The following is a 57,671-nucleotide window of genomic DNA, read 5'->3' on the forward strand; positions in this document are numbered from 1 at the left end:
TTCGAGGGTCGGGGCCGGGGGCCGGGGGGCCTTGGGGTTACAGGCCGTTGACGCGGGCCATGCGCCCGACGCCCAGCGGCCGGAAGTCGGTGGTGGCGACGCGCACCTTGCGGCCGACCCGCGAGTTCGCGCGGCGTACCTGGGCCATCAAGCGGCGGCTGCGCAGGGCCATTTCGAGCTCGAACCGGGTCCGCGGATCGCGCAGGCCGGGGCCGAAGAGCTTCTCGAGCTGCCGCATGCGGTAGCGCACGGTCTGGGGGTGCACGCTCAGCGCCTTGGCGGCCTCGGGGGCACCGCCGCCCTCGAGCCAGGCCAGAAGGGTCACTTCGAGCCGTTCGCTCTGGCGCGGGGTCAGGTTGGCCAGCGGCCGCAGCCAGCGTGCGGCCAGCGCGTGCGCCAGGGGCTCGTCCTGGAGCAGCAGGAGGGTGGAGAGGTGATCGTCGACGAAGAGGGCCCGCGCCTCCAGGCCGGGGCGGTTGGGGGTGAGGGACAGCAGTCGCAGGGCCCACCGCAGGGAGGAAGCGGTGTCGCGGGGGGCGACGGGGTGGCCCACGGCGGCGAACCGGCCGCGCAGCAGGGCCTCCAGCGAGGCGCGGGTCTCCGGGTCCGGGCTCGGGATCAGCAGGCAGGGCTGGCCGCCGACCATGCCGGCGAGTCCGTCGTCCAGGACGGCCGCCAACTGCTGGGTCTCGCCGGGGGTGGCGAGGGCGATGGCGCGTATTTCGGCCGGGAGCGGCCAGCCGGCCGCGGCGGCCAGTTCGGAGAGCGCAATTTCAGCCATGGGCATGTCACTCGTGAGGGCGGAGAACAGCTCACGCCTGGCCCGTTCGGAGCGGGTGCCGAGACCCTCGCGGGGGACGACCGTCAGGGGGGACAGCTGCCCTCGCTGACGGGGGACCCGGATACCGGCCGGCGGACCGCGGTGTTCTTCATCCTCTTCCTCCTCCTCTTCTTCCAGGCCTGGGTGGCCGTGCTCGGCCGCGTAGTCCTCCTCTTCCTCATCCTCGTCGGGGTGGGCGTGTTCCGCGGCCTTGTCCCGCTGCTGCGGCGCGGGTTCGCGGTACCCGAGGGCGGTGAGCAGGGCCACTTCGAGCCGCTGTCTGACCACCTCCTCGTCGAGGTCGTCGACGAGGGCGGAGAACCCGGGGAGCTCCTCCCTCAGCTCCTCCACCATCCCAGCGGTCAGCGCGGGGAGTTCCCGTCGCAGGACCCGGGTCCATTCGCCTCGGGGACGAGCCCAGATGCGGTTCAGAAGTTCGCACATTGTTACCTCGTTCATGCCGGGGTACGGCCTGCCCCGTGGGAGGGTGACAAGCCTGTCGAGGCAGCCTCCCTCCCCCCTCTGCGCCAGTGCGGACGGGGGAGTTGAGCACCTCGTACACCCTCCAGGAGAGTGCCATCCACTTGCAGTCCCGCGACTTTGCCTGAGTTTTGCCGTCGGGGAGGTGTGGTGGCGGACAAGGCGTAACTCTTGTTGCCACCGCACCGTTGGAAGGGAATCTTCCGGGGGCGTCGGGTGTGACGATGCCACGCGCGCCAGAACTTGTCACGATTAGATAAATACTGTGGAGGCGTTGCGAAGGTCCACGATGCTTCTGCACTCCGGCCCCCGCTCCCGGTCGGTGGGACCTCATCTCCCGCCCGCCGCGGAGCAGTTCCGTCGACTACCCCGGGCGCCGAGTGCGCGGTGGAGTGCCTCGGGCCTGGGCGTATGGGAGAACTACATGCCCCTGTCCCCAGCCCGTACGCCCCGTTCACACCGGGCGCGCCGCACCAGACGCCATGCCGGCGTCGCCGCTGCCGCGGCCGCCGGCCGGCGGGCCGTGCGCAGGCCGCCCCTGCTGTCCCCCGCCGGAGGCGTGCGCCCAGCCACCCTTGTCATCGGTGCCCTCACGGGCCTGCTCGCCCTGTCCGTGGCGGCCCGGGCGGGCGCCCTGAGCCACTTCTGGGACTTCCTGGACTTCGGGGCGGGCGTCCTCTCGCTCGTCTCGCTCACCTCCGCGGTCCTGTGGGGGCTCGCGGCCACCGACCGTACGGTCCTCACCTCCGGGCACCGGCTGGTCGCCCAGGCGGCCCACCGCGGCCTCGCCGTGTCGGGGCTGGGCTTCCTGCTCCTGCACATCTGGGTCAAGGTCGCCGAGTCGCAGACGGGGATCGCCTCCGCGTTCCTGCCGTTCACGGACCAGGACCAGCCGGTGCTCATCGGCCTCGGCACCCTGGCCGGATACCTCTTCGTCTCCGTCGCGGTCTCCGGCGCGGTCCGCAGCGCCTTCGCCACCAAGGGCCGCTCCCTGTGGTGGCGGGCCCTGCACATCGGCGCGTACCCGGCGTGGGGCGCGTCCCTGGTGCACGGGCTCAAGGCCGGCCGTCCCGCCAGCGCCTGGGTGACCGTGTCGTACGCGCTCTGCCTGCTCGGGGTCGCGGGCGTGCTCGCCGTGCGGCTCCGGGCGAGGCTGCGCGCCGCGCCCGTACGCCCGGTGGCCGCGTCGGCGGCCACGGCCCAGGGCACGCCGCCCCGGCCCAAGAAGCCGCCGCAGCGGTTCGTCCGGCAGCCTGCGGAATGGGCCGCCGAGCGGCTGACGGCGCGGCTGGCCCGGCAGTCGGACCGGCGCTCGGTCGGGCAACAGCCCGACCCGGCCACCCCGCCGGGGGGGACCCCCTTCGTGCCCTCGCCCCGGCAGGCCCCGGAGCCCACGACCGAGATCCTCCCGCCGTACGGAACGACGCCGTACGTGCCGTCGTACGGCGCCGATGCGTACGGGGCCGATGCGTACGGCACCGGTTCCTACGACACCGGTTCGTACGACACGGTGGTCATACCCAGCGGCATCGGGGCCGGTCCGGGAACGGACCGGTCCGGTGGGTCGTTCGGCGGGATGCGGGGCCGTCAGTGACCTCGATCGTCGATCCCGCCCTCGGGTGCGTCGGCCAGCCCAGGCTGCTGGCCGGCCTCGATGTGCTGCCGCGGCTCGACCGCGCCAATCACTCGGTGGTGCACGGCCCGATCCCGCAGTACACCTCGGGCGATCTCGTGGAGCTCGCCGAGGGCATCGACCTGCGGGGCCGCGGGGGAGCGGGCTTTCCGTTCGCCCGCAAGCTCAAAGCGGTCATCCGGTCCGCCCGGACCAAGGAGGGGCGGACCGCCGTCGTGGTGAACGGCACGGAGGGGGAGCCGAGCTGCCTCAAGGACGCAGCCATGCTGCTGCACTCCCCGCACCTGGTGCTCGACGGAGCCCTGTTGGCGGCCGACGCGATCGGCGCCGAGGAGGTCGCCATCGGGGTGACCAGGGACGACGTGGAGCAGTCCCTGCGGGCCGCCGTCGCCGAGCGCGGCGTGGCCGGCAGCCGCCTGCGCGTCGGCAGGCTTCCCGAGCGCTTCGTCACCGGGGAGGGCACCTCGCTCGTGAACGGCCTCAACGGGGGGGCCGCCGTCCCGAACGGGCAGAAGGTCCGGACCAGCGAGCGGGGCCTGAGCGGACTGCCGACCCTGCTGTCCAACACCGAGACGTACGCCCAACTCGCCGTCGCTGCGCGGCTCGGCGTGTCGGGATACCGCTCGGTCGGCCTCGATTCCGAGCCGGGCACCGTCATGTTGACGATCAGCGGGTCGACGGTCGTCGAGGCGCCGCTCGGGACCTCCCTGGCGTACGTCCTGGAGCTGTGCGGCTCGTCCCCGGGCCAGGGCGTCCTGGTCGGCGGGTACCACGGGAAATGGCTGACGCCGGCGGCGGCCCGGACCGCCCTGCTCTCCCGGGAGTCGCTGTCCTCGCTCAAGGCCACCCTGGGGGCGGGCGCGGTCCTGCCGCTGCCCGAGGACACCTGCCCGGCCGGCGAAGTGGCCCGCGTGATGCGCTGGATGGCGGACGAGACCGCCGGCCAGTGCGGCCCGTGCGTCAGGGGCCTGCCCTCGCTCGCCGATGCCGTGGAGGCTCTGGTGGCCGGGGGAGGACGGCCCGCGCTGGAGGCGGTCGAGGCGCGGATGCGGGGGGTGCTGCGCCGCGGTGCGTGCAGCCATCCCGACGGGACCTCGGCCTTCATGGCCTCCGCGCTCGCCGTCTTCCCCGACGAGATGCGCGACCACGCCCTGGGCAGCGGCTGCGGACGCCGCGTGCTCGGGGCGCTGCCGATGCCCGAGGACGAGAACCCCGAACGGCTCGTCGTGGACTGGACGCTGTGCAAGGGCCACGGACTCTGCGTGGACGTGCTGCCCGACGTGGTGCGGCTGGACCGGGACGGCTATCCGGCCGAGGCCGTCATGTCGGTCCCCGGAAGGCTGCGGCCGATGGCGCTCCGCGCGGTGCGGCGATGCCCCGCGCTCGCGCTGCGCATTCAGGAATGAGCCCGCGGTAAACGGCTGCCGACGGCGGGAGTTCAGCGGTTAGCGCGATCTGATAAATTCCCGCTCATTCGAATTCGGTGAACCCGTCAGGCCTTATGAATAAGGCAGTAGACGAACCCCCCGGGTTCAACCCGAAGGAGTGATCGTGAACAAGATGCGTCGAATCTCATCGGTCGGATCGGTGGCCGCGGTTCTGCTGCTGGCGGCAGGTTGCGGAAGCAGCGACAACGGCGCCGCGCGCAACGCGAATTCCGTACAGCCGGCGGGTGCCGGAAAGGCCCTCGGAGGGGCGTACGACACGGGCTACGGAGCGGGCGGCTACGGGTCGGACGCCGCCGCCGGCTCCGGGTCGGGCTCGGACGTCGGATCGGGCTCCGGTTCCGGTTCCGGTTCCGGTTCCGGTTCCGGCAAGGCCGGGTCGTCGGCGGGCCAGCTGTCCGTACGGGACATCGCGAACGTGGGCAGCGTGGTCACCGACAGCGCCGGGATGGCCCTCTACCGCTTCGACAAGGACACGCCGGAGCCCCCCAAGTCCAACTGCGAAGGGGACTGCGCCACGGCGTGGCCGGCGGTCCCGGCGGACGACGCCTCGGCCGCCGCCGGCATCGACGCGGCCCTCCTCGGATCCGTCGCCCGGACCGACGGCAGCAAGCAGCTGACCCTCGGCGGCTGGCCCGTCTACCGCTACGCGAAGGACACGAAGGCGGGCGAGGCGAAGGGCGAGGGCGTCGGCGGGACCTGGCACGCACTGGCGCCGGACGGTAAGAAGGCGATCGACAAGAAACAGAAGGCGGACGGCAATACCGGAACGGGAATGGAAATGGGGGCGGGAATGGGAGGCATGGACATGAAGAAGGGAGCGGAACTGTCCGTCGCCGACAACGAGAAACTCGGCAAGATCCTGGTGGACGGGCAGTGGCGCACGCTCTACCGGTTCGACAAGGACAGTGCGTGGCCGATGAAGTTCGGCTGCCTCGGCGCCTGCCTGGATACATGGAAGCCCGCCCCGGCCGTCGACAAGGCGAAGGCCGAGGGGATTTCCGGCAAGCTGGTCGGATCGGTGAAGCGGCCCGACGGCAGCGAGCAGCTGACGATCGACTGCTGGCCGGTCTACACGTTCACCGGAGACACCGCGCCCGGCCAGGCGAACGGGCACAACAAGCAGGGGCTCTGGTTCGCGGTCACCGCCGAGGGCAAGAAGGTCCCGCCGACGGCGTAGCGCGCGCTGCCGCCCCCGATCTCCGCCCCCGTTCCGCCCGAACCCTGTGAGGCAGCCAGCCATGCCCCGTTCACCCCGTCCCGCCGCTTCCGCCGCCGCTGCCGCGCTGCTCGCGACGCTGCTGTGCGGCGGCTGCGCCGCCCGGGTGGCGGCCGGTCCGCAGGCTCCGCCCGACCCGAGCTCGTCCCCCGCCCCGGCCTCCGCCGCCCGCCCCGCCCCGCTCCAACAGATCGCCGACGCCCTCGGCTGTACGCCCGAGATCACGGTCGACGCGGAGGAGCTGAGGGAAGGGGCGTGCGGGTCGGGCCAGGAGGGCTTCCGGATGGCCACCTTCACCAACGAGCAGGGCCGGCAGACCTGGCTGACCGAGGCCCAGATGTACGGCGGCACGTACCTCGTGGGCCCCACCTGGGTCATCACGGCGGCCTCCGCCGAGGCCTTGGCCGGCGCCCACACCCGCCTGGGCGGAACGATCGAAACCGTCTCCGGCCACGGCTCCTCCCCCCACGACGCGCCCCACGAGCCCTCGCCCGACGCCTCGCACGGCCCCGCGCACGACGCCTCCACCGGCACCTCCCACGCCGGCGGGCACGACTCCCCGAGTCCCGCCGCGTCCTGAGGGGGCGTCCGGCCCGGCCCGCGATTCTTAATTGCGGTGCCGGGCCGCTGCCGTGTCCCTACACTCGCTCTCATGCCGCCACGCGACGTGGTGCGCACTTCGTCGACGAGAGGGGAGCCGGGCCGTGTGTCACCACATCGCCGTGTTCGTTCCCCGGTCCCGGTACGACGTGATCCTGGTGTCCCCGTCTTCCCGATGACGGCTGCGCGGCCGCCATCGGATGTCCGCGACGACTGACACGCCCCTTCCCCAGTAGGCCTTTTGCCCGCCTTGGCAGGCCCTGGTAGGCCCGTGTCGCCATGCTGCGCCCTGGTCGCCGTACGGCGCCCGGGCACGTCCTTCGTCCGGAAATCGCGCCGCCCTCTTCTCGACCGTCCAGAAAGACCTCGGGCCATGCGCACCCACCTGAACACCTCGACCACCGTCCGCAATCTCGGCATCCTCGCGCACGTCGACGCCGGCAAGACCACCGTCACCGAGCGGATCCTCTACGCCACCGGAGCCACCCACAAACGCGGCGAGGTCCACAACGGCACGACCGTCACCGACTACGACCCCCAGGAGCGCGACCGCGGCATCACCATCTTCGCCGCCGCCGTCAGCTGTACGTGGGACGGCCACCACGTCAACCTGATCGACACACCGGGACACGTCGACTTCTCCGACGAAGTGGAGCGCTCCCTGCGCGTACTCGACGGAGCGGTCGCGGTGTTCGACGCCGTCGCGGGCGTCGAACCGCAGAGCGAGTCGGTCTGGCGGCAGGCCGACCGCCACGGCGTGCCGCGCCTCGTGTTCGTCAACAAGATGGACCGCGTCGGCGCCGACCTCGACCGGGCGGTCGCGTCCGTACAGGAGCGGCTCCACGTCGTTCCGCTGGTCGTCCAGCTGCCCATCGGGCAGGAGGACGGATTCCGCGGAACGGTGGACCTCGTCCGCATGCGGGCGCTGGTCTGGGGCGCCACGCCGGACTCGTTCGAGGCGGGTCCCGTACCCGGTCACCTGTACGAGGAGGCGCGCCGGCGCCGCCGACTGCTGGAGGAGCGGGTCGCGGAACTCCACCCGGCCGCCCTGGAGGAGTACTGCGCCACCTCGGCGCTCTCCGCCGCCACGCTGACCGCGGCGCTGCGCGACCTGACGCGGAGTGGGGAAGGAGTCGTCGTGCTCTGCGGCTCGGCCTACCGCAACCGCGGGATCGAGCCGCTGCTGGACGCCGTCGTGTCGTACCTCCCCTCGCCGGCGGACATGCCGCCCGTACGGGGCGCCCACGGAGCGGCGGTGGAGGAACGGGCCGCCGACCCGGCGGCGCCGTTCGCGGCGCTGGCCTTCAAGGTGAACGCGACGGCGACCGGACGGCTGACCTGCCTGCGGGTCTATTCGGGAACGATGAGGAAGGGGGACACCGTGCTGGACGCGGGCACCGGCCGGACCGAGCGGATCGGACGGATCCTGCACGTCCAGGCCGACCGCCACGCCGAGGTGGACCGGGCGGTGGCCGGGGACATCGTCGCGGTGGTCGGGCTCAAGGGCACCCGCGCGGGGTCCACGCTGTGCGCACCGGAGGCACCGCTCGTACTGGAGCCGCCGAAGGCCGCCGCACCGGTGGTGTCCGTGGCCGTAGAGGCGGGCAGCAGCGCCGAGACCGGCCGGCTGTCGGCGGCGCTGGCCCGGCTGGTCGAGGAGGACCCGTCGCTGGTGGTGCGGACGGATCCCGAGACGGGCCAGACGGTGCTGTCGGGCATGGGCGAGCTGCACCTGGAGGTCGCGGTGGAGAAGATCCGCCGCAGCCACGGGCTGCGGATCACCGCGGGCCGCCCGCGGGTGGCGTACCGGGAGACCGTCGTGCGCGGCGTGTCGGGGCTGGTGTACCGGCACGTCAAGCAGGACGGCGGCGCGGGCCAGTTCGCCCACGTGGTCCTCGACGTCGAGCCCCTGGCCCCGGCTCCGGATGCGGAACGGGCCGGCGACGGCGCGTTCGAATTCCGGTCGGCCGTCGTCGGCGGGCGGGTGCCGCAGGAGTACGCCCGCGCCGTGGAGGCGGGCTGCCGCGACGCGCTCGCCGAGGGCCCCCTCGGCGGCCATCCGGTGACCGGGCTCCGCGTCACCCTGACCGACGGGGCCACGCACTCCAAGGACTCCTCGGAGATGGCGTTCCGGGCGGCGGGCAGGTTCGCGCTGCGCGAGGCCCTGCGCGCCGCCGCGATGGAGCTGCTGGAACCGGTGGCCGAGATCGTGGTGACCGTACCCGACGACGCCGTCGGCGGGGTGCTGGGCGACCTGGCCGCCCGGCGCGGACGGGTCTCGGGCTCGGCCGCGCGCTCCGGGACCACGGCGGTCACCGCCACCGTGCCGCTGGCCGAGCTGTTCGGCTACGCGTCCCGGCTGCGCAGCCGCACCCAGGGCCGGGGCACGTTCACCACCCGGCCCGCGGGCTACGCCCCCGTACCGGTGGCGGCGTACCAGCAGGCCCAGTCGGGCTAGTGCGCCCGCCCGTACCCCCGGTCGCCTCGTCGGCCGGGGGTACGGGCGCAGCCGTCAGCCGGTGGATGCGGCGGTGGCGTCCGCCTCCTCCAGGAACCCTTCGGGGAAGGGCTGTTCGGCCCAGATGGTCTTGCCGCGGGCGTGGTAGCGGGTGCCCCAGAGCTGGGCGAGCTGCGCCACCATGAACAGCCCGCGCCCTCCCTCGTCGGTCTCCTCCGCGCGCCGTACGTGCGGGGAGGTGCTGCTGCCGTCCGAGACCTCGCAGATCAGCTCGCGGTCGCGGATCATCCGCAGCTGGATCGGCTCGCTGCCGTAGCGGATGGCGTTGGTGACCAGTTCGCTGACCACCAGCTCCGTGGTGAACTCCAGCTCGTCCAGGCCCCATACGGCGAGCTGCCGCGTGGCGAGCGTACGGGCCCGGGACACGATCTCGGGCTCGGCCGGCAGGTCCCATGTGACGTGGTGCTCGGCCGGCAGCTCGTGCAGGCGCACCATCAGCACCGCCACGTCGTTCTGCGGCAGCACCGGGAGCAGCCGGCCGATCACCGCGTCGCAGGCCTGGTCGAGCCCGTTCGGCGGGGTGAGCGCGATGCCCGAGAGCGCCTCCGGGAGCCGTTCGAGGCCGAGGTCCACGTCCCGGTCGGGCGCCGCGACCAGGCCGTGGCTGTAGAGCGCCAGTACGTCCCCGTCGTTCAGCGTCATCTCGGCGCTCTCGAACGGCGATCCGCCGAGACCGAGGGGAGGCCCGGCCGGAAGGGCCACGATGGCGGGCTCCCCGCCCACCGGCGCGAGTACGGGCGGCGGATGGCCCGCGCACGCCACGGCCAGCTGCCGCGTGATCGGGTCGAAGACGGCGTACGCGCAGGTCGTCCCGGCCGCACCGCCGGGGCGAGACCCGCTGGCACCGTCCTGGCCGTGCTCGTCCACGAACCGGTGGATCTGGTCGTCCATGTACGAGAGCAGCTCGTCGGGGGAGAGGTCGAGGTCGGCGAGGGTCCGTACGGCGGTCCGCAGCCGGCCCATGGTCACCGCGGCGTTCAGGCCGCGCCCCTGCGCGTCGCCCACCACCAGCGCCACCCGTGCGCCCGACAGCGGGATCACGTCGTACCAGGCCCCGCCCAGCTCCGCCTGTCCGTGCGCGGGCAGGTAGCGGGACACCGCCTCCAACGCGCCGAGCACCGGCAGCCGTTGGGGCAGCAGGCTGCGCCGCAGGGCCAGGGCCGCCGTCCGCTCGCGCGTGTAGCGGCTCGCGTTGTCGATGCACACCGCAGCGCGCGCCGCGATCTCCTCGGCCAGCAGGACGTCGTCCGGCTCGAACCCGTGGGCGCGCGCGTGGCGTACGAAGACGGCGGCGCCGAGCACCGCCCCGCGGGCGGACATCGGCACGAGCAGCCAGGAGTGGACTCCGTACGAACGGACCCGCTCGGCCTGCGGGGGGTCGACCGGGGCGAGCTCCGCGATCAGCTCCTCGCCCGTCAGCAGCAACGGTTCGCCACTGGCCATGGCCCGGGTGAAGAGGGAGCCCGGCCCGGTGGTGAAGGGGTCGGGGTCGCCCGTCGCGACCGCCGCCTTCACCGGGCTTCCGGGTACGGAGGACGTCGCCGCGCGCAGCAGGGTCAGGGCCTCGCCCCCCGCGCCGACGAGCGGCTCCTCGCCGCCGAGGACCGGGCCGGGCAGGTCGACGTAGGCGTGGTCGGCGAACTCTGGTACGGCCACCTCGACGAGCTCCTGCGCGGTGCGCAGCACGTCCAGCGTGGTGCCGATGCGCGTGCTCGCGTCGTTGACGAGCGCCAACCGCTCGCGCGCCCGGGCCCGTTCGGTCACGTCGGCCACCGTGTGCGCGAGCGCGATCAGCTCCCCGGAGCTGCTGCGCAGCGGGAGGATGGTCTCGGACCAGACGTGCTGCCGGTCGGGATCGCCGCGCAGCAGGCCCCGTACCTCGGTCTGGACCAGGGCCTCACCCGTCTCCAGGACATGGCGCTGGCGTGCTTCGAGGGCCGCCATGTCCAGCAGGTCGGGCGGTGCCACCTCGGACATCGTGCGCCCGACGAACTCCTCGTTCTCGAAGCCCGCGCCGCGCCGCAGCGCGTCGTTCTGCGCGATGAAGCGCAACTGCGTGTCGAACACGTCGATGAGGAAAGGGGACTCGGTGAACAGCCCCCTGATCAGGGCCTCGCTGAGCTCGCGCCGCTGCGTGGCGTCGGTGTCGGTGGCCTGGATCAGCCACTGCCGGTCCCCGGCCGTGGACGTCATGGGCCGCGCGTGGAGCGCCACCTCGACCCCGCGCCCGCTCCGGTGCCGCAGGACCGCGTGCCCGAGCTCGGAGCGCGCGAGCAGCAGATCGGCCCCGCGCCACCCGTGCACCTCCCGGGCGGTGTACCCGAGCAGCCGCTCGGCCCCCGGCCCCCAGCCGATGACCACGCCGCGCGCGTCGAGCAGGGCGTACGTCTCGTCGCCCGGTTCCGCAACCACGCCGGAGGCATCGTGGAACGCCGGGTCGTGCATCACTGCGCCCCACTTCCCGATCCGCGGAACGACTCTCTGCGTACTGCTCCGATTATCGCTCTGCGTCACCGCTTGTGCAGCCTGGGTCGAGCCCCACCGGAAGCCCCCTGCATCCCGCTCCCCGAGACGGCCTCGGCCCAGCCGCGGTTGACGGCTTCCTTCGCCTTCTCCCTCTGCGCCTCCGTGGGAAACGTCGGCGTGCCCTCGACCGTCGGCAGTTTCTCGGCGGCGGCCTTGTCGAGGGTGCCGTCCTTCTTCATCGCGTCCATGAGGACGGGTCGTGCATAGGCGCCGAGCCGGAGGTTCTGGCCCTCCGGGCTGAAGACGTACTCCTGCCACAGGCGTGCCGCCGCCGGGTGCGGGGCGTCCTTGTTCACCCCGCTCGCGTAGTACTCGGCGAAGCTCCCGTCGAAGGGGATGGCGGTCCGCCAGTCGACGTCCGTGCCCTTCCTGCGGAATTCGTCGGCGTATCCGAGGTTGAGGAAGTCCCAGTCGATGCTGATCGGGGTCCGGCCCTTCGCGATGGTGTCCGGAGTGGATTCGACCGGGATGAAGTTTCCGTTCTTGCTGAGCTCGGCGAAGAAGTCGATACCGGGCTGGATGTCGTCGAAGGAACCCCCGTTCGCCAGGGCCGCCGCATACACTCCGGCGAAGGCGGAGCCGGACTTGGTGGGGTTTCCGTTGAGCGCGACCTGGCCCTTGTACTCGGGTTTGCGCAGGTCGGCGAAGGTCGAGGGGCAGGTCTTGACGCGCTTGGCGTCACAGCCGATCGAGACGTAGCCCCCGTAGTTGTTGGACCAGCGGGCCTGCGGGTCCTTCTGTTCCTCGGGGATCTGGTCGTACGGGGCGACCTCGTACGGCGCGAGCAGGCCCTGCCGGGCCGCGGGCTGCGCGAACGAGTCCCCCACGTCGACCACGTCGGGGGCGCGGCCGCCGCCCCTGTGCTCCTTCAGGGCGTTGATCTCGTCCTGGCTGGTGCCCTCGGGGTTCTCCACAGTGACCTTGATCCCGTACTTCCTCTCGAAGCCGTCGATCAGTGCGCCGTAGCCGGCCCAGTCGTCCGGGAGCGCGATCGCGTTGAGTGCGCCCTCCTTCTTCGCCGCTGCGGTCAGTGCCGCCATGCCGCCGGCGTCCGCCGCGGACGTGGCCACCGCGGGGGCTCTGGGCGTGGCGGTGGGCTCGTCTCCGCAGGCACCGAGGGGCGCCGCCGAGAGGGCCAGGCAGGCGGCGACGGAGGCTGTCCGGAGACGAGGTGCGGGCACGAAGGCTCCATTACGGGCGGTCGCGTACTGATCGAGGCCAGCGTACGTACGGAGGCCTCGGCAACGCAGTCCCGGACGGTGGTGTCCGCCGCCTTCCCTGCGGCTGCCGTACCGGCACGTCCTCAGGCCCCTTCGTCGTCCCACCCGGCCAGCAGAGCCTCCCCCAGGTCCGTCCCGGGCGGGGCGGCCCCGCCGTGGGGGGCCTGCTCGCTCCAGATGATCTTGCCGCGGGCGGTGTAGCGGGTGCCCCAGCGCTCGGCGAACTGCGCGACGAGGAACAGGCCGCGGCCGCCCTCGTCAGTGGCCTCGGCCCGGCGCAGGTGCGGGGAGGTGCTGGACCCGTCGGAGACCTCGCAGACCAGGCTGCGGTCGTACAGCAGCCTCACCCGGATGGGCTCGGTGCCGTAGCGGATGGCGTTCGTGATCAGCTCGCTGAGGATGAGTTCCGTGGTGAAGGCGATGTCCTCCAGACCCCAGTCCGCGAGTCGGCGGGCGCAGGCGTTGCGCACCGGGGACACCGCCGCCGGGTCGGGGGGCACGTCCCACTCGGCGATCCGCGCGGGGTCCAGCCGGCGGGTGCGGGCCACGAGCAGCGCGACATCGTCGCTGGGCTTGGCGGGCAGCATCGCTTCGATCACCACGGTGCAGGTTTCCTCCGGGGTGCGGGCGGGCCCCGCCAGGGCGGCGCGCAGCGCTGCCAGGCCCGCGTCCGGATCGCGGTCGCGGCTCTCGATCAGCCCGTCGGTGAAGAGGGCCAGCCGGGAACCTTCGGGCAGGGTGACCGTCATGGTCTCCATGGGCAGACCCGCGCCCAGGCCCAGCGGCGGGGAGACCGGCACCTCGGGGAAGGACACGGTTCCGTCGGGGCGGACCAGGGCGGGGCCCGGATGCCCGGCGGTGGCGGCGGTCACCTGCCCCGAGACGGGATCGTAGATGGCGCACAGGCAGGTGGCTCCGGTGATGCCCTGCCACTCCTGCTCGTCGGTGTCGATGTGGGCGACCAGCTCGTCCAGGTGGCTCAGGAGCTCGTCCGGGGGCAGGTCGAGGGTGGAGAAGTTGTACACGGCGGTGCGCAGGCGGCCCATGGTGGCGGCGGCGTGCAGACCGTGGCCGACGACGTCGCCGACCACCAGCGCCACCCGGGCGCCGGGCAGCGGGATGACGTCGAACCAGTCACCGCCCACCCCGGCCTGGGCGGCCAGATAGCGGTGCGCGACCTCGACGGCGGACTGCTCCGGCACGCCCCGGGGCAGCAGGCTGCGCTGCAGGGTGACGGCCATGGTGTGCTCGCGGGTGTAACGGCGGGCATTGTCGACGGACAGCGCCGCCCGGGCGGTCAGCTCCTCGGCGAAGGACACGTCCTCCTCGTCGAACGGCGCGGAGTCCTGCCCCCGCCAGTAGCCGGCCATCCCCAGCACCACGCCCCGGGCCCGCAGGGGCACGACGATCAGGGAGTGGAAGCCGCGGTCCAGGATCTGCAGGGCGTTGGCCTGGTTCTGGGACCGCCACCGGTGGGTGGCGCGCAGGTCCGCCTCCAGGACCGCGTGGCCGTCGGCCAGCCCGGTGGCCATGGGACCGGCGGGCGCGAACCGGATCAGCTCGCCGACGGGGGTGAGCGGGTGGTCCCCCTGAAGGCCGGCGACGGCGGTCCTGCGCATCTCGGTGTTCGTTTCGGGCGGCTCCTCGCCGCGCAGCACCGGGTCCAGCAGGTCGACCGTGACCACGTCGGCGAACCGCGGGACCGCCGCCTCCGCCAGCTCCTCGGCGGTGCGCTCCACGTTCAGGGTCGTTCCGACCCGCACCCCCGCGTCGTAGAGCAGCTTCAGCCGCTCGCGGGCCACCTCGGCCCGGCCGGTGAGTGCCCGCAGCTCGGTGGTGTCCCGCAGCGTGACGACGGTCCCGGCCTGGCCGTAGGGGGCGGTGGGCCGGATGTTCACCGCCAGCAGCCGGTCGGCCGCCATGTGCAGCTCGTCGGTCGCGGAACGGCCCGATGCGATCGGCTCGGCGATCGCCTCGTCCAGACCCAGGTCCGTGACGGGGCGCCCTTCCGCGTCCGCGGGCAGGTCCAGCAGCCGGCGCGCCTCGTCATTGGCGAGCAGCAGCCGTCCGCCGCCGCCGACGATCAGTACGCCCTCCCGCACCGCGTGCAGCACCGCGTCGTGGTGCTCGTACATCCTCGTCATCTCGGCCGGTCCCAGGCCATGGGTCCGGCGCAGCAGCCGACGGCTCACCAGGGCCGTCCCGCCGGCGGACAGGGCGAGCACCGCGGCCGCGCTGCCGAGGACGACCGGCAGCTGCCGGTTCACCATGCCCTGGACGTTCTGGACGGTGACCGGGGAGGCCACGACGGCGATGACGCGGCCGTCGTGGTCCTTGACGGGGACCACGGAGACCACGGACCGCCCCAGGGACCCTTCGAACGTCTCGGTGAAGGACTTGCCGGCCGCCGCCTTGGAGAAGGGGCCCACGACGCGCCTCCCGAGCTGCCGCGGGTCGCTGTGCGTGATGGTGAGCCCGTCCAGCGTGTACACGTTGATGCCGTCGACCCCCGCGATCTTCCGGGCGGCCTGGGCGCTCGGCTGGAGCACCGCGCTCGGATGGGGGCTGCGCAGGGCCGCGACGATTCCCGGGGACTCCGCGAACGTTCCGGCGGCGGCGAGCGTACGGTTCCGGGCGTCCAGCATGGCGTCGCTCCGTGCCTGCACCACGAGGGCCACCACCGCGGCGGCCACGAGGAGCACCACGACGCCCAGCTGCAGCAGGAACACCTCGCCGGCCACGCTGCGCACGCTCAACAGGGAGGAGAGGCGCTGTGGCCTTCTCCTGGGGGGCTGGGCGGGCTCCTGATGCTCCTGGTGGTGTCCTGAGCGGGGAGGCGGAGGGCTGGAGGAGGAGCTCGTGGTAGAGCGGAGCAGCCAACGCCGGAAACGTCCCAGGAGGTTGCCCATAGTCCATTCTCTAACCTCCATGGGTTGTCGGCACATGCTGGTCGAGCGTCGCCATCCGGCACCCGGTGGCAGGCGCGGACGCTGAGCAGCGGTTCCGCCATGCGCTCGCACGCGCGGCCACCGCTCTGCCCTCGCAGCGGTGCACCAGCCACTCGGCGGTCTCCACCGGGTCGGGCCGGCCGGTCCGGCAGAACTCCAGGCGCGCCTCGGCCGGGCCGGTGGCGACGTTCCCGATCAGGCCGTCCGAGCCTTCGATCTCCCCGCACGCGCGGCCCAGGACATGGAGGGCCTCGCGGGCCACCTCCACCGCGTCAGCGGCCCGGCCGGCCGCCGTCAGCGCCCGCAGGGCGGTGACGGCGGCCGCAGCCTGCCGTCCGTAGGCGCGGGTGTCAGCGGGCTCGACGTAGCCGTAGTGGGCGAAGGGGCGGGTGTCGAGGAGGCTCAGGATGCGCTCCCGGGCGATGCCGGTGTCCTCCCCGGCGGTGGCCGTCCGCAATGCGAGGCGGCGGTGCAGGTCGCGGTCGTGGACGAATTGTTCCCGTACCAGGACGAGCAGTTCCCCGCGGGTGCGGGACTCCAGCCAGGCATCCGGCAGCCGGGTGCATGAGGCGGCGGCCGACCGCTGCGGCGGCACGGAGTCGGCCTGCCCCAGGACGGTCAGGCCCACCGCCACGCCATGCTCGCAGAAGTTGCCCTCCTGCCCGTACGGGCAGTCGCACCAGCCGGAGAGCCGGCCGTCCTCGTCCTCGGTCAGCTCGACCTCGTAGGCGTCGCTGCCGTCCACGGTCGCGGTGATCGCCTCATCCGCGATCTCCAGCCGGGACACCGTGGACAGATAGCCGAGTCCCGTTCGAAGGAGCGCGCCCCCGCGAGCCGGCGGGCCGGCCGGGCGCCATTCTCGCTGGAACGCCGATTATGGGGCTGACGCCCGGCGTGATCGCTGCGCTCGGTATCGAGACCGGCCCGTTGTGGCACGAGCAGCACCAGGCTGGTCTCGCGGCGCGGGCCCGTTGCCGGGCCGTTTGCGCCGGAGCAAAGTCACAGTGGTGACGAGTTAGGTAAGGCGGAGGCAGAATAGGCCCCCCTCCGTCACGAGCCCCACTACCCCTTCACTGATGACTGTGATCCTTCTGATCGCCATGCCGAGATGCACTTGGCGCAGCAGACGTTCTGAGCCTGCCTCCACGAGCAAGATGGTGCCGTTGCTTGTACACACGATCGCGGCGCCGCGCTCTCCGACCGTGGTGAGTACGAGATGGGTGACTGGTTGGCTCTGCGGCACCTTCCAACTCCACTCAAACGAAGCATCCAAGATGGAAGCGACGTGGACCCGGCCGGCCCGGTGGACAAAACCTACGACCGGTGATCCGTTCCATATCGCCAGGTCGTGGGCGAATGACGCATCGTATGGATTTGCTGCGAGAGGGATCCCCGGATAGTGGTCGGAGCTGATGTGGGCTTTGGCGAGTTGATCGAAGTGCGGCAGTTTGAAGATTCTGATGGCCTGCTCTTCGATGTCCACTACCGAGAGCAGTGACTCTCCTTCGGTGGCCAGTACCCGGAGGCTCATGCACCTGTTGGCAGCGATGTGCCCCTGATGGGTGCCATCGAGATTCCAAGCAGTGAGCCTGTCAGAGGACCGGCCGATGATCACTGGACGTCCGTCGAATGACGTTATCTGCATCTCTCTGATCGGCTTGAGGAAGTTGCCGGCCAAGCGGACGCGGCGCGATGAATTCCCATCAAATATGCGTACCCAGTGCGGAGCCCGCCATCGCCGCAGAAATCGGTACGCCATGATCGGCGCTCCCGGCGTCCCGCAGTATGACATGTCCGGCAGGCGCATCTCTTCCAGGAGTCCGCAGTTGAAGATTGAGGTGATCTGACCAGAAGCTGGATCGATCAGACGGAGCGGCTTGGAAAAGTCGTTCCGCGCGAGGACGGGCTTACCGTCTATTTCTCCCACAACCAAGTCGGTATGGCTGGCGTCGACGGCGTCAGATCGGCGTACGGTCGGTCCTTCCTCCTCTCTCAGGGGTAGGTCCCTGACTTGGATGGAACTGCCGCTCGCGCGCCACGTGAGCAGGTGCGTACGGACCGAGTCGGAGGGAATCACGGTGAGCCGTGCCGACTCAGACAACTCGGTGCGGAACCAGTTGCTCTGCCTACCATCAGAATCCGTCACCCTGACGTATGAGTACTGGGCCCACACACGGTATGAGCCACCGTCTGTCATTACCAGCGCTGAGGGCCCCATACCGCGACGGTAGAACCACTCCGTCACTCTCCCCCGCCGGATCACGGCTTGCGCGCGCCCGGTGAGCCGTGGCCGACCTTCTGACGATACGAGGATGTGGCCTCGGCGTACGGCCAGCGCCGCCACGTTCCTGCCCGTCAACCGATAATGGTGCTCGTCGCAGACCCGCCAGCCCTGTTCCGGGTCCACGGACCAGGTTGCAAGCTCCGCACGGCCTGCAAACCGGGGTGCTGTCCGCCCCACTCCCACAACCGCCGCCACGACCAAGCGGCCGTCAGCCATCCCCATGGCCAGCTGTTGCGGATGGCGCAGGCCAGAGAACCGAGTCGTGGCGAAGTCCATCTCATGGCGCTCTTGATCGGAGGTTCGCAATCGGGAGGTCAGCCGGGCCAGGACTGAACCCGTGCCTGCGTCGATCAGTTGCACCGTCCCGTCGGCCGCCATCAGCCCGATCACGTAAGCGCCCTCTACTTCGGCGAGCGCGCACAGCGCCGCTCTCGTCTCTACGGGCTTTCCTATGCGGCGCCGTGTCCGGACGTCGAATACCTCGACGGTGCCTTCCCATTCGTTGCCGTGGCCGGAGTGGGCAAGCAGCCAGGGTGCGAGTGGCTCTTCGCAGGCCGTGAGTGCCAGGACATGGGGCAAGGCCGGGGGAGGCAACTGCCCGAGTCGTACTCCTGTGTCGAAGTCCCACAGTTCGAGTCGGCTCGAAGCTTGGGCTGTGGCCAGCACCTTTGTCCCCGACACATCCAGGACCTCGGCACCCTTCAAGGGGGCAGAGAAGGCACCTATGGCCCGGAAGGGGTAGGGGCGCGCCGGTACTTCTGCCCACAATGTGTCCCAGGAGAGTTCGGGAAAGCGCAGGCGTACCGCCTCGGCAAGGGCATGTGCGCCGGACTGTATCGCGGAGAGTCGCAGCTGGGCTGCTGGTGAAGTAGCGGCGTCCTCCATCAGCAGCATGGGCGCACAGCGCTCGTACGCGGCACGGGCGGCTTGTGCCTCGGAACCTCGGACGTGCCGCAGCGCCCGGTGTAGGGCAGATGGCTCGGCTACGAGCAAGTAGGCCGGATCGAGGACAAGTTCGTCGAGCAGGGAGCTACCGGCGGCGTGGCTGGCCAGATGCGCCCGTACGTACGGATCTGCATCCGACCACGAACATGCGTCGGTCCCGGGGACGACCCGTACGGTCGTCAACAGCGCGGCGGCGATGCGCTCGGCTGCTGCCGGGCCACCGGCGGCCCGGAGCTCCTCCGCGTAGGATTCGTGATAGAGGCGGTAGACGGAGCGTGCCTGGCCATCCGGGCCGACGTCCTGATCCTCGACGATGTGTGCACTCGCCGATTCCAAGATCCAACGGATGTCTTGGCTCGTGACTTCGTCACCAGTGAACGGGGCAGCGGTTGCGCGCCAAATGTCGCCTGCGGGGAGCCCGGAGCCCTCAGCGTGGGCAAGCGCCGTCAGGAGAGCACGGCCCCGGGCTTCTCTGACACGCAACTGTTCGTGCAGCGCCCAGCGGAATGCGGGGCCCGCTGAACCGTTCGGAATCTCGCTGAGCTCAGGAAGTTCCTTCTCCCAGCTGGGCACGCTCGTGTCGACCGGCTGTGCGCGGTGGGCGAGTGGCCGGGCGAGGAGGCGGGCAACCAGATAGTTCCGGTTGGCACGTGTCGAGATGGCGCGAGCCACCGGCTCCGCTGCGGCTTCGGTGTAGATGCCGATACTGCCGGGGCCGTCGGGAGCCAGGAGTAGCCGGCGCGCGTAGTCTTCGACGTCCCGCTCTCCGGTCCAGCGTGGCTCATCGAGGTTCAAGCAGGCGAATTCACTGCCAAGGACGTCTCGCATATGTGGCCGGGCGCCGACGAGCAGACGCACACAGGACAGCTGGGAGAGCGGAGCGAGCAGAGCTGCAGCAATGCGGTGGGGTTCGGCATCGCCGGTTGCCGTCCCAGCCTCGTCCAGGGCATCGACGACGACCACCAGAGGCTCGGTGCGGCTTGCGAGTGCGGCGACGAGCCGCTCCGGGTCGGTTTCGGCCAGGCCGGCCGCGTCGGCGATCCCAGCGGTGATGTCTTCGAGGAGCTTGTGCCGCGCGTGTACGGCGGCGTGCAATCGTTGGTGGGGCGGTATCGCCTTGTGATCGATGTCCGGCAGGGCCGCGCGCAATAAGGGATCAGCGAGCAGTGCCAGGCGCCCGAGGAGTGATGACTTGCCGACTCCGCCTCGCCCGGTCACGATCGAGCAGCGGCCGAGCCGTCGCGATCGGCCGTCCAACCAGGCGGTCAGTTCAGTTAGGGCGGCTGAGCGTCCAGTGAAGTAGGAGCCCGCAGTTCCTGTGTATGCGTCCGTACCGCGGCCACGAGGTCCGAAGTGAGTGCGGAGTTCTTCGCGACGTCGGCGTCCCTCCAGGCTGGTCCAGGTCCGTTGTTCGGCGAGGTCCATGCCCTCGTCCGGTATATCGGGGGCGTAGCGGGGGTTGGGGATGAAGGAGAAGCCCTCGCCGCTCGGCAGAGTACCTAAAGCGACGTGCTGATACGGACTGTGCTCGGCGAGGACTTCATTGACGCGGTCTACGACTTGTTCCAGGTAGAGCTTGGGCTGACGGTGCCCGCCCAGGTCCGGGTCGTTGATCGCCGTTTGGAGGGCGTGTGTAAAGACTCCGTCTTCGGCCAGTTCGTGGGAGCGGGCGGCCGCGATGACGGAGAAGGCAGTGAGCTGGTGTTCGTCGGCGGCGCGGGTGGTGCTGAGGCGGGTGCCGAGGCCTGTGGCCAGGGCGCGTGCAGCGTCGACGCCGCCCTGCCCGGCGTAACAGGTGTCGATGATCAGCAGGATTCGCTGGATTCCGCTCTCGCTGACGATCCGGACGATGTCCTCGGTGGCCAGGGCGGTGCCGGCCAGGCGGTCACTGCGGCTGTCCCGGCACAGCAGGTAGTGGCGTTCGTGATCGCGGTCCCCGTGGCCGCTGTAGTAGAGGACGAGTGCGTCCTCCGCGCGGTCCTCAGCGCCGGCCCACTCGGACAGCTCGGCGCGAAATCCCCCACACGTTCTATCCAACAGCCGGTGACTGGTTTCGTAGCCGAGCAATGCGAAAATTTTGCTGATGACATCGACATCCGTGCGCACGCGGGGGAGCTCCGGATGATGGTCGTAACGTGCCGTACCGCCGACTATGAGCGTACGCCGGACTGCATCTGGTGTGGATTGGGTCACCGGGCCAACCGAAGGCCCTCTGCGATTGCGTTGCCTGTCTCTGCGGCGGTGAGGTGTGACTCTATGGCGTGGGCCTGCCAGCCATTATTGATGAGGACATCTCGAACGACATTATCGCCGTCGCTGAAGAGAGGGGACAGACGCTTGGTGAGGGCGACGACGTCGTGTCGGTCACACAGGTTGGTCCAGGCTCTTACGTTGCCTGGCCAAATCCCCTTGCCCGAGTACGGCTCGGGCAGCAAGCGGTCGAACACGAGATTCGGTATGCCCAAAGGCGATCCAAGGGTGACGAAAGTGTGGACTGGCCACTCCGGATGGGCACACAGTGCTTCGTAAGAGACGATTGAGCCAAGGGAGTGTCCGACGATCACGCGGGTGTCTGCCGTGACCGCGGCGGCGATCTCGGCCTGGACGCGCTCGCGGACATCGGGCGTCGTGAGGTAGAGGCGGAGCTGCTTTAGTATTCCGATGAGGAACCGGTCAGCAGTGCGCGCAAAGAAGCGGGAGCGGCTGAGCGCGTACAGAGCACGCTGAACACTCAGCGGCGTCGTGGCCTTACTGGTTCCTGTTGCCACAGGCGGTGGTACCCGATCCGGATCGACACGATGTGCCTCCGCCCACCAGCGGTTGAGCAATTCGATCTCGAACGGGTCGGTCACATCCCGATGCGAGTAGGCCGGCTCACCCTTCGTTGGCGCGGTTCCTGGTGGGCGGAACAAGTGGCCATAGAAGGCGACGCGGACGCTGTCCGACTTCACATCTGTGACCCCAGCCCGGTTCAATCCGTCACGGAGCGCAGCGGAGACTGGGCCGTGCATGGAGTTGGCGCCCGAGTGCTGCCTTCCGATGCCGTGGACCACGACGACTGCGGACATCGATCCTCCCCCGGTTCTGATCCAGTGATCGTACCCGTCAGGGTGCCGGCGGATGACCGTGAGTCAGATGCGCAAACAGCGGACAACAAAAGCGGGCGGGGGAGGCGGCCTCCTCCGTGGTGGTGTCGCCGTCGCCGACCATATTGATCAGAAGGTCATGGGGTTCTCGTCCAGGACGCAGCGGACGTGCGGGCCGCCGAAGTAGCCGCGGACGATGTGCTCGTCTCGCGATGCGTCAGAAAAGTCAGCTATCGGTCAGCACGAGTCCTGAAAGGCTCGGGGACAGCTGACCGAACCGGCGAACGGTTGTAGGCTGCGGCGACCGCCCTTGACCTGCGTGAAGCGGGCAGGGAGCAGATATTTCGGGAGCTTCTTCATGTTTCGTACCATGTTCAAGTCCAAGATCCATCGGGCCACGGTCACCCAGGCCGACCTGCACTACGTCGGCTCCGTGACCATCGACGCCGATCTGCTCGACGCGGCGGATCTGCTGCCCGGGGAGCTCGTCCACATCGTGGACGTCACCAACGGGGCGCGGCTCGAGACGTACGTCATCGAAGGCGAGCGCGGTTCCGGGGTCATCGGGATCAACGGCGCCGCCGCACACCTCGTGCACCCCGGGGACCTCGTCATCCTCATCAGCTACGCACAGGTCGAGGACGCCGAGGCAAGGGTGTTGAAGCCGCGCGTCGTGCACGTGGACGCGGACAATCGCATCATCGAACTGGGCGCGGATCCGGCCGCCCCGGTGCCGGGAACGGACCAGGAGCGCAGCCCCCACGCGGTGGCTGTCTGAGGGGAGTCGGGGACCATGTCGCAGACCGGGGCCATCGGGTTCAAGGACGACCGCAAGGCAGGACGGCTGCTCGCCGTCGAGAACGATGAGGTGGTCGGCCTCATCGCGTACTTCGTGCTCGACGCGGCGCCCCACGCCCTCGTGGCGGTGCACACCATCGTCGAGCCGGGCCACGAGGGGCGGGGCATCGCCGGGGACCTGGTGAAGGCCTTCTACGGGATCGCCGCCGCCGAAGGGGTGCCCGTGGTCCCGCTGTGCCCGTACGCGGCCAGCTGGGCCGGCCGCCACCCCGACCAGGCGCCCGAGGCGCCGGCCGAGGTGGTCGCGGCGGCGAAGGCGCAGCTCGACGCGAGCCCCGACCTCTGGTGACGCCCCTGACCCTGCTGCACACCTCGCCGGTCCACGTGCCGGTCTTCGACGCCCTGCGGGACCGGGACCACCCCGGTGCCGTACTGCGCCACCTCGTGGTGCCGGAGCTGCTGGACCGGGCCCGTACGCAGGGCCCGGACTCGGTGGCTCCGGCCCTGCGGGACCTGCTGGCCGGCTCCGGCGGCCCGGTCCTGGTGACCTGCTCGACCATCGGGGCGGTCGCGGAGTCCCTGGAGCCGGAGCTAGGCGTTCCGGTCCTGCGGGTCGACCGCCCGATGGCCGCGGAGGCCGTCCGCAGGGGCCCGCGCATCGCCGTGCTGGCCACCGTGGAGTCGACGCTGGACCCGACGGTCGCCCTGGTGACGGAGGAGGCGGAGCGGGCCGGCCGCCCCGTGTCGATCACCACGCACCTGATCGCGGAAGCCTGGCCCCGCTTCGAGGCCGGCGACACCGCCGGCTACCTCGCCCGGGTGGCCCAGGCGGCCGACGCCGTCACCGGCGCGGACGTCATCGTCCTGGCCCAGGCCTCGATGGCGGACGCGTCCGCCCTCACCACCACCGCAACGCCGATCCTGTCCAGCCCGGATCCCGGCCTCGCGGCGGCCCTGGCCTCCTGACAACAGCAACGGCCCGCCGGACGTACCGGCGGGCCGTTGTGTTTCATCGGGAACTACCTGGTCGCGAGCGCCTCAGGGGGGAGCGGGAGCTCGTCCTCGAAATCGCAGACGGGCACCGCACGGATGCTGCGGCTCCACAGGCCCCGCAGGACATCGCCCACAGCCGAGACGATCTCCTGCGCGGACGCACCCGGTACGGCCTCGCATTCGAGCACCGTGGGCCACTGGAGGAATTCCGCGGCGGCGGGCGGACCGTCCGCGTACTCGTTGTGGGCGGCGACCACCGACAGCGCGGGGCCCCTGGCCGGAGCGAGCTCCGAGGCCGATGACACGAACGGATACTTCACGTAGACGGTGCAGTATTCGTACGCGCCGACGTCATCACTTGACGTTGATGAACGGTCCATTGTCGAATGCCCCTCCCATCTTGATGATGGAGACGTCGACGTGATCCACGTCGTCTCCGAGGATCTTGGATACCTGATCCCTGATGGGGCTCAACTTCGGGCGGGCGTCACCGGCCGTGATCTTACCCGTCTTGATCGCATGGTCCCGGGTGGCCTCGTTCTGGGAGCCGGGATTGGGGTTCTTCCAGCGCGCCGCGATCAGTCGGTCGAACGTCTCCGGCGTCACCCGTACCGCGAAGTCGATATCGGATCCGCCGGTGATGTTCCCGGTCACCCGGCTGCCCTGGACGACCACGTTCCCCTCGGTCTTCAGCTGTGACTTGAAGACGCCCTCGACCTCCGAGAACTGGGCCTTGGTCAGTCCCTCGGGCACGCGCATGAGCTGGTTCCAACGGGTGCCAGGGCGAAGGGCGAACATGCCCAGGGAACCGCCGGTCATGCCCGTCATCAGGCCGAACTTGAACATCTCGCTCCGGGCGCGGCACACCCATGGCGAGTCGCCCTCCGGGCAGGGCAGGTCGGGCACGCTCTCGGTCGTCGGCGGCGCCTCGTAGGGGGCGCAGCTGCTGGCGGCGGCCCACACGCACACGCCGTTGGGAGCCTCGTACTGGTACTTGCGGGGCCGCGGGGTTTCCTTGAGGTAGACGGTGGTCTTGGACTTCAGCGTCTTGTACACCGGATACTTCGATTCCCAGGTCTCACCCGAGATGAAGTTGGGCGACACGTGGGACTCGATGAAGTCCCACTGCTCTCCGCACCCGTCCGAACAGTCCACGGAGATCATGGATGCGCGGCCCGTGGGGTCCGATGACGTCGTCGGATTGTTCTCCGCGTAGCTGTATCCGCTCAGCGACTGCCCCTTCTCGAATTCGAGGAGCGGGTCCACGGATATGAAGCGGCCGAGGAGGGGGTCGTACTCACGGGCACCGAGGTGGGTGAGCTTGCTGTCGGCGTCCTTCGTGCCGCCGACGAACCCCTTGTTGCCCGTCCAGCCCCCGGAGGACGCACCCCGGACGGCGCCGAAGACCGTGCTCTTGCGCCGACTCACCGTCTGCGCGGCATCGGCGGTGATCTGGGTGGTTCCGGTGCCGTTGCGGTCGTTGAACTGGAAGACCAGCTTGGCCTGGGTCCGGACCGCCACGGCCGTGGTGCCGGGACCGTAGTAGCGCGTACCGACCACGTTCCCCGTCTTGTCCAGGCGCAGCTCGTTGCCGGCCGGCAGGTAGAGCGTGGTGCCCGTGGAATCGCGGCTCACCAGACGCTGGCCCGCCGGGTCGTACAGGTACTCGGAGGTGTTCGCCCCCTCCTTGACCGACTTCAGCCGTCCCTCCTCGTCCCAGGACAGGTCCTGGACACTGGAGCCGACGGTGCGGCTGCGGGTGTTGCCGACCTGGTCGTACGCGAAGGACTCGTCGTGCGCGTCCGTGCCGGTCTGCTTGACGCCCGGCAGCTGGTGCGTCCCCGCCTTGGGGGCCTGATACGTCCGGACGGTGTCGGCCGCGGGCCCGGAGGCCGTCGTGTGCCGGGTCTCCGTCTTGCGGTTGCCGACGGCGTCGTACGTGTAGCTGGTCCAGTACGCATCGGATCCGCCGACCACACCGGCCGAGGGAGCGGCGCTGCACTGCGGTGCGGTGCTGGTCCACGCCTCGGTGATGCGCCTGAGGGGGTCGAGGCGGAAGCACTGGGTGTCAGTGGTCCGGCTCGTGTCCTGCCCGGTCGAGGTGGAGATGGCCGTCACGTTGCCGGCCGGGTCCTGCGTGTAGTGGGTGTCCTCGACGCGCTGCGGGGCCGTCTCCTTGTCGAGGTAGGTGTCCGTCAGCGCCCCGGTGTGTTCGTCGTAGGCGTTCGAGAGGCTCACCGTCTGGCCGAAGGCGCCGTAGGACTCGACGAGGCTCCGGCCGTAGTGGTCGTACGTGACGTCGGAGATGATGGAATCACTGCCGGCGCCCATGAAGGCCGTCAGCCCGCTGCCGTGGGTGTAGCCCGTCGTGACGGTCTCCTGCGGCAGCCCGCCGATGGCGGGGTGCTTCGTCCACACCGGCTGCCCGGTGTTGGCGTTGTAGGAGGTGGTCCACTTGTAGGTGTTGGCCAGCGCGCCCTCGGAGTCGGGAATCGTGACCTGCGTGTTCACGGGCTGGTAGAGCCCGTTGTAGGTGGTGATGGCGGTCTCGTAGGCCTTGCCGCCCACGTAGCGCGTGGACTTGGAGAGCTGGCCCTTGGCGACCGTGTCGTAGACCCAGGCCGACAGCGTCGTGCCGTCCTTCTTCAGCGCGGTGCGCCGGCCCAGCTCGTCGTACTCGGTGCGGAGCGTGATGCCGCGCGCGTCCGTGGTGTCGAGGGGACGGTCCGCCACGTCGTACGTGGTGGTCGACGCCCCCTTGTCGGGGTCCTCGACCCGGGTCTGGCGCCCCCGGACGTCGTAGCGGTAGGTCCACTTGGCCCCGGACGGGTCCGTGACGTTGTCCAGCCGGCCCAGCTTGTCGAAAGCGAAGAGCGTCGGCCCCCCGGCCGTCAGATCCTCCTTCGTGTACTCGGTCCGCGCCGTCGTCCGGCCCAGGGCGTCCACCACGGTGCTCACCGCGGTCCCGCCCTTCGGGGGGACGACGGTCGTGGTGTCACCCGTGTAACTCGTCGAGGTGCGCTTCGTCTCGTCGCCGAACTTCCGGGAGATGACGGCGGTGACGCGGCCGGCGCCGTCGTACTCGGTGTCAGTGGAGGCCGGGTACTTGAGCTCCTGGCCCTTGACCAGCACGGGCTCCGGCGCACCGGTCGCGTAGTAGGTGTTGGACGTACGCCACTGGAGACCCCGCGTGTCGAAGAAGTTCTCCGACACCAGCCGGCCGGCGAGATCGGGCGAGGCTTCCTGGGTCTGGCGCGGGCGCAGAAGACCGTCGTAGAAGGCGTAGCTCGTCCGGTACTCCGACTCGTGGTTGAGGGTCTTCGTGGTGATGACGTTCGGACCGTCGTTGCGGATCAGGTAGTCGAACGCGAAGTTCGGGCTGTCGGGGTACGTGACGGCCGAACGCGTCGGCAGCCACACCTTGGCCACGCGGCCGAGCGGGTCGTAGGCCGTCGCGGTCACCTTGCCGTTGGCGTCGGTGGTCTGCACCGGCTGGGCGCGGAGGGGTTCCAGCGCCGTGGTCACCGTGTGCCCGAGCGAGTTGGTGACCACCGTCTTCGTGGGCACCTCACCGGACGCGGGGGTGAACGCGGTCTGCGTGACCTTGCCGAGGGCGTCGGCCCCGGCGCTCGGCCTGCCGTATTCGTCGTAGCAGAGCTGGTTCTTGGCCGGTCCGCAGGTGCTCGGGACCGAGTTGACCGGGCTGTAGCCGGCGCCGTCGCCGTTGATCTTCTCCGTCTGCGTCACCAGGCCCTTGGTGGGCGCGGCGCCGAAGGCGGCGTTGTCGTACAGCGTCCTGCTGTCCTCGATCACGTCGGCGGGCCGGTTCACCGGCTCGCCACAGGCGACTGCCACCGTCTCCGAACGTGCGGTCAGACTCAGCAGCCAGTTCGCCGTGTTGCGGGCGTAGGCCGTCGTCGTGCACCGCTCGTCGCCCGTCATCGACGTGTCACCGGACTCCGAGACCGAGTCCACCATCCCGTACTCGTCGAAGTGCCGTGTCAGCTCGGTCTTGCGGTCGCCTCCGGTGACCCGGGTACGGGTCGTTTCCTTCTCGGTGCCGGTGCGGTAGGCCTCGAGAGCGGGCAGCCCGGCCCGGGCCCGGGTCGCCGTCATGGACGAGCGCCAGGGCGTCGTCGACGTGGCGGTGACCAGTTTCGCGGTGTCGTCCCCGTTGTAGGTGGCCACTTCCCGCTTCATGCCGGCGAACTGTTCCCGGTCGGTGACCGCGACGCCCTCGGAGTCCTTGACCGCCGCGCCGTCGATGCCGCGGAAGTAGCGGGACTCCGACAGGGTCTTGGGATCGTTCGCGGCGCCGGTGCGGGTCTGCACCCGTCCGTAGCCGCGGGCGATGGAGTGGACCCGGTCCTCGGGCTTGGTGAACTCGTCGGTGCTCTTGGCCCAGGCGGCTCCGTCCAGGTAGGAGTACGAGGTCACCTTGTCCGGAGTCTCGGCGAGGTTGTCGCCCTCGATCACCCGGGTCGTCACGTACGAGTTGAACCAGTCTTCCTTGGCCGTGGAGCCTTCGAAGGCCCACTTCACCGGGTAACAGCGCGTGGTGTTGGTCGCGTCCGGCTTGGGAAGGGTGGAGGCGGTGCATTCGGGGTCGGAGTAGTCGACTCCGATGGTTCCCCCGGTCTCCGTCGTGATCTGGTAGAGGCGCAGACGGATGAACGGAGCCAGACCGTCACCCGTCTTGTCCACCCGGTTGGCTTTCTGAACGCCCGCGAACCTCACCGGTGCGGTGGACGCCGATCCGCCGACCTTGCCGGTGCGCTGCACGGACTCGAGCCACATGGGGGTCGAGACGCCGTCGCCTGCGGCCGGGAAGCCCTGGGTGAGGGTCCAGTTGTCGACGTCCTTGTAAGCGCCCGCGGTCAGCAGCTTCGTGGTGACGGACGTCAGACGCTTGCGGGACCAGAAGGACGGCGAGTGCTGGTCCTTGCACTCGGTCGAGCCGTCCTTGCAGAACATGTCGAACGGCGAGTCCGGCCAGTTCTTGGCGTTCGTCTCGTCGAAGGTGCCGCAGTTGTTCAGGCAGCGCTCGGAGACGTCGAACTTGACCTGGCCCATGGCCTTGGCGGTGTAGACGGTGTCGGAGCGCAGGCCGTAGTCGATGCGGTCGAGCCAGCCCCCGCGGATGTACTGCGTGGGCGTGGACTTGGCGGTCTCGGAGACGTTGCGACCGTAGTTGTTGGTCTCGGTGTTCCAGTAGTACGCCATGGCGTTGCCACGGACGTCGACCACGTAGTCGAGCTGCCAGCGCCAGGCCTGCTGGCACCAGGCCGAGGCGAACGAGGCCTTGTAGCAGGGCTCGCCTGACTGGTTTCCGAACACCGGTACGGTCCAGGCCGAGTTGGTGGTCGGCGTCGAGGCGTCCTTCCAGCCGGGCAGGCGGTTCAGCCCGAAGAAGTACTGGGTGCCGTCGGCCGTGGTGACCTTCCAGTGCTCACCGTCATTGTCGCCGTTGTTGGCGCCGGTGAGCTTCTCGACCTTTTCCCCCGAGTCCCTGGCCGGGTGCCAGCCCTTGCCCTGCTCGAAGACCAGTTCACTGGTCTTGCCGCCCAGGGAAAGGGTGGCGTTGTCGTTGAACCAGCAGAGGTCGCCGATTTTCGTCGTGTTGGTTCCGCCGGTCTTGTCGTCGTTGCACGACTTGTAGCGGCGTTCCACGAAACCGGGCTGCCAGTCCCAGCCGTCCCCGATCCAGCCGGACTGGTTGTTCGACGCCGAGGTTCTGCCGTCCACCGACTGCGAGGAGTAGTCGAGCGACAGCTCAGGCTGCAGACCGCCGGGAACGGACGGGACGCCCATGGCGTAGGACCAGTTGAAGGCGCCGGTCGAGCCGCCCGCGCTCCACGAGCCCGAGGGCTGGAGCGGAGTGGCCTTGTAGTCGCCGGTCGGGCCGGCGGCGCCGGCGGTCGCGGCGAGGACCATGGCGCCGCCCGATGCCGCGGCCGCGGCGGACATCGCCGTCTTGCCGGACTTGGGTGCGGTGCCCGTGGTGCCGGGGGTGCTGACCTGGGTGGACAGTTTGCCGGTGCGGGTGTCGTTCTTGGTCTGCAGCGGCTTCTGGGTCCGGCACTCCGGGCGTTCGGGAGTGGTCAGGGCGCAGGCCGGGAGTTCACCGACTTGGACGGTCCCGTGTCGGCCGGGGAGAGCGCGACGGGCAGTTTGCCCGCGGGTCCGCCCGTGGCCAGGGAAACCTCGGCGGATCCGGCCGCGGGCCAGCTCGCCTTCGGTTTCTGCTTCTTCCATGCATTTTCGCCCGCCGCGTCCGGACGCTTGGCGCCCCCCGCGGAAGCCTTGCTCACCGGAACTGCCTTCGGCTGATTCAGCTTTGGCCGTGCCGGGTTATTCTCCGCGGCCATTGCTGCGCCGGGCAGAACGCCGGCGAGAACCGCGGCAGCCATGGCTGCCGAAAGTCCTCGCATGCGAATTGGTTTCACACCCCACCCCCACATTATCGAACTTATCGGGCTCAGGCTAACAGCGCCTTTACCTGCCCCATCGGGCGCGCCGTCGGATCGCGCCTAATTGCCGCCGACCATTGCCAACTCATGCAAATTGACCTTGTTGCCATAAAGCGGGCAAATTGCTATGGATCTCCACAGAAGGCCAGGTCGGAGCATGTGCGGATCGCCGTGCGCCCGGTAGGCTCGCGCCGAATGTCAGTCAGGCGTGAAGCGATGTGGAGTTTGCATGGGTGGCAAGAGACCCTTTCGGGGGCTGCGGGATAGGCGAGCCATTTCGGCGGCTGTTTCCCTCGCTCTCGTAGGTGGAATAACTGCTTCCGGATTGTTCGCGTTGACGCCGTCGGTTGCCGTTGCGGCGACGTCCGATCCGGTTGTGGACGGTTCGTTGAGCGAAGAAGATTTCGCTCTGCAGAAGGCGAAGGAGACGGGCCAGCCGTACGAGCTGGTTTCGGCGCGGACCGAATCCTCGGACACATGGGCCACTCCGGCCGGAACGTGGTCGGTGAAGCGGTACGGGACGCCTGTGCGCGTGTTGCGCGGTGGTGTGTGGGTGGCGACCGATCCGACGCTGCAGTTCGCGGCGGACGGGAAGGTCGTGTCGAAGGCCGCCACGGTGTCGGTGTCGTTCTCCGGTGGTGGTACGGGGCCGCTGCTGACGGGTGTCAAGGACGGTCGGACGCTGTCGCTGTCGTGGCCGAAGGCGCTGCCGAAGCCGACGCTGGCGGCGAACGTGGCGACGTACGCGAACGTGCTGCCGGACGTGGACCTCCAGCACCGATGCGGCGACGCAGGCCATCACCGCGGTCAACCCGGCGGGGCAGACGGTGTTCACCAGCCCCTCGCCGCTGATGTGGGACTCCACCAAGGCGACGGCCCCCGCCGCACCGGCCGCACCGGCTTCGAAGACGCTGCTGCGGTCGGCGGCCGCAATGAGCGCGGCGAGTGCGGGGGAGACGCCCGCCGACGTGTTCACTCCGCCCGCCGGTGCGCAGGACGCGCACATGCCGACGACGGTGGCGAACGGCACGCTCGAGATCAAGCCCGATCAGGCACTGCTGACGGGCGCGCAGACGCAGTACCCGGTCTTCATCGACCCCTCGTGGGCGTGGGGCGGCCGGCAGAACTGGACCCGGGTCTACAAGAAGTACCCGTCGAACTCGTACTGGAACAGCAAGGACGACGTCCGCGTCGGCTACGAGAACGAGACCAACGGCCTCTCGCGGTCCTTCTTCCAGCTCGACACCTCGAACATCAAGGGCGCGCAGGTCAAGAAGTCGACCCTGCGGGTGCGCAACACCTGGTCCTGGTCCTGCCAGGCCCGGCCGGTGGAGCTGTGGCACGTGGGGGCGATCTCGTCCCAGACCACGTGGTACAAGCAGCCCGCCAAGATCTCCAAGGTCGCCACGGTCAACGAGTCCAAGGGCTGGAGCGGCGACGACTGCGCCGCGGGCAACCTTGAGTTCGACGCGACCGGGCTGGCGCAGCAGGCCGCGTCCGGCAACTGGTCCAACGTCACCATCGGCCTCTTCGCCTCCAACGAGTCGGACACGTTCGGCTGGAAGCGCTTCGACCCGAAGACCCTGACCATCGAGACCGAGTACAACAACCCGCCGGCGACTCCCTCCACCCTGGGTACCAACCCCTCCACCTCGTGCACCGACGGCGGTCTCGTCGGCGACGCCCACGTCGGGCTGTACGCGACGATCGACGACCCGGACGGCGGCAACCTCCAGGCCGAGTTCCAGATCTTCAAGGCGGGCCAGGGAACCCCGGCCGCGACCCAGTCGATCCCGGCGAACAGGGGCCGGGTCGCGACCTGGCTCGTTCCCGACGTGAACCTGCCGGGCGGCGACTACACCTGGAAGGTCCGCGCGAAGGACCAGGACAACGCGTACTCCGGCTGGTCGGCCACCTGCAAGTTCTCCGTGGACCGCGCTCGCCCCAGCAAGCCGCCGGTCATCAGCTCCCCGCAGTTCCCCAACGGCAAGGACGGCTGGCCCGCGACCACCGGCAAGGCCCGTACACCGGGCAGCTTCACCTTCGGTGCCAACGGCGTGACCGACGCCAAGGAGATCCTCTACTACACGGACTCCGAGCCGGGCCCGCGCTCCGTCGCCCCCGGTGGGACCGTCACCCTCACGCCCCCCGGATCCGGCCCCCGTGTCGTCTACGCGTACAGCGTGGACAAGGCCGGCAACCGGTCCGACACCACCGCGTACCTCTACTACGCGGCCCGCACCCAGGACCGTGACGGCCCGGGTGATCTGAACGGCGACGGCAACCGCGACATCTGGACCACCGACACCCAGGGCGCGCTGCTGACGTACGCGGGCCAGGGCAACGGCAAGTTCGCCGCCGCCACCAACGGCGGGCGCAGCTTCCAGGGCGCGCAGATCCAGCCGAGCGGTGACTGGGGCACGGACGGGTACAACGACCTCGTCTCGCTCCAATACAACGAGGCGGACAAGAAGAACAAGCTGTGGACCTACCCGAACAACGGGCAGGGTGTGATCGCCAACCGGCCGACCGAGCTCCAGGTCTCCTGCCCGGTCAAGAACCCGGATCTCGGCTGTGACTTCGGTGACGACTGGAGCGGTGACGACCACTGGTACAACGCCGAGCAGATCGTCGCCGCCGGTGACCTCAACGGCGACAACGTCCCCGACCTGCTGGTCAAGCAGGGCAAGCAGCTGTGGGCGTACTACGGCAACCGTGCGCAGAAGACCCTCGACAACGACGGCGGCCCGGTCCTGGTCGGCAACGGCGACTGGGACAGGTTCACCGTCATCGCCCCCGGCGACCTCAACGGTGACGCCATCCCCGACCTGTGGCTGCGCGACAACGCCACCGGCGACCTGTTCCGTACGTACGGAAGCAAGGGCGTCAACGGCCGACTCGACCCCACCACCTGGGGCAACGCCGCCGGTCGGGCGAAGATCGCCTCCGGCCTCGGTCAGGTGGCCTACCCGTCCATCGGCTCCGTCGGTGACGTCACCGGCGACAATCTGCCCGACCTGTGGGTCTCCGACACCAACCGCCAGCTCGCCACGTTCACCGGCACCGGCACCGCCTCACCTCTGAACGTCACCGGCATCAGCCAGACTCCGGCCTTCTTCGGCAACCTCAACTCGCCGACTGCGCAGTGGAAGCTGACCGGCCAGAGCGGCAACACCACCCCGAGTGCCGTCGGCAACTACCCGGCGACCGCGGCCGGCATCACCTGGCCGTCCGCGACGGTGGGCGGCCGCAGCACCCCGTACGCGGCCTTCAACGGCACCGCGTCCTCGATCGCCACCAGCGGCTCGGTGATCGACACCCGCAAGAGCTTCACCATCAGCACCTGGGCGAAGGTTTCCGGCAGCGGCGCGCTCGTCCTCAGCCAGGACAACACCCGCAACAGTGCCTTCACCCTCTACGCCGACCCTGCCACCAAGCAGTGGCGTTTCGCCCTGGCCAAGGGTGACGTCGACGGCTGGGCGTACGACTGGTCGGACGCGGGTGTCAACGACTCGGCCAAGTTCTACCCGGACGCGTGGACCCAGCTGACCGCGGTCTACAACGCCGACACCGCCCTGATGAGCCTCTACGTCAACGGCACTCTCGCCGCGACGGGCCACCACCCGGCCTCCACCAGCCCCGCCCCCAGCGGCTCGCTCGTGCTCGGCCGGTACAAGGTCAACGGAGCCCCGGACCACTTCGGCGGCTTCACCGGTGGCGTCAGCAACCTCGCCGTCTACCCCTATGCGGCGCCCCTGACCGCCCCCGGCGCCATGGGCCCGATGTCCCTGGCGGCCAAGCCGAGCCACTGCCTGGACAACGACAACGGCCGCACCACGGACGGGAACAGGATCCAGGCCTGGGACTGCAACATGATCAACGGCGGTGACGCGCAGAAGTTCGAGATCCGGGCCGACGGCACCATCCGGATCGCGGGCAAGTGCATCGACCCCGCCTACGCCGGCACCACCAACGGCACGCTCATCTGGCTCTACCCCTGCAACGGCAGCTACGGCCAGCAGTTCCTGCCCCACGCCGACGGCACGATCTACCACCCCCGGTCGGGCCGCTGCCTGGACACCAGCAACATGAACACCGGCACGCAGCTCTACCTGTGGGACTGCAACGCCACCACCCCCCAGCGCTGGACCATTCCGACGCTGAACACCGCTCCGCTGCCCGTACCCCTGTGGTGATGCGCGGCATGCACTGAGCACCTGACCGCCCCGGCGCCCGAAGCGCCGGGGCGGTCACTCATAGGCCCCGTTCGGCGGGCGTACGGGGGCGGATCCGGGGAAGGTGGTGCTCATGGTGCGAAACGCAGAGATGACGGAGCCGCCCCTGCCCGGGCCGGATCCCGTGCCGCCCGGGCCCGGGCCCGGGCCGAACCCCTTCCCGGACCCCGAGCCGATTCCGCAGCCCGTGCCGCCCGTACCGGGGCCGGTGCCCGAGCCCGATCCGATTCCTCCGCCGCCCGGGCCCGCGCCGATCCCGCAGCCCGGGCCGCTGAGCAGGGAGCCGGACGCGCCCTAGGCGGTACGGACCTCGGAGCGGTCGCCGCTCCAGAGGGTGTGGAACGAGCCCTCGCGGTCGGTGCGCCGGTAGGTGTGCGCCCCGAAGAAGTCCCGCTGGCCCTGGGTGAGGGCCGCCGGGAGCCGCTCCGCGCGCAGCGCGTCGTAGTACGCGAGGGAGGCGGCGAAGGCGGGCACCGGGATGCCCTGGGACACGGCAGCCACCAGGACGGCCCGCCAGTCCTCCTGGGCAGCGCCGATCTCCTGCGCGAAGCCCGGGTCCGCCAGCAGGCTCGGCAGGTCCGGCTGCGCGTCGTACGCCGTACGGATCCGGTCCAGGAACGCCGCCCGGATGATGCAGCCGCCCCGCCACAGCGAGGACACCGCGCCCAGGTCCACGCCCCAGCCGTACTCCTCGCTGCCCGCCTGGATCTGGTGGAAGCCTTGCGTGTACGAGACGATCTTCGAGGCGTACAGGGCCTGCTCCACCTGGGCGGCGAAGGCGTCCGCCGCCTCCGCCGACAGCGGCGCGGCCGCCGGGCCGGCCAGTCCCCGGGCGGCCGTACGCAGGTCCGCGTGGCCCGAAACCGCACGGGCGAAGACCGCCTCCGCGATCCCCGACACCGGAACGCCCAGGTCCAGCGCGATCTGCACGGTCCAGCGGCCGGTGCCCTTCTGCTCGGCCGCGTCGGCGACGATGTCGACGAACGGGCGGCCGGTCTCGGCGTCCGTGTGGGCGAGCACCTCCGCCGTGATCTCGATCAGGTACGAGTCCAGCCGGCCCTGGTTCCAGGCCCGGAAGGTCTCCGCGATCCGCGCGGGGGAGTAGCCGGCGACGTCGCGCAGCAGGTGGTAGGCCTCGGCGATGAGCTGCATGTCGGCGTACTCGATGCCGTTGTGCACCATCTTGACGAAGTGTCCGGCGCCGTCGGGGCCGACGTGCGAGACGCAGGGCGTGCCGTCCTTGGCCTTCGCCGAGATCTTCTCCAGCATCGGACCGAGCGACGCGTACGACTCGGCGGAGCCGCCCGGCATGATGCTCGGGCCGAGCAGCGCACCCTCCTCGCCGCCCGAGATGCCCGCGCCCACGAAGTGGATGCCCTGCTCGCGCAGCTCCTTCTCGCGCCGCCGGGTGTCCTCGAAGTGGGCGTTGCCGCCGTCGATGATGACGTCGCCCGGCTCCAGCAGCGGGGCGAACTCGTGGATCACGGCATCGGTCGGCTCACCGGCCTTCACCATGATGATCAGACGGCGCGGCCGCTCCAGCGCGTCGACGAACTCCTTCGCGGACTCGGTGGCGACGAAGGTCCCCTCGTGACCGAACTCCTCCACCAGGGCGGTGGTCTTCGCGGCCGTGCGGTTGTGGACGGCGACGGTGTAGCCGTTGCGGGCGAAGTTCCGGGCGAGGTTGCTCCCCATCACCGCGAGCCCGGTGACGCCGATCTGGGCCGTGCTGCTCATGCATGCGCTCCTGAGTGCTTCGATGTGCGGGTGGGAGCGACGCTACAGGGGCGGGCGCGCCGCGAGCCGTCCCGCCATGCGAATCAATGTCAACTTCCGTGAACATGCGCCCTGTTGCGCCCCTTGTCATGCCCTGAGCGCGCCGTTAGGTTGTGCGGTTCCTGATGTCTTCAATGGGGGCTCCCATGGGTGTACGGGGTCGGCACCGCCGGCACCAGCCGAGCAGCATCAACCGCGCCTCGCTCGCCGTCACCGCCGGTGGCGCAGGACTCGCGCTTCCTCTGATCGGCGCCGGAACCGCCCACGCCGCCTCGGTGGACACCTGGAACAAGGTCGCGGACTGCGAGTCCACCAACAACTGGCACGTCAACACCGGCAACGGTTACTACGGCGGGCTCCAGTTCAGCCAGAGCACGTGGCGCGCCTTCGGCGGCGCCGCGTACGCGTCCCGCGCCGACCTGGCCACCAAGGACCAGCAGATCGCGGTCGCCGAGAAGGTGCTGAAGGGCCAGGGCCCGCAGGCCTGGCCCGTGTGCGGGAAGCAGGCCGGGCTCTCGCGCAGCGGCCCCGCGCCCGCCGTCCCTCCGCAGGGGCAGGGGCAGGGGCAGGGGCAGGGGCAGGGGCAAGGCCAGGGCCAAGGCGTGAAGGTCCAGGTCCAGGTCAAGGAGGCGAAGCCCGCCGCCCCGCCGGCCGCCACGCCCCGCCCGACGGGCACCTCGGTCCTGCCCAACCCGTACGTGGTCGCGCCCGGCGACTCCCTCTCGGCGATCGCCACCACCCAGCACGTCGAGGGCGGCTGGCAGGCGCTGTACGAGACCAACCGGGCCACCGTGGGGGGCAACCCGAACCTGATCTTCCCCGGTCAGCGGCTCACCCTGCGCGTCACCGCCGCGCCCGCCCCGCCGCCGCCCGCGCAGAACCCCGAGAAGCCGCCGCGGACAGCGGAGCCGGTCAAGCCGGTGGAGCCGAACGCGCAGAAGCCCGCCGAGAAACCCGCCGAGAAGCCCGCGGAAAAACCGGCCGAGAAGCCCGCCGCGAAACCCGCGGAGAAGCCCGCCCCCGCACCCGCCTCAGCGCAGCAGCAGCCGGCTTCGGTCGGCTTCGTCGCCCCCGTGGACGCCGCCATCGGCACCGCCTACCACGTGGCCGGATCGTCCTGGTCCAGCGGCTACCACACGGGCGTCGACTTCCCCGTCGCCACCGGAACCTCCGTCAAGTCCGTCGGCCCCGGCTCCGTCGTCTCCGCCGGCTGGGCGGGTGCCTACGGCTACCAGGTCGTCATCCGGCACGCCGACGGCCGGTACTCCCAGTACGCCCACCTCTCGGCGCTCGGGGTCAAGGCCGGGCAGCAGGTCTCCGGCGGGCAGCGGATCGGCCGCTCCGGCTCCACCGGCAACACCAGCGGACCGCACCTCCACTTCGAGATGCGCACGTCCCCCGGCTACGGCTCCGACATCGACCCGCTGAAGTACCTCCGCGGCCGCGGCGTCGGCATCTGACCCCCGTACGTGCGGCGGCACGACCGTGAGCAGGATCAGGCCGGTCGCCGCCAGCACGGCGCTGGCCAGGGCCGCCGCCGTGCCCGCCGCCCCGAACCGGAAGCCCTCGTCGAACAGCGATATGCCGACCGCCGCCGCGACCACCGGGTTGACCACGGTCAGCGTGGCCAGCGGCGCGTTCAGCCCCGCGCCCCGGTAGGCCGCCTGGGAGAGCAGCAGCCCGCCCGAGGCCAGGACGGCGATCGCCGCCAGATCGGGCCACACGGAACCGAGTGCGCCCGACGCGAAGGTGAGGCCCTCGGCCACCGACTTGGTGAACACGGAGGCCATGCCGAAGGCCGTACCGGCCGCGACCGCCAGCAGCACACTGCGCAGCACCGGCCGGTGCATCCGCTGCGCCGCCAGGAACAGCGCGGCGACCCCGGCCCCGGTGGCGATCAGCAGCAGGCCCCGCTCCCCGCCCGCCAGCGGCTGGTCCGCATCCCCGTCCCCGCCCGTCAGCGCCAGCAGCCCGGCCAGCCCCACCGTGGCCATCACCGCGCCGCGCCAGGCCGCGGCGCCCGCCCGGCGGTGTACGAAGAGGGCCGCCATCGGCAGTGCGAACACGATGGTCAGCGCACCGAGCGGCTGCACCAGGCTCAGCGGCCCGTACGCGAGGGCCACCACGTGCAGCAGGGCGCCCAGGCCGTTCAGCCCGACCGCACACCACCAGCCGGCCCGGCGCAGCGGCGCGTAAGGTCGGTCGGGGGTGCTCGCCGCGACCCGTTCCTGGAGGATCGCGCCGCCCGCGTACGCGACGGCGGACACCAGACAGAGCAGGACCGACAGGGCAAGGGCACTCATGATTTCCACAATGCCCGACCCCAGCGGCCTATTCCTCCCCCTACAGGTGGTCACCAGTGGTACCCGAGGCATACTCCAGAAGGAGTACAGGACCCGCGGCGGCCCCCGCCGGGCCCTGCCCAGAGCGACGGCCCCGTCGCGGTGCGTGAGATGCCGGGCGACGGGTTTGGTTCCGGGCGCGTCGGATCCGTACAGTGGCGGTTTTGGGGACTTCCGCAGAGGCGGACGCGGACGAGTGAGCAAGGAACGGCAGCGGCCATGACGGTGACCGAAGACAACCACGTGAGCGCGGACGACCACGTCTACGGGCCGGGCATCGACCCCGAGCGGCTGGCGCTCTGCCTCAGCGTGCTCGAGGAACTCGACAAGATCGACGTCGACCACCCCGACGCCATCACCGTACGCCGCGCCACCGCCGGCCTCTACCGCACGGTCAAGCAGCGCCGCCGCCAGGAGCGCCGCGCCGCCAAGACCGCCAACGACAAGGCCGTCACCGAGGCGACCGCGACCGGCTCCGCCGAGCGCATCGACGACGAGACCGAGGGCATCCTCCCGTCCTCGGTCACGGAGGCCGGCCGGATCGCCGGAATACTCCAGCGCCCGCGCTCCTGCTACATCTGCAAGACGCGGTACGTCGAGGTCGACTACTTCTACCACCAGCTCTGCCAGCCGTGCGCCGGCCACAACCGTGCCAAGCGCGAGGCCCGCGCCGACCTCGCCGGCAAGCGCGCGCTGCTCACCGGCGGCCGGGCCAAGATCGGCATGTACATCGCGCTGCGGCTGCTGCGCGACGGCGCCCACACGACGATCACCACCCGCTTCCCCAAGGACGCCATCCGCCGCTTCAAGGCGATGGAGGACTCGGCGGAGTGGATGCACCGCCTGGAGGTCGTCGGACTCGACCTGCGCGATCCGGGCCAGGCCGTGGCGCTCGCCGACCAGATCGCCGAGGCCGGTCCGCTCGACATCCTGATCAACAACGCGACGCAGACCGTGCGCCGCCTGCCCAGCGCGTACGCCGCGCTGGTCGAGGGGGAGAGCGCGCCGCTGCCGGCCGGCGAGCTCCCCGCCCACCACGTCATCGGCGCGTTCAACTCCGGTGCGGTCGACGGCCTGGCGGCGCTGCCCGTCGGCGTCAGCGGGCTCGACGCGCAGAAGGTCGCCGACCTCGCCCTGGTCGCGGGCAACGCCAGCATCGAACGGCACCTCGACGGCACCGCCATCGACGCCGGCGGCCTGCTGCCCGACGTCGTCGACACGAACACCTGGGTGCAGACCATCGACCAGATCTCCCCGGTGGAGCTGCTGGAAACCCAGCTGTGCAACTACACGTCGCCGTTCATCCTGATCAGCGCGCTCCGGCCGGCGATGGCCGAGGCCGCCCGCAGGGCGTCCAGCGGGCGTGCCTACGTGGTCAACGTCTCGGCGATGGAGGGCGTGTTCAGCCGCGGCTACAAGGGTGCGGGGCACCCGAACACCAACGCCGCCAAGGCCGCGATGAACATGGTGACGCGGACCAGCGGCCAGGAGATGTTCGAGACCGACCGCATCCTCATGACCTCGGTCGACACCGGCTGGATCACCGACGAGCGCCCGCACTTCGACAAGCTGCGCCTGGCCGAGGAGGGCTTCCACGCCCCCCTCGACCTGGTCGACGGCGCGGCCCGGGTCTACGACCCCGTCGTGCGCGGCGAGGCCGGCGAGGACCTGTACGGCGTCTTCCTCAAGGACTACGCGCCCGCCAACTGGTAGGCCTTCCGTCGGCAGGCCGGTCGCGGACCGGTCCGCCGCCGCGGCCGCGTGCCCCGGTCCCCCTCGAAGGGGCCGGGGCACGGCCGTGTCACGGCGTGCGCTCGTACGCCCTCGCCGCCACCAGCTCCAGGACCGGACGCCAGTCCTCCATCACGCCCGCGTCGAGCCCGACGACCTTGCCCGCGTCATCCGCTTGGCGCAATGTCACCGCCGCTTCCGCGTCGGGGTCGGCCGCGAAGGCCCGGACCTCCGCCTCGTCCATCAGCCCGCCCTGCGCCCGCAGGGTCAGCGCGCTCTGCGGGGACAGCGCCCGGCCGGGCTCCACGGCCGCCAGGTAGCGCTTGGCCGGCACGTGCAGCCGTACCAGCCGGGCCACGCGCTCGCCGAGCAGCGGACGGATCGCTTCCGCCGCGTGGTCGGCGTGTCCCGCGTCGTCCCCGGGGAAGAGCAGGTGGCCCAGGTCGTGGACGAGTCCGGCGACTTGGAGCTCCTTGTCGAACGGATGCGAACGGCGCAGCAGTGCCGCAGTCTGGAGCCCATGATCGTGCAGATCGACCGGGTCTCCGCTGCGGTCGGGCGTGTCCCACGCCCCGCGGCACGCGAGCAGCAGTTCCATCAGCTCCTCGATGCTGTCGACCCTCGGTACCCCCGGCACTTCGGACCTCGCCGCCACCGTCGCTCCCTCCGCTGCCTGTACACCGGCCGTGCTACCGGCGTCGAGCACACCACCCGAGCCGGTCACATCGGCGTACGACTTCCTGAACTCGCGGCGAAATCCAGCCGTCGGGCGGATTTTGCCAATCCATCGAGCGGGGGCGCGCTCATATGTGTACTCTGAGTGGCACACGACGGCCGTATCCAGGCCACGCTCCACCAAGGCGCCACCGCGTCCGGAAACCCTTTATCCCTTGTGCCCGGCGCGCGGCTCGCCCACCGGGTTACGCGACACAAAGGAGTGCGCGGTGACAGACACGACGACGAAGTCCGACGAGACGCTGAGGAAGCACCCGGCCGGACGGTACCGTCCGCACGCCGACGAGCTCGGAAGCCTCGAAGTCTGGGCCCGGTCCGCCCCGATCCGACTGGCCGGCTACGAGGACGACCTGGCGGAGCCCCACATCCTGCCCGGCATCGACTAGCCCGACACGTACGTCATGCAGCGCCCCCGCGCCGACCGGCGACGGGGGCGCGGTGCTGCGCCGACCGTGTGGGCCCCGGGAGTGGTTCCCGTCTTCCGTACGCCCTGAGCGTCATCGCTGTGGGCGATCAAGCCTTCCGGCCGGGCCCCGGCCCCGCCACGCTGGCCTGCATGAAGCTACTCATGCTGGGCGGTACCGAATTCGTCGGACGCGCGATCACCGAAGACGCCCTGGCCCGGGGCTGGGAGGTCACGGTCTTCCACCGCGGGCACCACGCGCCGCCGCCGGGCACCTCCGCCCTGCGCGGCGACCGCACGGAGCCCGGGGGCCTGGACGCCCTCGCGGTGGGGGAGTGGGACCTCGTCGTCGACACCTGGAGCGGCGCCCCGACCGCCGTGCGCGACAGCGCCCGGCTGCTGGCCGGCCGCGCCGGGCGGTACGTCTACATCTCCAGCCGCTCGGTGTACGCGTACCCCGCCCCCGCCGGCCTGACCGAGGACGGCCCGCTGGTCGACGGCTCGCCCGACGCCGAGGCCACGGCCTACGCCGAGGACAAGCGGGGCGGTGAGCTCGCGGCCCTCGACGCCTTCGGGGACCGGGCCCTGCTGGTGCGCGCCGGGCTGATCATCGGCCCGTACGAGAACGTCGGCCGACTGCCCTGGTGGCTGGACCGGGCCGCCCGCGGCGGCCCCACACCGGCCCCCGGCCGGCCCGGACTCCCGATCCAGTACATCGACGTGCGCGACCTCGCGCACTGGACCCTGGACGCGGCCGAGGCCGGGCTCGGCGGACCGTACGACGCGGTCTCGCCGTCCGGGCACGCCACGATGGGCGCACTCCTCGACGCCTGCGCGGCCGTGACCGGCGGCCGCGCCGAATTCCGCTGGATCGACGAGGACCGGATCGCGGAGGCGGGCGTGGCACCCTGGACCGAACTGCCGATCTGGATCCCCGAGGGCGAACTGCACGACTACATGTTCGGCTCCGACGTCACCAAGGCGCGGGCGGCGGGCCTGAAGTGCCGCCCGATCGAGGAGACCGTGGCCGACACCTGGGCCTGGCTCCGGTCCCTCGGCGGCCCCGCCCCCGTGCGCGGCGACCGCTCGACCAAGGGCCTGTCGGCGGAGCGCGAAGCCGTGCTACTCGGGCTCTGACCAGGAGGCTTCGGCGAGGCGGGTCGGGGGGAGGTACTCGCGCAACAGCGTGCGGTGCCACCACGCGCCCGTCTCGCGCAGCTCCCGCCAGGTGGTGAACCGGTAGCGGTACAGCCTGGCCCGTACGTACAGCGGCGGGGCGTCCGGGAAGGGGTTGTGGCGGAGCAGCCGCAGCGTGTCCCGGTCGCCCGCCAGCAGCCGCTCCACGAACGGCCCGAACCAGTCCCGCGCATAGTCGGGGGAGAGCGCCGCGAACCACATCAGCCAGTCCAGCCGCAGGTGGTACGGGGCGAACTGGCGCGGAACCCTGCGCAGATCACCCGGTTTCCCCTTGAAGCCGTACTCCCGCCACGCCCCGTCCTCCCGCGGTACCCGGTCCGCGGTCCCCTCCACCACCACCTCGTCCCGGATCCGGCCCACCGTGCCGAAGGCCCCGTACGTGTTGACCAGGTGCAGGGAGTCGAAGGAGCGGTTCATCACCTGACGCCGCGAGATCATGTTGAGCACCGGATGCCGGCTCAGCACCAGCACCAGCACGGTCACCGCGCACACCAGGACCGCGAACCAGACGGGCGCCGCGCGCGAGGCCGCGGCCGGCGGCGGCCCCGCGAGCCCCGTGAAGTCGATCGCCGAGAGGGCCACCGTGATGGTGATCCAGTTCAGCCAGGCGAAGTTCCCCGACAGCACCAGCCACAGCTGCGTCGCCACGATGATCCCGGCCGCGTACGAGGCCACGGGCTGCGGGGTGAACAGCAGCACCGGGACCACCAGTTGGGTCACGTGGTTCGCGGCGCACTCCACCCGGTGCAGCGGCTTCGGCAGATGGTGGAAGAACCAGCTCAGCGGCCCCGGCATCGGCTGCGTCTCGTGGTGGTAGTAGAGGCAGGTCAGCTTGCGCCAGCAGGGGTCCCCGCGCATCTTGATCAGCCCCGCGCCGAACTCCACCCGGAAGACCACCCAGCGCAGCAGCCACAGCACCAGCACCGGCGGCCCCACCCGCGCATTGCCGAGGAAGACCGCGAGGAAGCCCACCTCCAGCAGCAGCGACTCCCAGCCGAAGGAGTACCAGGTCTGTCCCACGTTCACGATCGACAGGTACAGCAGCCACAGCAGCGCCCACATCCCCATCGCCGCGCCCAGCGGAACGAGGTCCCCCGCCCCCGCCGCGAGGGCCGCGGCCACCACCGCCCCCACCCAGGCGCAGCAGGCGAAGAGCCGGTCCGAATAGCGCAGTTGGAACAGGCTCGGGGCGCGCCGGAACGGCACGTACCGCACGTGGCGCGGCACGGGCAGCATGCCGTGCGCCCCGATCAGGGCCCGGAACTGAAGGGCGGCCGCGACGAAGGCGAAGAGGTAGACGCCGGCGAGGGCCCGCTGGAAGACCAGCCGGCCGAGCCAGTAGCCGGGCGCCGTGAACCAGTCCATCCCCTCCAGTATCGGGCGGATCAGGCCGCGGCGGCCAGCCTGCGTACGGTGCGGCCCAGCCATCGGGCGTAACGCAGCTGCAGGACGGGGACCACGGGGCCCGCGAGCCGGGTGTACCAGGCGGCCGGGCGGCTGAAGGCGGTCACCTCGAACCACACCGTGCCGTCCGGGTCCCGGAGCACCATGAAGGACTCCTCCCCGCACTCCGGGTGGCCGGCCAGCGTCCCGTACGCGAAACCGATCCGCGCGGGCTCGTACGCCGTCCAGATCACCTCGCACGGAGCGCTGATCCGCAGCGGCCCGAAGCCGATCCCGACCACCACCCGGCTCCCGGGCCGGACCGCGCCGTGGCCGGCCCGCACCAGCATGCCCGAGGCCCGGTGGGCGCCGAAGGTGGTGACGGCGGTTCCGGCGGCCTCGAAGGCGGCCTGCCCGTGGCCGATCCGCGTGCGGTGGTGCAGGTGGTGGTATCCGGCGGGCAGCGGCCGCTGCCGCGTCGCACCCCGGTCGGGGTAGTTGACGGTGTCACGGCCGGCGCCGATGAGGCGGGTCATGGCGTGGTCTCCATTCGGTCGACGGCCAGCCTGCGCCAGGCCAGCAGGGAGCACAGGGCGAAGCCGAGCGCGTTGCCGAGACCATGGGTCGCGGCCATCCAGGTCAAAGTGGGGTGTACGAGGTCGGTGGCCTCGCCGAGCGCCCACCACAGGGCGAGCAGCATGGTGGCCACCAGGACCGCGGCCGAGACCGCCAGCAGCGCGCGGGTGGTGCGGCCCCGGGCACCCGGCCGGATCTCCCGCCAGGTCAGCAGCGCCACCGCCCACATCCCGCCGGTCAGCACCACCGCCCCCGCGAGTTCCGCCCAGTCGTCCACGAAGTAGCCGAGGAGGACGAGCAGGGTCCCGCCGGGGACGCTGTACGCGGCCCAGCGCGACAGCGTCGTACCGCCGGGCGCCGCCGGGGCGGCCCGGCAGACCAGCCCGGCGACCAGGGCGGCGGTGAATCCCGCGAAGTGGAAGTGCGGCACGGTCAGCGCCAGGATGTCCAGGTCGAAGCCGAACAGCCGGTACCCGGCGCGCTCGGCGACGAGGGCGGTCCCGGCGACCGACGGCGCGACCAGTGCGGTGAGCACGGCGATCTCGGCCGGCGCGAGGGGCCCGGCTCGGCCGGTCGGTGTCCGGAGGGACCGCAGCAGCCGGGCCGGGGCCCGGGCCGCGAGTGCCAGGGTGGCCGCGGCGTAGAGCGCGGCGAGCACCGCGGCGCCCGCGCCGCGCGGCAGCCAGAGGCATACGGCTCCTGGGGCGGCGAGCAGCGGCCAGATCCGGGCGATCCCGCGCAGCCCGGCCGGGTCGATCAGGCGCAGGCCGGCGGGGATCACGTAGAGCATGCCCAGGGTGACGATCAGATGCACCAGTACCGCCATCGTGGACTCCCCTCCGCGTGCGGACGAACGCCTTGAACGCGTTCAACTCGCGGTCGTGACCTTACGAGGTTCCTTGAACATGTTCAAGACGTGATCCCGGCTTCGGCCCTGCTCCATCGCGCCGCTCCGGTTGCGGCCCTCCCGCGGATACGGCAGACAGGAGGGAGCAACCGGGGCGAAAGGGAGATTCACGTGCACGCACCGACACACCGTCAGGCTCCACGCCGTCATACACCGGTCCGCGCAGCCCTCTTCACGCTCCTCGGTCTGCTCGCCGCGGCCTGCGGCGCTCCCGAGGAACCGAAGAGTGCGGCCGGCCCGGAGAGCCAGGAGGTCCTGCTCCAGCCCGTGGGGACGGCCGGCCCCGACCCCTTCACCACCACCTCGGCCACCGGCGAGTCCGCGCCCGCGCAGCCCCCGCTGCCCAATGCGACCGGCCAGGGCATCCGGACCGTCAACGCCGCCACCCCCGGCCTCTACGCCGGAACCAAGCGGCTCGGCAGCTGTGACGTGGAACAGCAGCTGCGCGCCCTCACCGAGGATGAGGCCAAGGCCAAGGCTTTCGCCCAGGCCGTCTCCGTCGACCGGGCGAAGCTCCCCGAGTTTCTGCGCGCACTGACCCCGGTCGTGCTCCGCGCCGACACCCGCGTCACCAACCACGCCTTCCGCGACGGCCGCGGGGACGCCTTCCAGTCCGTCCTCCAGGCCGGCACCGCCGTCCTCGTCGACGACCACGGCATGCCCCGGGTCCGCTGCGCCTGCGGAAATCCGCTCCAGGCACCGCGCGCCCCCAAGGGCTCCCCGGCGCTCAAGGGCGAGCAGTGGAGCGGCTACCAGCCCCAGCAGGTCATCGTCATCGAACCGACCCCGCACCCGGTCAAGAGCCTGGTCATCGTCAACATCGCCGACAACACCTGGCTGGAGCGCAAGACCGGAGACGACGGCGCGCAGGACGGCACCCCGCAGCCGGTCCCCGCGTACGACCCGGCGAACGGCATCCCCTCCGGTCCCGTGACCCCGCCCGCGGCGGCCCCGGCCGAGCCGTGCGCCCCGCCCGAGACGGGCAACGACGCCGGCGCCGGTACGAACGGCCTGGCCAGGACGGCCCCGCCGGCCCCGCCGAAGCCGCCGCGCGGTCCCGCCGGGGTCCCGGCCCCCGAGGCCACCGACTGCGTACCGGCCCAGAGCGAGCAGGCCGGTCCGGACAAGCAGGCGGGGCCGGACCAGCAGGCGCGGCCGGACCAGCAGGCGCGGCCGGACCAGCAGACGGGTCCGGACCAGCAGGCCCGGCCGGACCGGCCCGGCCAGGCCGTGCCGCCGGACCCGCAGAAGCAGCGCCCCGGACAGCCCCCGGCGGCTCCGCGGTCCGACGTACCCCCGAACCGGCCGGGCGACGTACCCCCGGACGCCTTCGCGGACCCGGGGCTCGCGCCGGAGGCCGACGGCGCGGCGCCACGGCAGCCCGACCCGGGGGACCCGTTCTCCCAGGGCGACCCCTTCGGCCGCGGCGACGACCCGTTCGGCCGGAGCGACGACCCCTTCGCCCCGTCCGGCCAGGACGGGCCGGGCGACCCCTTCGGCGGCCCGGAACGGCAGCAGGAACGGCAGCAGGAACGGCAGCAGCCGCTCGCGAACCCCGCCCGCTCGTTGGGGAGCGCCTGACCGGCCCGTGTGTCATGGTGGATCGGTGCCGACCACCGTATCGCTGCCGGACGACTGGCCCGCACACCCGGACCGGTCGCTCTCGCTGAACCGCATGGGCAGTTTCGACTGGGACCTTGAGACCGGTCTCCTGCACATGGACGCAGCGGCCCTCGAGGTGTACGACATGACGCCCGGGGAGTACGACGGTCGGCCCGAATCCCTCGGCCCGCGCGTCCCGCCCGCCGAGGCGACGCGGCTCGACGCCCTCGTCTCCAGCGTCCTCAAGAGCGGTGACGACAGCTACGGCGCGTACTTCCGGATCCGCGCCCAGGACGGGCGGCTGCGCTGGACCCACACCCAGGGCCGCGTCATGCGCGGCTCCGACGGCCGCCCGTTCCGGATCATCGGCATCGTCCGCGACGCCACCGAGGAGCTCAGCCACTCGGCGGAGCGCCTCGGCCTCGACGAGGAGCGGCGCCGCCAGACCTCGGTGGTCGAGAGCACCACCGCCGCCCTCGCGCACGCCCGGACCGTACGGGACGTCATCGACGTCATCGGCGACGCGCACGGACTGGAGCGGCTGGGCTCGATGGGCATGGTGATGGGGCTGGTCGAGGCCGGGCGGATCCACCTCGTGGCCGAGGGGCCGGAGGACAGTTTCGTCCCCGGCACCCGCTACACGCGGATCGACGAGCAGTACCCGATGAGCGAGGTCGTCCGCTCGCTGCAGCCGCGGTTCCTCGACACCGCGGAGGAGTTCGCCGAGGGATACCCCGAGCTCTGGGCGAAGATCTCGTACATGAACATCTCGGCGGCCGCCTACCTGCCGCTGATCGCCCAGGCCCGCCCGATCGGCGCGATCGGCCTGCTCTACCAGGACAAGGACGGCTTCACCCAGGACGAGCGGAACCTGCTGATCGCACTGGGCAGCAGCATCGCGCAGAGCCTCCAGCGGGCGATGCTGCTGGAGCAGGAGCACGATCTGGCGGAAGGCCTCCAGCAGGCGATGCTCCCGCGCCGGATCCCGTCGGTGCCGGGCGCGGAGATCGCCGTACGGTACCGCTCCGCCCGGATGGGCCAGGACATCGGCGGCGACTGGTACGACGTCATCCCGCTGCCCGGCGGCCGGGTCGGGGCCGTCATCGGCGACGTCCAGGGCCACGACACGCACGCGGCGGCGGTCATGGGCCAGCTGCGCATCGTGCTGCGCGCGTACGCCGCCGAAGGGCACGCGCCGGGCACGGTCATGGCCCGGGCCTCCGTGTTCCTGCACGAGCTGGACACCGACCGGTTCGCGACCTGCACGTACGTCGAGGCCGACCTCTCGACGGGCGTCCTGCAAGTCGTCCGCGCCGGGCACATCGACCCGCTGCTGCGCACCCGGGACGGGGACTGCCTGCGGCTGGCGGTGGAGGGCGGGATGCCGCTGAGCCTGTCGGCGGAGTTCGGCCGCCTGGAGTACCCGGTGACCACCGTGGAACTGGATCCGGGGGAAACGCTCGTACTGTGCACGGACGGACTCGTGGAACACCCCGGCGCGGACCTCGACGACGGGATCCAGCTGCTCTCCGCGCTGATCCGGAGCGGCCCGGCGGACCTCGGGCGGCTGGCGGACCGGCTGTGCGGGGTGATCGACGAGCGCGGCGGCGACGACGACATGGCGCTGCTCCTGCTGCGCCGCCAGGTGGAGGACACCCCGCGGGGCGGCGGCCGACTCCAGCAGCACGTGGCCCCGGGAGACCCGGAAGCGCTGGTCGCGGCCCGCCACATGATCGGCGCGGCGGTGCGGGCGTGGGGCGCGCGGGAACGGGCCGACGAGATCGAACTCGTCGCGGACGAGCTCATCGTGAACGCCCTGATGCACACGGACGGCCCGGCCATCGTGACCCTCCGGGTCCTGACGAGCCCCGAACGCCGCCTCCGCGTCGAGGTCGAGGACCGCTCCAGCGCCCTCCCGCGCCGCCGCGAAGCGGGCGAATCGGGCGTCTCGGGCCGCGGCCTGATGCTGGTGGACCGCCTGGCGGACGTCTGGGGAGTGGAACCCCGGGGCAGCGGCAAATGCGTCTGGTGCGAGTTCGTGATGCCCTGACCGGCCCCGTCGCACCGTCAGGTCCCGCAGCTCCCGGCCGGACGCAAATTCCGTTGCGGCCGCTCGCGGCCGTGCCGGACGATCAACGCGATGACCCAGATGACAGACGACGTCCGCCGGCTGATCAAGGCCGGAGATCTTCCAGGGGCCGTGCGCACCCTGCGGCCGCACGCCGAGACCGCCCCCCTGGCCGACCTCGCGAAGGCGACGAGGCACCTGGCCGAAGCGGCCGGCTTCGACGACCTCGCCCGGGCGGCCAAGGCCGCCGCCCGCACGCCCCGCGACCCCCAGGCGCTCTACGACCTCGGCTACGGCTGCGTCGAGCACGGGATCGCCTTCCTCGCCGTGGCGCCGCTGCGCCAGGCGCTCGCGCTGGTGCCCGACTCCCGGCGGCTGGTGCAGGAACTGGTCTCCGCCCTGGAGGACGAGCACCGGCACGGAGAGGCCGCCGCACTGCTCGCGGGGCGGGGGGCCGCTCTGGCGCCCTGGCCCGAGCGGTACCTGCTCGTCCACAACGCCCTCTTCGCCGGCGACCTCGACACCGCCCGCCGGACGGCCGCCGCCCTGCCGGACCCCGAGGACACCCGGTGGCTCGGCGCCCGGGACCGGCAGCGGCGGATCCTGTCCCGGGCCGCGCTCGCCGAGGCCGCCGGCGCACTCGGCGAGCGGGACCTGCGCGGCTGGCACTTCGCCCTCACCGGCGGGCTGTTGGCCACCCTCTCCCCGTACGGCTTCGACGCGGGCATGACCGGCCGCTACGCCTACCTCGGCGACCAGCACGGGCTGTGCCGCCGCGGCCTGGACCGGCTCGGCCTGGTCCTGGACGCCGCCGGCCGCCGCCCCGGCACCGTCTCCCTGCTGCCCGGCCGGCCCTGTCAGGCACTCGGGCTGGCGGCCGCCGAGCTGCTCGGGCTGCCCGCCGTACCGTACGACCCGGCGCGCACGGACACCGTCGTGGTGGCGTACGACCTGAACGCCCACGACACCGAGCTCCTGTCCGCCCTGCACGGGCGCACAGACGGCCAGGTCCTGTACGAGCACGCCACCTGCTGGACCGACCCGCCGGCCGTGACCGCCGACGTCAGCGGCCTGCTGGCCCAGCACACCGTCGCACCGTGGGCGGAGCAGGGTCAGTGGCCCGCCGACCCCCGGCCCGCCGAGGAGATCGCCCGCGACATCGTCACCGCCGACCCGGCCCCGGACGAGGGCGACGGGCAGACCCCCGCCGACCCGGACGAGGGGCTGCGGACCTTCACCGCGGCCGTGGCCGCCGGATGGCTCCGAGGCCCGCGCGACCGCGTCCGCTCGCCCGGTCCGGTGCGCAGCTCCCGGTTCGGGTAGCCGGGGCGGGGACCCCGCGGGAAGGTGGGGGTATGCCCGAGCTGCCCGAGGTCGAGGCCCTGCGGGAGTTCCTCGACGAGCACCTCTCCGGGCGGGTGGTGGAGCGCGTCCTCCCGCTCGCCGTCAGCGTGCTCAAGACGTACGACCCGCCGCTCGGCGCCCTCGAAGGGCAGCCGGCCGGGGCCACCGCCCGCCACGGGAAGTTCCTGGCGATCCGGATCGGCGAGCTCCACCTCGTCACCCACCTGGCCCGGGCCGGCTGGCTCCGCTGGCAGGACACCCTGCCCGACCGGCCGCCGCGCCCCGGCAAGGGGCCGCTCGCCCTCCGCGTCGCCCTGGAGGGCGGCGGCGGCTTCGACCTCACCGAGGCCGGGACGCAGAAGCGCCTCGCCGTGTACGTCGTGCGCGACCCCGAGGAGGTGCCCGGCATCGCGCGCCTCGGCCCCGACCCGCTCGCCGACGGGTTCGACCGGGACGCGTTCGCCGCGCTCCTGGCGGGGGAGCGGCGCCAGATCAAGGGCGTGCTGCGCGACCAGGGCGTCATCGCCGGGATCGGGAACGCGTACAGCGACGAGATCCTGCACGCCGCGAAGGTCTCGCCCTTCAAACTGGCGGCCTCCTTCGACGAGGAGCAGGTCACCCACCTGTACGAGGCCGTCCGCCGGACCCTGCGCGAGGCCGTGGAGCGCGCGCACGGCGTGGCCGCCGGGAACCTCAAGGCCGAGAAGAAGAGCGGGCTGCGCGTGCACGGCCGGGCCGGGGAGCCCTGCCCGGTGTGCGGGGACACGGTGCGCTCGGTGTCGTTCGCCGACTCCTCGCTCCAGTACTGCCCGACCTGCCAGACCGGCGGGAAGCCGCTCGCCGACCGCAGGCTCTCCCGTCTCCTCAAATGACGTGCGCCTGCGTAGACTCCGGCCCCATGGCCGACCAGCAGCAGCCGCATGCGCGCCCGCAGCAGCCGCCGCCGCAGCCCCGGCGCGAGATCGTCACGGGTGTGCCCCGCGCCGCCCGCCGCCGCCCGCCCGCGCACACCCCGGCCCGTTCGGAGATCTCCGAACAGACCACCCTGGGCGCCACGTACGTCCGGGCCCTGATGCGCAGCCAGCTCCGGGCCGGGCTCGGCGCGCTGGGCGTCCTCGCGCTGCTCGTCGGGACGCTGCCGGTGCTGTTCACGCCGGCGCGCTCGGCGTCGGGGCCGTTGGTCTGGGTGGCGCTCGGCCTGGTGGCGTATCCGGTGATGTGGCTGATCGCCCGCTGGTACGTCACCCGGGCCGAGCGCAACGAGGCCGATTTCACGGGCCTGGTGATGGATCCGGCCGAGGCGCCGGGCCCGTATCACCGCCCCGGCTCCGGCTGACCGCGGCCCCGGCGGTCCCGGCGGTCCCGGAGCGCGCGCCACGACGGGCGCCCTCAGAACAGGTGCATCGCCAAGTGGCCCAGCGGCAGGCCGAGCTGCCACGCCGGGGTCCACACCCGCGCGTTCTCGTCCAGCCCCGGCGGGGTGTCGGCGTGGCCGTGCCGGCCCGGGTCGAGGTTGGTGGCGAACAGTTCGGTGCGGTCCAGCCAGCGCCAGGCCGCCCGGGCCAGCTCCAGGTCCGGGTCCTCGCCGCGGCCGCGCTCCCTGGCGTCCTCGCCCAGCGCGAGGAACCGGGTGTCCACCCAGTCGCGCCAGGGATGCCCGTACGCCGTCAGCGACAGCCACTCGTCGAGCTGCGAGACCACCCGGATCCCGGAGAGCTCCCCGGCCGCGTCGGAGAGGTAGATCGTCAGCGCGAGCGTGTCCCGCCCGGCGCGGAACTCCAGGGTACTGACCGGGATCAGCCGGCCCGTGCGCAGCAGTTCGTCGGCGATGTACTCCGCGTAGAGCCATGCCATGGGCACCGCGAGCCCGCCGTCACTGGTGCCGTTCGTACCCTCGGGCTGCACCGTTCCACCTTCTCCCGCGCGTCGAGCTTCCCGTCGTCAGCCATGAGCCTTCACCGAGCGACTTGCGGAACGGGGCATGTTTACCCAACTTGAACGCTCTGAGGCCGATTTCGATGCGTTTTGTGTCCGATCCACGTGCATTCGGTTCGTTCAGGCGCCGAGGCCGTACCCGTATCCCTGGAGGCCCTTCTTGAGCGCGCGCAGGGCGTAGTACGTACGGGACTTGACCGTTCCGGCCGGAATCCCGAGCTCCGCCGCCGCCTCGGCCACCGAGCGGTCCTGGAAGTAGACCTGCACCAGCACGTCGCGGTGTTCCGGCCCGAGCGAGCCCACGGCCCGCCTCACGTCGATCGCCGTGACCGAGCCGGCCACCGCGTCCTCGGGCGCGGGCGCCTGCTCCAGCCCCTCCGGGTCCACCTCCTGCGGGCGGGACAGCCGTGCCCGCCGGGCGTCGATCGCCAGCCGCCGCGCCACCGTGAACAGCCAGGGCCGCATGGAGTCGTGAGCGCTCTCCAGCACCTCGGGGTGCTGCCAGGCACGGACCAGCGTCTCCTGTACGAGGTCCTCGGCGCGCTGGGAGTCCCCGCCCGTGAGCCCGAGCAGGAAGCCGAACAGGGCCCGCCCGTGGTCGCGCTGGAGTTCGGCCAGCGCCTCGGGATCCGTGCGCAGGAGGGTGGGGGAGAGGGGCACGAGTGCCTCCTTCCTGGGTCCGTTCGGCTCCGACGCACCCACCCTCACCTGCACGGAGCGCCCCGGGAACCGTCCTGTCCCGCCGTTGCGCCCAAGCGCCCAGGTCATCCGGTGGGCGGCCGCGCCCGGCGGTGAACGGTCGAACGGCGCGGCGAACGGCCACCCGGGTGAGGGCGGGTGCCGTGCGGGCCCTTTGGATCCGCCTCCCGACTGGTGACGTCTATCCCCATGGATTACAGATGGTCAGATAGTCCTACTAATGAGAGCTGGCTCAGATGACCAAGCACACCCGGCAGGCCCTCGCGCTCCTGTCGGCTGTCCTGCTGGCCGCGGCCGCCGCAGCCTGTTCCTCCGGCAAGGAGCCCGCGCCGGCCCGCCTCGGCAACTCCCGCGCCCCGGCGCCCTCCGCCGGCTCCGGGGCGAACTCGGCCCCGGCCGAAGGCGCCGCGAAGGGATTCACCCTGGTCGCGACCGGCGACGTGCTGCCGCACGATTCGGTCATCAAACGGGCGGCGGCGGACGCGGACGGCGACGGCCACGACTTCCGGCCGATGTTCTCCCTGGTCAAGCCGGTGGTCTCGGCAGCCGACCTGGCCCTTTGCCACATGGAGACCGTGTACGGGGAGGACGGCGGCCCGTTCACCGGCTACCCGGCCTTCCAGTCCCCGCCGGAAGTGGCCGACGGACTGGCGGACGCCGGGTACGACGGCTGCTCCACGGCCTCGAACCACACCCTGGACGCCGGGGCCGAGGGCCTGAAGCGCACCCTCGACAAGTTCGACAAGGCCGGGCTGAAGCACGCCGGTTCGGCCCGCACGGCGGCCGAGGCGGCCACGCCCACCCTGTACACGGCGGGCTCCGCGAAGGTCGCGCACCTCGCGTACACGTACGACACGAACGGCTACCCGATGCCGGAGGGCCGGCCGTGGGCCGTCAACCTGATGGAGAAGGACAAGATCATCGCGGATGCGCGGGCCGCCCGGAAGGCGGGCGCGGACGTGGTCCTGGTCAGCGTGCACTGGGGCACCGAATGGCAGACCGAGCCGGACGAGAAGCAGCTCTCGCTCGGCAAGGAGCTGACGGCCTCGCAGAGCGGCGGGCGCCCCGACATCGACATGATCCTGGGCACGCACGCACACATCCCGCAGGCCTACGAGAAGGTCAACGGGACGTGGATCATCTACGGCATGGGCGACCAGGTCGCCGGTGAGATGTTCAACTACTCCGGCGCGCGGGACATGCGCGGCAACTACGGCTCCATCGGCCGCTTCACCTTCGCCCCTCCGGCCGCCGCGGGCGGGCGCTGGCAGGTCACCAAGGCCGAGTTCATCCCGCAGATGATGGACCTGTCCGCCGGGAAGGTCGTCAACCTGCCCGCCGCCCTCGCGCAGGACCCCGGCGACGACGCGTACGAGAACGCGCAGGACGCCGTCAGCGAAGCCGTCCTCAGCCGCGGCGCGGCCAAGGACGGCCTGACGATGGCGAAGTAGCCGCGCCCCCGCCGGGGCATGCCGGTTACGGAACCACCGTGACCGGCCAGCGGCCCGCCTTGACCAGGCGGACCGCCACCGAGCCGATGATCCGGTGCCCGGCCTGCTCCGAGGCGCCGACCACCACCGCGTCCGCCTTGAGCTCGTCCGCCGCGCTCACCAGGCCCGCGTACGGATCGCCGCGGAAGGTGTGGAACTGCCAGCGCACCTCGTAGATGCCCTTGAGCCGCTCCGCCGCGTCCCGGATCTCGGCCACCAGCCCCTCCGCGATCTCCCCGGTGGTGTCGGCCACCGGTGCGCCCAGCGAGGCCCCGGCCGGCATCACCGGCTGGACGTACACCAGCGCCAGCAGCGCGTGCTGCCGCCGGGCCAGCCCCGCCGCGTACGCCGCCGCCCGCAGGGAGGAGTCCGACCCGTCCACCCCGGCGAGGATCACCTTCGGACCGTCCGTACCGCGTTCGAATCCCGTGTTCACGTGCTCAGTCACCCTCCCGAGGTTAAGCGCTTCGCCGCGCGCCGCAGCGCGGGCCTCCCTACAGTGCGAATCATGAGTGCCACCGTGGAGGAGACCCGGGGCACCCGGAACCGCTTCCTCAACCGGGTGCCCGACGCGTTCGCCGCGTTCTTCGGAACGCTCGGACTCCTGTGCGCCGTACTGGCGCTCTCCCCGACGCTGCGCCACCTGCTGCGGCACATCGTGCGCTTCCTCGACGAGATCGTGGTGCCGGTCAGCGCCAACCTGGCCTACGCCGTCTTCCTCTTCCTGCTCGCCGCCGCCCTCGGCACCCGCAAGAAGGTCGCGTGGTGGATCGTCGTCACCTATCTGGCCCTGCTCCTGCTGGTCGACGTCCTGATCATCGCGGACGAGTACTACTGGATCGGCGGCCCCTCGATGGCCATCGCCGTCGCGGCCCTCGTGGTCCTGATCGCCGCCCGCAAGGAGTTCTACGCCGCCTCCCGGCCCGGCGCCTTCTGGCGCGCGATGCTCGTCCTGGGCCTCGGCCTGCTCGTCGCCGTCCTCGCCGGGTGGGGGCTGGTCGCGCTGTTCCCCGGCACCCTGCCCAAGGGGCAGTGGCTGGACTGGGCCGCCCGGCAGGTCTTCGGCGGCCTCGTCTCGCCCCGCCAGTTCGACGGCCACCCGCCCCGCCCGCTGTACTTCTTCCTCGGCCTCTTCGGCGCCCTCGCCCTGCTGAACGCCGCCTCGACCCTGTTCCGCTCCCAGCGGCTGACCGCCGCCCTGCACGGGGACGAGGAGCCCCGCATCCGGGCGCTGCTCGGCGCCTACGGCCGCAGCGACTCCCTCGGCTACTTCGCCACCCGCCGCGACAAGGCCGTCGTGTTCGCCCCCAACGGCAGGGCCGGTGTCACCTACCGCGTCGAGGCCGGCGTCTGCCTCGCCAGCGGCGACCCGGTCGGCGACCCCGCCGCCTGGTCCGCCGCCGTGGACGCCTGGCTCACCGTCGCCCGCCGCCACGGCTGGCAGCCCGCCGTCATGGGCGCCTCCGAGGAGGGGGCGACCGCGTACGCCCGCTCCGGGCTCAGCGCCCTCCAGCTCGGCGACGAGGCGATCCTGCACGTCGCCCACTTCGACCTCGACGGCCGCGACATGCGCGTCACCCGCCAGGCCGTCAACCGCGTCAAGCGCACCGGGGCCACCACCCTCATCCGCCGCCACTGCGCCCTCAGCGACGAGGAGATGCAGCGGATCATCGAGCGCGCCGACACCTGGCGCGACACGGAGACCGAGCGCGGGTTCTCCATGGCCCTGGACCGGCTCGGCGACCCCGCCGACGGGGACTGCCTGCTCGTCGAGGCCTTCGACGCGCAGGGCGAGCTGATCGCCCTGCTGTCCTTCGTCCCGTGGGGCAAGGACGGCATCTCCCTGGACCTGATGCGACGCGACCGCACCGCCCCCAACGGCGTCATGGAGTTCATGGTCGCCGAGCTGTGCGCCGCCGCGCCGGGCCTGGGCGTGCGCCGGATCTCCCTGAACTTCGCCGTCTTCCGCTCCGCCTTCGAGGAGGGCGGCCGGATCGGCGCCGGGCCGGTGCTCAAACTGTGGCGCAGGCTGCTGCTGTTCTTCTCCCGCTGGTGGCAGCTGGAGGCCCTGTACCGCTCGAACGTCAAGTACGGGCCCGAGTGGTACCCGCGGTTCCTCTGCTACCAGGACGCCGGCTCGCTCGCCCGGGTCAGCCTCGCCTCCGGCATCGCCGAGGGCTTCGTCTCCGTACCCAGCCTGCGCAAACTGTGGGGCAACGGGCACGCCAAGGGGCTCACCGCGCCCGCCAGCACCGAGGGGCTGCCGTCCATCGACTCCCTCGCCCTCGACCTCGTGGACGTGGAGTCGGAAACGGCGGCGCGGGCCGAGCGGCTGCCCGAACAGGTCCGCGTCCGCCACGACAAGATGGAGCGGATCCGGGCGGCCGGCACCGACCCGTACCCCGTCGGCATCCGGCAGCGCACCCACACCGTGGCCGAGCTGAGGGCCGCCCTCCCCGGGCACGCGCCGGGCCCCGGCCCCGGGCACGCGCCGGGCCCCGGGCACGCGCCCGGCGCCCGCTCCGGGGAACAGGCCACGCTCGCCGGCCGGGTGATGCTCGTACGCGACCTCGGCGGCGTGGTCTTCGCCGTCCTGCGCGACTGGTCCGGGGACATACAGCTGATGCTCACCCGCGACGAGAGCGGCGCGGGCGTACTGGACTCCTTCACCTCCCAGGTCGACTTCGGCGACCACGTGGTCGCGAGCGGCGAGATCGGCGCCAGCCGCAGCGGCGAGCCCTCCCTCGTGGTCTCCTCCTGGCAGCTCACCGGCAAATGCCTGCGCCCGCTGCCGGACAAACGCAAGGGTCTCGCCGACCCCGAGGCGCGCGTGCGGCGCCGCTACCTCGACCTGGTCGCGAGCCCCGAGGCGCGGGACGTCGTACGGGCCCGCTCCGCGGCCGTCCAGGCACTGCGCCAGGGGCTGCTGGACCGCGGCTACCTGGAGGTCGAGACCCCGATGCTCCAGCAGATCCACGGCGGGGCCAACGCCCGCCCCTTCCGGACCCACATCAACGCCTACGACCTCGACCTGTACCTGCGCATCGCGCCCGAGCTGTACCTGAAGCGGCTGTGCGTCGGCGGCCTGGAGAAGGTCTTCGAGATGGGCCGCACCTTCCGCAACGAGGGCGTCTCCTACAAGCACAATCCCGAGTTCACGATGTTGGAGGCCTACCAGGCCTTCGCCGACTACGACGTGATGCTGAACCTCACGCGCGAGCTGATCCAGGGCGCCGCGACCGCCGCCTTCGGCTCGCCGGTCG

General features: G+C 71.5%; 37 protein-coding genes and 1 pseudogene (1 of these 38 running past the window's edge). 20 read left to right on the forward strand and 18 right to left on the reverse strand.

Annotated features, from left to right (window positions below):
* Positions 1–37 precede the first annotated feature (37 nt).
* Positions 38–1,264, reverse strand: coding sequence for a PucR family transcriptional regulator (locus IF02_RS0130335; protein ID WP_030162668.1), 1,227 nt, complete (start codon positions 1,262–1,264; stop codon positions 38–40).
* 595 nt (positions 1,265–1,859) lie between these two features.
* Here IF02_RS0130335 and IF02_RS35790 point away from each other — a divergent pair.
* From IF02_RS35790 to fusA, 5 genes are all read left to right on the forward strand, one after another.
* Entirely contained in the window at positions 1,860–2,894 is a 1,035-nt protein-coding gene (locus IF02_RS35790; RefSeq protein ID WP_234318377.1) for a hypothetical protein, read from the forward strand.
* Positions 2,891–4,339, forward strand: coding sequence for an NADH-quinone oxidoreductase subunit NuoF family protein (locus IF02_RS0130345; protein WP_030162671.1), 1,449 nt, complete (start codon positions 2,891–2,893; stop codon positions 4,337–4,339). Before IF02_RS35790 ends, IF02_RS0130345 begins: the two co-directional genes overlap by 4 nt.
* A 154-nt stretch (positions 4,340–4,493) precedes the next feature.
* Complete coding sequence (locus IF02_RS0130350; RefSeq protein ID WP_030162673.1) at positions 4,494–5,558, forward strand: SCO0930 family lipoprotein; 1,065 nt, start codon at positions 4,494–4,496, stop codon at positions 5,556–5,558.
* A gap of 61 nt (positions 5,559–5,619) precedes the next feature.
* Complete coding sequence (locus IF02_RS35005; protein WP_051696650.1) at positions 5,620–6,177, forward strand: hypothetical protein; 558 nt, start codon at positions 5,620–5,622, stop codon at positions 6,175–6,177.
* A gap of 393 nt (positions 6,178–6,570) precedes the next feature.
* Complete coding sequence (fusA, locus tag IF02_RS0130360; RefSeq protein ID WP_030162677.1) at positions 6,571–8,655, forward strand: elongation factor G; 2,085 nt, start codon at positions 6,571–6,573, stop codon at positions 8,653–8,655.
* 54 nt (positions 8,656–8,709) lie between these two features.
* Here the strand turns inward: fusA and IF02_RS0130365 are convergent, their stop codons facing one another.
* From IF02_RS0130365 to IF02_RS34125, 6 genes are all read right to left on the reverse strand, one after another.
* A complete protein-coding gene (locus tag IF02_RS0130365; RefSeq protein ID WP_158708587.1) occupies positions 8,710–11,127 on the reverse strand; it encodes a SpoIIE family protein phosphatase in 2,418 nt (805 codons plus the stop codon).
* Positions 11,128–11,225: 98 nt separating this feature from the next.
* Positions 11,226–12,422, reverse strand: coding sequence for an ABC transporter substrate-binding protein (locus IF02_RS0130370; protein ID WP_051696652.1), 1,197 nt, complete (start codon positions 12,420–12,422; stop codon positions 11,226–11,228).
* Positions 12,423–12,544: 122 nt separating this feature from the next.
* Positions 12,545–15,211: a SpoIIE family protein phosphatase gene (locus IF02_RS0130375; RefSeq protein WP_030162683.1), complete on the reverse strand. Its 2,667-nt coding sequence runs from the start codon at positions 15,209–15,211 to the stop codon at positions 12,545–12,547.
* A gap of 169 nt (positions 15,212–15,380) precedes the next feature.
* On the reverse strand, positions 15,381–16,196 hold the full coding sequence (locus IF02_RS32780) for an SWIM zinc finger family protein (RefSeq protein ID WP_051696653.1): 816 nt from the start codon (positions 16,194–16,196) through the stop codon (positions 15,381–15,383).
* Positions 16,197–16,424: 228 nt separating this feature from the next.
* A complete protein-coding gene (locus IF02_RS33320) occupies positions 16,425–20,831 on the reverse strand; it encodes a caspase family protein (protein ID WP_158708588.1) in 4,407 nt (1,468 codons plus the stop codon).
* The gene (locus IF02_RS34125; protein WP_078622425.1) at positions 20,828–21,706 is read right to left on the reverse strand and encodes a hypothetical protein; all 879 of its coding nucleotides are present in this window, start codon (positions 21,704–21,706) and stop codon (positions 20,828–20,830) included. The genes IF02_RS33320 and IF02_RS34125 overlap by 4 nt, the downstream gene beginning before the upstream one ends.
* Before the next feature lie 376 nt (positions 21,707–22,082).
* Between IF02_RS34125 and panD the strand changes: the two genes are divergently transcribed.
* The 3 genes from panD to IF02_RS0130405 are packed head-to-tail and all read left to right on the forward strand — an operon-like array spanning position 22,083 to position 23,488.
* On the forward strand, positions 22,083–22,502 hold the full coding sequence (panD, locus tag IF02_RS0130395) for an aspartate 1-decarboxylase (protein ID WP_030162687.1): 420 nt from the start codon (positions 22,083–22,085) through the stop codon (positions 22,500–22,502).
* Positions 22,503–22,517: 15 nt separating this feature from the next.
* The gene (locus IF02_RS0130400) at positions 22,518–22,871 is read left to right on the forward strand and encodes a GNAT family N-acetyltransferase (protein WP_030162689.1); all 354 of its coding nucleotides are present in this window, start codon (positions 22,518–22,520) and stop codon (positions 22,869–22,871) included.
* Entirely contained in the window at positions 22,865–23,488 is a 624-nt protein-coding gene (locus tag IF02_RS0130405; protein ID WP_030162691.1) for an aspartate/glutamate racemase family protein, read from the forward strand. Before IF02_RS0130400 ends, IF02_RS0130405 begins: the two co-directional genes overlap by 7 nt.
* A 53-nt stretch (positions 23,489–23,541) precedes the next feature.
* Here the strand turns inward: IF02_RS0130405 and IF02_RS0130410 are convergent, their stop codons facing one another.
* The gene (locus IF02_RS0130410) at positions 23,542–23,820 is read right to left on the reverse strand and encodes a hypothetical protein (protein ID WP_158708589.1); all 279 of its coding nucleotides are present in this window, start codon (positions 23,818–23,820) and stop codon (positions 23,542–23,544) included.
* Positions 23,821–23,869: 49 nt separating this feature from the next.
* Positions 23,870–29,770 (reverse strand): RHS repeat-associated core domain-containing protein, encoded by a 5,901-nt coding sequence (locus tag IF02_RS0130415; protein ID WP_051696654.1) that lies wholly within the window; start codon positions 29,768–29,770, stop codon positions 23,870–23,872.
* A 1,042-nt stretch (positions 29,771–30,812) separates the two neighbouring features.
* Here IF02_RS0130415 and IF02_RS32790 point away from each other — a divergent pair.
* Positions 30,813–34,181, forward strand: a complete 3,369-nt coding sequence (locus tag IF02_RS32790; protein WP_037837414.1) for a ricin-type beta-trefoil lectin domain protein — start codon at positions 30,813–30,815, stop codon at positions 34,179–34,181.
* Positions 34,182–34,514: 333 nt separating this feature from the next.
* Here IF02_RS32790 and gndA read toward each other — a convergent pair whose 3' ends face one another.
* Positions 34,515–35,957, reverse strand: a complete 1,443-nt coding sequence (gndA, locus tag IF02_RS0130425) for an NADP-dependent phosphogluconate dehydrogenase (protein WP_030162697.1) — start codon at positions 35,955–35,957, stop codon at positions 34,515–34,517.
* A 185-nt stretch (positions 35,958–36,142) separates the two neighbouring features.
* Here gndA and IF02_RS0130430 point away from each other — a divergent pair, with 185 nt between their 5' ends.
* The gene (locus IF02_RS0130430) at positions 36,143–37,456 is read left to right on the forward strand and encodes a transglycosylase family protein (RefSeq protein ID WP_030162699.1); all 1,314 of its coding nucleotides are present in this window, start codon (positions 36,143–36,145) and stop codon (positions 37,454–37,456) included.
* A gap of 24 nt (positions 37,457–37,480) precedes the next feature.
* Here the strand turns inward: IF02_RS0130430 and IF02_RS35275 are convergent.
* A pseudogene (locus IF02_RS35275) lies at positions 37,481–38,299 on the reverse strand (DMT family transporter); the annotation flags it as partial.
* 258 nt (positions 38,300–38,557) lie between these two features.
* Here IF02_RS35275 and IF02_RS0130445 point away from each other — a divergent pair.
* Positions 38,558–40,051: an SDR family NAD(P)-dependent oxidoreductase gene (locus IF02_RS0130445; RefSeq protein WP_030162703.1), complete on the forward strand. Its 1,494-nt coding sequence runs from the start codon at positions 38,558–38,560 to the stop codon at positions 40,049–40,051.
* 88 nt (positions 40,052–40,139) lie between these two features.
* Here the strand turns inward: IF02_RS0130445 and IF02_RS0130450 are convergent, their stop codons facing one another.
* Complete coding sequence (locus IF02_RS0130450; protein WP_030162705.1) at positions 40,140–40,667, reverse strand: HD domain-containing protein; 528 nt, start codon at positions 40,665–40,667, stop codon at positions 40,140–40,142.
* Positions 40,668–41,013: 346 nt separating this feature from the next.
* Between IF02_RS0130450 and IF02_RS35280 the strand changes: the two genes are divergently transcribed.
* Complete coding sequence (locus IF02_RS35280) at positions 41,014–41,190, forward strand: hypothetical protein (protein ID WP_199809307.1); 177 nt, start codon at positions 41,014–41,016, stop codon at positions 41,188–41,190.
* Positions 41,191–41,360: 170 nt separating this feature from the next.
* On the forward strand, positions 41,361–42,344 hold the full coding sequence (locus IF02_RS0130460; protein ID WP_030162707.1) for an NAD-dependent epimerase/dehydratase family protein: 984 nt from the start codon (positions 41,361–41,363) through the stop codon (positions 42,342–42,344).
* Here IF02_RS0130460 and IF02_RS0130465 read toward each other — a convergent pair.
* Genes IF02_RS0130465 through IF02_RS0130475 form a run of 3 tightly spaced genes read right to left on the reverse strand, consistent with a single transcriptional unit; the run spans position 42,330 to position 45,189 of the window.
* Positions 42,330–43,769: a lipase maturation factor family protein gene (locus tag IF02_RS0130465; RefSeq protein ID WP_030162708.1), complete on the reverse strand. Its 1,440-nt coding sequence runs from the start codon at positions 43,767–43,769 to the stop codon at positions 42,330–42,332. The genes IF02_RS0130460 and IF02_RS0130465 overlap by 15 nt on opposite strands.
* A 20-nt stretch (positions 43,770–43,789) precedes the next feature.
* Entirely contained in the window at positions 43,790–44,323 is a 534-nt protein-coding gene (locus IF02_RS0130470; protein ID WP_030162710.1) for a DUF1990 family protein, read from the reverse strand.
* On the reverse strand, positions 44,320–45,189 hold the full coding sequence (locus tag IF02_RS0130475) for a YndJ family protein (protein WP_030162712.1): 870 nt from the start codon (positions 45,187–45,189) through the stop codon (positions 44,320–44,322). Before IF02_RS0130475 ends, IF02_RS0130470 begins: the two co-directional genes overlap by 4 nt.
* Positions 45,190–45,381: 192 nt before the next feature.
* On the opposite strand from IF02_RS0130475, the gene IF02_RS33325 reads away from it, so the two are divergent.
* From IF02_RS33325 to IF02_RS32800, 5 genes are all read left to right on the forward strand, one after another.
* A complete protein-coding gene (locus IF02_RS33325; RefSeq protein ID WP_158708592.1) occupies positions 45,382–46,851 on the forward strand; it encodes a DUF6777 domain-containing protein in 1,470 nt (489 codons plus the stop codon).
* Positions 46,852–46,858: 7 nt separating this feature from the next.
* Entirely contained in the window at positions 46,859–48,922 is a 2,064-nt protein-coding gene (locus IF02_RS0130485) for a SpoIIE family protein phosphatase (protein ID WP_030162717.1), read from the forward strand.
* A 90-nt stretch (positions 48,923–49,012) separates the two neighbouring features.
* Positions 49,013–50,263, forward strand: coding sequence for a hypothetical protein (locus tag IF02_RS0130490; protein WP_030162719.1), 1,251 nt, complete (start codon positions 49,013–49,015; stop codon positions 50,261–50,263).
* A gap of 32 nt (positions 50,264–50,295) precedes the next feature.
* Positions 50,296–51,156, forward strand: coding sequence for an Fpg/Nei family DNA glycosylase (locus IF02_RS0130495; RefSeq protein WP_030162721.1), 861 nt, complete (start codon positions 50,296–50,298; stop codon positions 51,154–51,156).
* Positions 51,157–51,182: 26 nt separating this feature from the next.
* Positions 51,183–51,620 carry a hypothetical protein gene (locus IF02_RS32800; protein WP_030162723.1) on the forward strand — a complete coding sequence of 146 codons (438 nt, stop codon included), beginning with the start codon at positions 51,183–51,185 and terminating at the stop codon, positions 51,618–51,620.
* 53 nt (positions 51,621–51,673) lie between these two features.
* Here IF02_RS32800 and IF02_RS0130505 read toward each other — a convergent pair whose 3' ends face one another.
* Both IF02_RS0130505 and IF02_RS0130510 read right to left on the reverse strand, forming a co-directional pair.
* Entirely contained in the window at positions 51,674–52,138 is a 465-nt protein-coding gene (locus tag IF02_RS0130505) for a hypothetical protein (protein WP_051696657.1), read from the reverse strand.
* A 201-nt stretch (positions 52,139–52,339) separates the two neighbouring features.
* Entirely contained in the window at positions 52,340–52,879 is a 540-nt protein-coding gene (locus IF02_RS0130510) for a sigma-70 family RNA polymerase sigma factor (RefSeq protein ID WP_030162727.1), read from the reverse strand.
* Positions 52,880–53,154: 275 nt separating this feature from the next.
* On the opposite strand from IF02_RS0130510, the gene IF02_RS0130515 reads away from it, so the two are divergent.
* Entirely contained in the window at positions 53,155–54,369 is a 1,215-nt protein-coding gene (locus IF02_RS0130515) for a CapA family protein (RefSeq protein ID WP_030162729.1), read from the forward strand.
* 25 nt (positions 54,370–54,394) lie between these two features.
* Here the strand turns inward: IF02_RS0130515 and IF02_RS0130520 are convergent, their stop codons facing one another.
* Positions 54,395–54,856, reverse strand: a complete 462-nt coding sequence (locus tag IF02_RS0130520; protein ID WP_030162731.1) for a universal stress protein — start codon at positions 54,854–54,856, stop codon at positions 54,395–54,397.
* A gap of 60 nt (positions 54,857–54,916) precedes the next feature.
* Between IF02_RS0130520 and lysX the strand changes: the two genes are divergently transcribed.
* On the forward strand, positions 54,917–57,671 hold the 5' portion of the coding sequence (lysX, locus tag IF02_RS0130525; RefSeq protein WP_030162733.1) for a bifunctional lysylphosphatidylglycerol synthetase/lysine--tRNA ligase LysX. Its footprint extends 593 nt past the window's final position; the window shows 2,755 of its 3,348 coding nt (coding positions 1–2,755); the start codon lies at positions 54,917–54,919; the stop codon falls past the right edge of the window.

The sequence above is a fragment of the Streptomyces sp. NRRL S-244 genome (assembly GCF_000717915.1).
Lineage (GTDB): Bacteria > Actinomycetota > Actinomycetes > Streptomycetales > Streptomycetaceae > Streptomyces.

Excerpts from the sequence above, each read along its gene's own strand:
- IF02_RS0130445 (WP_030162703.1), top strand. The coding sequence starts at position 38,558 with ATGACGGTGACCGAAGACAACCACGTGAGCGCGGACGACCACGTCTAC.
- IF02_RS0130460 (WP_030162707.1), top strand. The coding sequence starts at position 41,361 with ATGAAGCTACTCATGCTGGGCGGTACCGAATTCGTCGGACGCGCGATC.
- IF02_RS0130470 (WP_030162710.1), bottom strand. The coding sequence starts at position 44,323 with ATGACCCGCCTCATCGGCGCCGGCCGTGACACCGTCAACTACCCCGAC.
- IF02_RS0130505 (WP_051696657.1), bottom strand. The coding sequence starts at position 52,138 with ATGGCATGGCTCTACGCGGAGTACATCGCCGACGAACTGCTGCGCACG.
- IF02_RS0130400 (WP_030162689.1), top strand. The coding sequence starts at position 22,518 with ATGTCGCAGACCGGGGCCATCGGGTTCAAGGACGACCGCAAGGCAGGA.
- IF02_RS0130495 (WP_030162721.1), top strand. The coding sequence starts at position 50,296 with ATGCCCGAGCTGCCCGAGGTCGAGGCCCTGCGGGAGTTCCTCGACGAG.
- IF02_RS0130335 (WP_030162668.1), bottom strand. The coding sequence starts at position 1,264 with ATGTGCGAACTTCTGAACCGCATCTGGGCTCGTCCCCGAGGCGAATGG.
- IF02_RS35005 (WP_051696650.1), top strand. The coding sequence starts at position 5,620 with ATGCCCCGTTCACCCCGTCCCGCCGCTTCCGCCGCCGCTGCCGCGCTG.
- IF02_RS0130450 (WP_030162705.1), bottom strand. The coding sequence starts at position 40,667 with ATGGAACTGCTGCTCGCGTGCCGCGGGGCGTGGGACACGCCCGACCGC.
- IF02_RS0130350 (WP_030162673.1), top strand. The coding sequence starts at position 4,494 with ATGCGTCGAATCTCATCGGTCGGATCGGTGGCCGCGGTTCTGCTGCTG.
- panD (WP_030162687.1), top strand. The coding sequence starts at position 22,083 with ATGTTTCGTACCATGTTCAAGTCCAAGATCCATCGGGCCACGGTCACC.
- IF02_RS0130475 (WP_030162712.1), bottom strand. The coding sequence starts at position 45,189 with ATGGCGGTACTGGTGCATCTGATCGTCACCCTGGGCATGCTCTACGTG.
- IF02_RS0130515 (WP_030162729.1), top strand. The coding sequence starts at position 53,155 with ATGACCAAGCACACCCGGCAGGCCCTCGCGCTCCTGTCGGCTGTCCTG.
- IF02_RS0130430 (WP_030162699.1), top strand. The coding sequence starts at position 36,143 with ATGGGTGTACGGGGTCGGCACCGCCGGCACCAGCCGAGCAGCATCAAC.
- IF02_RS32800 (WP_030162723.1), top strand. The coding sequence starts at position 51,183 with ATGGCCGACCAGCAGCAGCCGCATGCGCGCCCGCAGCAGCCGCCGCCG.
- IF02_RS0130415 (WP_051696654.1), bottom strand. The coding sequence starts at position 29,770 with ATGGAAGAAGCAGAAACCGAAGGCGAGCTGGCCCGCGGCCGGATCCGC.
- gndA (WP_030162697.1), bottom strand. The coding sequence starts at position 35,957 with ATGAGCAGCACGGCCCAGATCGGCGTCACCGGGCTCGCGGTGATGGGG.
- fusA (WP_030162677.1), top strand. The coding sequence starts at position 6,571 with ATGCGCACCCACCTGAACACCTCGACCACCGTCCGCAATCTCGGCATC.
- IF02_RS34125 (WP_078622425.1), bottom strand. The coding sequence starts at position 21,706 with ATGTCCGCAGTCGTCGTGGTCCACGGCATCGGAAGGCAGCACTCGGGC.
- IF02_RS0130490 (WP_030162719.1), top strand. The coding sequence starts at position 49,013 with ATGACCCAGATGACAGACGACGTCCGCCGGCTGATCAAGGCCGGAGAT.
- IF02_RS0130465 (WP_030162708.1), bottom strand. The coding sequence starts at position 43,769 with ATGGACTGGTTCACGGCGCCCGGCTACTGGCTCGGCCGGCTGGTCTTC.